This is a genomic window from Streptomyces sp. LARHCF249 (genome assembly GCF_052871255.1).
On sequence record NZ_JBIXJQ010000007.1, the window covers coordinates 55,998 to 113,668 of the forward strand.

At 71.2% G+C, this 57,671-nt stretch carries 46 protein-coding genes and 2 pseudogenes (2 of these 48 cut by a window edge); 32 read left to right on the forward strand and 16 right to left on the reverse strand.

The annotated features are described in order from the left end of the window. Positions 1-457, forward strand: partial view of a redox-regulated ATPase YchF gene (gene ychF / locus ACIPUC_RS21210; RefSeq protein WP_446591270.1) — the 3' portion only. The gene continues 632 nt to the left of window position 1, outside the view; the window shows 457 of its 1,089 coding nt (coding positions 633-1,089); its start codon lies beyond the left edge, outside the window; the stop codon is at positions 455-457. A gap of 113 nt (positions 458-570) precedes the next feature. Here the strand turns inward: ychF and ACIPUC_RS21215 are convergent, their stop codons facing one another. After that, positions 571-1,152: a Uma2 family endonuclease gene (locus tag ACIPUC_RS21215; protein ID WP_446591272.1), complete on the reverse strand. Its 582-nt coding sequence runs from the start codon at positions 1,150-1,152 to the stop codon at positions 571-573. Positions 1,153-1,260: 108 nt separating this feature from the next. Here ACIPUC_RS21215 and ACIPUC_RS21220 point away from each other — a divergent pair, with 108 nt between their 5' ends. Beyond that, positions 1,261-2,013, forward strand: a complete 753-nt coding sequence (locus tag ACIPUC_RS21220; protein WP_446591273.1) for a hypothetical protein — start codon at positions 1,261-1,263, stop codon at positions 2,011-2,013. Between the two features lie 204 nt (positions 2,014-2,217). Here the strand turns inward: ACIPUC_RS21220 and ACIPUC_RS21225 are convergent, their stop codons facing one another. After that, on the reverse strand, positions 2,218-2,799 hold the full coding sequence (locus tag ACIPUC_RS21225; RefSeq protein ID WP_362392370.1) for a Uma2 family endonuclease: 582 nt from the start codon (positions 2,797-2,799) through the stop codon (positions 2,218-2,220). A gap of 122 nt (positions 2,800-2,921) precedes the next feature. Between ACIPUC_RS21225 and ACIPUC_RS21230 the strand changes: the two genes are divergently transcribed. Beyond that, complete coding sequence (locus tag ACIPUC_RS21230; RefSeq protein WP_446591275.1) at positions 2,922-3,173, forward strand: BBE domain-containing protein; 252 nt, start codon at positions 2,922-2,924, stop codon at positions 3,171-3,173. Here ACIPUC_RS21230 and ACIPUC_RS21235 read toward each other — a convergent pair. Next, positions 3,170-4,144, reverse strand: coding sequence for an SMP-30/gluconolactonase/LRE family protein (locus tag ACIPUC_RS21235; RefSeq protein WP_446591276.1), 975 nt, complete (start codon positions 4,142-4,144; stop codon positions 3,170-3,172). The genes ACIPUC_RS21230 and ACIPUC_RS21235 overlap by 4 nt on opposite strands. An 83-nt stretch (positions 4,145-4,227) precedes the next feature. Here ACIPUC_RS21235 and ACIPUC_RS21240 point away from each other — a divergent pair, with 83 nt between their 5' ends. The 4 genes from ACIPUC_RS21240 to ACIPUC_RS21255 all read left to right on the forward strand — a co-directional run bounded on the left by ACIPUC_RS21240 (position 4,228) and on the right by ACIPUC_RS21255 (position 8,039). Next, positions 4,228-4,665: a MarR family winged helix-turn-helix transcriptional regulator gene (locus ACIPUC_RS21240; protein ID WP_446591278.1), complete on the forward strand. Its 438-nt coding sequence runs from the start codon at positions 4,228-4,230 to the stop codon at positions 4,663-4,665. 186 nt (positions 4,666-4,851) lie between these two features. After that, the gene (locus tag ACIPUC_RS21245; RefSeq protein ID WP_446591279.1) at positions 4,852-5,952 is read left to right on the forward strand and encodes an alpha/beta hydrolase; all 1,101 of its coding nucleotides are present in this window, start codon (positions 4,852-4,854) and stop codon (positions 5,950-5,952) included. Positions 5,953-6,111: 159 nt separating this feature from the next. After that, positions 6,112-7,251, forward strand: a complete 1,140-nt coding sequence (locus ACIPUC_RS21250) for an alpha/beta hydrolase (RefSeq protein WP_446591281.1) — start codon at positions 6,112-6,114, stop codon at positions 7,249-7,251. 5 nt (positions 7,252-7,256) lie between these two features. Continuing rightward, on the forward strand, positions 7,257-8,039 hold the full coding sequence (locus ACIPUC_RS21255) for a trypsin-like serine peptidase (RefSeq protein ID WP_446591282.1): 783 nt from the start codon (positions 7,257-7,259) through the stop codon (positions 8,037-8,039). 22 nt (positions 8,040-8,061) lie between these two features. On the opposite strand, the gene ACIPUC_RS21260 is transcribed toward ACIPUC_RS21255, so the two are convergent. The 3 genes from ACIPUC_RS21260 to ACIPUC_RS21270 all read right to left on the reverse strand — a co-directional run bounded on the left by ACIPUC_RS21260 (position 8,062) and on the right by ACIPUC_RS21270 (position 11,013). Further along, positions 8,062-8,997 (reverse strand): EamA family transporter, encoded by a 936-nt coding sequence (locus tag ACIPUC_RS21260; RefSeq protein ID WP_446591283.1) that lies wholly within the window; start codon positions 8,995-8,997, stop codon positions 8,062-8,064. Between the two features lie 11 nt (positions 8,998-9,008). Beyond that, positions 9,009-9,827: an isocitrate lyase/PEP mutase family protein gene (locus ACIPUC_RS21265; RefSeq protein WP_446591284.1), complete on the reverse strand. Its 819-nt coding sequence runs from the start codon at positions 9,825-9,827 to the stop codon at positions 9,009-9,011. An 88-nt stretch (positions 9,828-9,915) separates the two neighbouring features. Beyond that, positions 9,916-11,013 (reverse strand): pyridoxal-phosphate dependent enzyme, encoded by a 1,098-nt coding sequence (locus tag ACIPUC_RS21270; RefSeq protein WP_446591285.1) that lies wholly within the window; start codon positions 11,011-11,013, stop codon positions 9,916-9,918. A 223-nt stretch (positions 11,014-11,236) separates the two neighbouring features. Between ACIPUC_RS21270 and ACIPUC_RS21275 the strand changes: the two genes are divergently transcribed. The 7 genes from ACIPUC_RS21275 (at position 11,237) to ACIPUC_RS21305 (ending at position 19,479) form a co-directional block, all read left to right on the forward strand. Then, complete coding sequence (locus tag ACIPUC_RS21275) at positions 11,237-12,808, forward strand: S8 family peptidase (RefSeq protein ID WP_446591286.1); 1,572 nt, start codon at positions 11,237-11,239, stop codon at positions 12,806-12,808. A gap of 158 nt (positions 12,809-12,966) precedes the next feature. Next, positions 12,967-14,133 (forward strand): DUF4190 domain-containing protein, encoded by a 1,167-nt coding sequence (locus tag ACIPUC_RS21280; RefSeq protein ID WP_446591287.1) that lies wholly within the window; start codon positions 12,967-12,969, stop codon positions 14,131-14,133. 161 nt (positions 14,134-14,294) lie between these two features. Continuing rightward, positions 14,295-15,047, forward strand: coding sequence for a GntR family transcriptional regulator (locus tag ACIPUC_RS21285; RefSeq protein ID WP_446591288.1), 753 nt, complete (start codon positions 14,295-14,297; stop codon positions 15,045-15,047). A 435-nt stretch (positions 15,048-15,482) separates the two neighbouring features. Then, the gene (locus tag ACIPUC_RS21290; protein WP_446591290.1) at positions 15,483-15,668 is read left to right on the forward strand and encodes an SPOR domain-containing protein; all 186 of its coding nucleotides are present in this window, start codon (positions 15,483-15,485) and stop codon (positions 15,666-15,668) included. Between the two features lie 28 nt (positions 15,669-15,696). Continuing rightward, complete coding sequence (locus ACIPUC_RS21295) at positions 15,697-16,131, forward strand: (deoxy)nucleoside triphosphate pyrophosphohydrolase (protein ID WP_446591292.1); 435 nt, start codon at positions 15,697-15,699, stop codon at positions 16,129-16,131. 154 nt (positions 16,132-16,285) lie between these two features. Further along, positions 16,286-16,714, forward strand: coding sequence for an ATP-binding protein (locus ACIPUC_RS21300; RefSeq protein WP_446591293.1), 429 nt, complete (start codon positions 16,286-16,288; stop codon positions 16,712-16,714). A gap of 158 nt (positions 16,715-16,872) precedes the next feature. Beyond that, entirely contained in the window at positions 16,873-19,479 is a 2,607-nt protein-coding gene (locus tag ACIPUC_RS21305) for a SpoIIE family protein phosphatase (protein WP_446591866.1), read from the forward strand. A 93-nt stretch (positions 19,480-19,572) separates the two neighbouring features. Here ACIPUC_RS21305 and ACIPUC_RS21310 read toward each other — a convergent pair whose 3' ends face one another. The 9 genes and pseudogenes from ACIPUC_RS21310 to ACIPUC_RS21350 all read right to left on the reverse strand — a co-directional run bounded on the left by ACIPUC_RS21310 (position 19,573) and on the right by ACIPUC_RS21350 (position 29,434). Further along, the gene (locus ACIPUC_RS21310) at positions 19,573-20,292 is read right to left on the reverse strand and encodes a PspA/IM30 family protein (protein ID WP_446591294.1); all 720 of its coding nucleotides are present in this window, start codon (positions 20,290-20,292) and stop codon (positions 19,573-19,575) included. Positions 20,293-20,335: 43 nt separating this feature from the next. Then, the gene (locus tag ACIPUC_RS21315; RefSeq protein ID WP_446591295.1) at positions 20,336-22,429 is read right to left on the reverse strand and encodes a TPM domain-containing protein; all 2,094 of its coding nucleotides are present in this window, start codon (positions 22,427-22,429) and stop codon (positions 20,336-20,338) included. A 42-nt stretch (positions 22,430-22,471) separates the two neighbouring features. Continuing rightward, positions 22,472-22,948, reverse strand: coding sequence for an outer membrane protein assembly factor BamB family protein (locus ACIPUC_RS21320; RefSeq protein WP_446591868.1), 477 nt, complete (start codon positions 22,946-22,948; stop codon positions 22,472-22,474). A 21-nt stretch (positions 22,949-22,969) separates the two neighbouring features. Beyond that, positions 22,970-24,715 (reverse strand): annotated as a pseudogene (locus ACIPUC_RS21325) (outer membrane protein assembly factor BamB family protein); the annotation flags it as partial. A 30-nt stretch (positions 24,716-24,745) separates the two neighbouring features. Beyond that, positions 24,746-25,564 (reverse strand): annotated as a pseudogene (locus ACIPUC_RS21330) (serine/threonine-protein kinase); the annotation flags it as partial. 17 nt (positions 25,565-25,581) lie between these two features. Then, positions 25,582-26,358, reverse strand: coding sequence for a succinate dehydrogenase/fumarate reductase iron-sulfur subunit (locus tag ACIPUC_RS21335; RefSeq protein ID WP_446591296.1), 777 nt, complete (start codon positions 26,356-26,358; stop codon positions 25,582-25,584). Then, on the reverse strand, positions 26,355-28,271 hold the full coding sequence (locus ACIPUC_RS21340) for a fumarate reductase/succinate dehydrogenase flavoprotein subunit (RefSeq protein ID WP_446591298.1): 1,917 nt from the start codon (positions 28,269-28,271) through the stop codon (positions 26,355-26,357). The genes ACIPUC_RS21335 and ACIPUC_RS21340 overlap by 4 nt, the downstream gene beginning before the upstream one ends. Further along, on the reverse strand, positions 28,272-29,096 hold the full coding sequence (locus ACIPUC_RS21345; protein ID WP_446591299.1) for a hypothetical protein: 825 nt from the start codon (positions 29,094-29,096) through the stop codon (positions 28,272-28,274). 104 nt (positions 29,097-29,200) lie between these two features. Continuing rightward, positions 29,201-29,434 (reverse strand): hypothetical protein, encoded by a 234-nt coding sequence (locus tag ACIPUC_RS21350; RefSeq protein ID WP_446591300.1) that lies wholly within the window; start codon positions 29,432-29,434, stop codon positions 29,201-29,203. 349 nt (positions 29,435-29,783) lie between these two features. On the opposite strand from ACIPUC_RS21350, the gene ACIPUC_RS21355 reads away from it, so the two are divergent. The 9 genes from ACIPUC_RS21355 to ACIPUC_RS21395 all read left to right on the forward strand — a co-directional run bounded on the left by ACIPUC_RS21355 (position 29,784) and on the right by ACIPUC_RS21395 (position 43,966). Beyond that, complete coding sequence (locus ACIPUC_RS21355; RefSeq protein WP_446591302.1) at positions 29,784-32,141, forward strand: ABC transporter family substrate-binding protein; 2,358 nt, start codon at positions 29,784-29,786, stop codon at positions 32,139-32,141. 346 nt (positions 32,142-32,487) lie between these two features. Further along, complete coding sequence (gene typA / locus ACIPUC_RS21360) at positions 32,488-34,392, forward strand: translational GTPase TypA (protein WP_446591303.1); 1,905 nt, start codon at positions 32,488-32,490, stop codon at positions 34,390-34,392. Positions 34,393-34,580: 188 nt separating this feature from the next. Continuing rightward, positions 34,581-34,718, forward strand: coding sequence for a hypothetical protein (locus ACIPUC_RS21365; protein ID WP_446591304.1), 138 nt, complete (start codon positions 34,581-34,583; stop codon positions 34,716-34,718). Positions 34,719-34,846: 128 nt separating this feature from the next. Beyond that, positions 34,847-36,322, forward strand: coding sequence for a PqqD family protein (locus tag ACIPUC_RS21370; protein WP_446591306.1), 1,476 nt, complete (start codon positions 34,847-34,849; stop codon positions 36,320-36,322). Between the two features lie 103 nt (positions 36,323-36,425). After that, the gene (locus tag ACIPUC_RS21375; protein WP_446591308.1) at positions 36,426-36,602 is read left to right on the forward strand and encodes an FDLD family class I lanthipeptide; all 177 of its coding nucleotides are present in this window, start codon (positions 36,426-36,428) and stop codon (positions 36,600-36,602) included. 126 nt (positions 36,603-36,728) lie between these two features. Beyond that, positions 36,729-37,640, forward strand: a complete 912-nt coding sequence (locus ACIPUC_RS21380; protein ID WP_446591310.1) for a hypothetical protein — start codon at positions 36,729-36,731, stop codon at positions 37,638-37,640. Beyond that, positions 37,637-38,947, forward strand: coding sequence for a lanthionine synthetase C family protein (locus ACIPUC_RS21385; RefSeq protein ID WP_446591312.1), 1,311 nt, complete (start codon positions 37,637-37,639; stop codon positions 38,945-38,947). The genes ACIPUC_RS21380 and ACIPUC_RS21385 overlap by 4 nt, the downstream gene beginning before the upstream one ends. 25 nt (positions 38,948-38,972) lie before the next feature. Then, complete coding sequence (locus tag ACIPUC_RS21390; RefSeq protein WP_446591314.1) at positions 38,973-42,200, forward strand: lantibiotic dehydratase; 3,228 nt, start codon at positions 38,973-38,975, stop codon at positions 42,198-42,200. Further along, entirely contained in the window at positions 42,197-43,966 is a 1,770-nt protein-coding gene (locus ACIPUC_RS21395) for an ABC transporter ATP-binding protein (RefSeq protein ID WP_446591316.1), read from the forward strand. The genes ACIPUC_RS21390 and ACIPUC_RS21395 overlap by 4 nt, the downstream gene beginning before the upstream one ends. A gap of 32 nt (positions 43,967-43,998) precedes the next feature. Here ACIPUC_RS21395 and ACIPUC_RS21400 read toward each other — a convergent pair whose 3' ends face one another. After that, positions 43,999-44,676 carry a LuxR C-terminal-related transcriptional regulator gene (locus ACIPUC_RS21400; protein WP_446591318.1) on the reverse strand — a complete coding sequence of 226 codons (678 nt, stop codon included), beginning with the start codon at positions 44,674-44,676 and terminating at the stop codon, positions 43,999-44,001. Between the two features lie 176 nt (positions 44,677-44,852). On the opposite strand from ACIPUC_RS21400, the gene ACIPUC_RS21405 reads away from it, so the two are divergent. The 9 genes from ACIPUC_RS21405 to ACIPUC_RS21445 all read left to right on the forward strand — a co-directional run. Then, on the forward strand, positions 44,853-48,122 hold the full coding sequence (locus ACIPUC_RS21405; RefSeq protein ID WP_446591320.1) for an AfsR/SARP family transcriptional regulator: 3,270 nt from the start codon (positions 44,853-44,855) through the stop codon (positions 48,120-48,122). A gap of 363 nt (positions 48,123-48,485) precedes the next feature. Then, on the forward strand, positions 48,486-50,105 hold the full coding sequence (locus ACIPUC_RS21410; protein WP_446591322.1) for a peptide ABC transporter substrate-binding protein: 1,620 nt from the start codon (positions 48,486-48,488) through the stop codon (positions 50,103-50,105). A gap of 96 nt (positions 50,106-50,201) precedes the next feature. Further along, entirely contained in the window at positions 50,202-51,149 is a 948-nt protein-coding gene (locus ACIPUC_RS21415; protein ID WP_446591324.1) for an ABC transporter permease, read from the forward strand. Then, positions 51,142-52,098: an ABC transporter permease gene (locus ACIPUC_RS21420; RefSeq protein ID WP_446591326.1), complete on the forward strand. Its 957-nt coding sequence runs from the start codon at positions 51,142-51,144 to the stop codon at positions 52,096-52,098. Before ACIPUC_RS21415 ends, ACIPUC_RS21420 begins: the two co-directional genes overlap by 8 nt. 13 nt (positions 52,099-52,111) lie before the next feature. Beyond that, positions 52,112-53,167 (forward strand): ABC transporter ATP-binding protein, encoded by a 1,056-nt coding sequence (locus ACIPUC_RS21425; protein ID WP_446591328.1) that lies wholly within the window; start codon positions 52,112-52,114, stop codon positions 53,165-53,167. Then, positions 53,160-54,212 (forward strand): ABC transporter ATP-binding protein, encoded by a 1,053-nt coding sequence (locus ACIPUC_RS21430; protein WP_446591329.1) that lies wholly within the window; start codon positions 53,160-53,162, stop codon positions 54,210-54,212. Before ACIPUC_RS21425 ends, ACIPUC_RS21430 begins: the two co-directional genes overlap by 8 nt. A 169-nt stretch (positions 54,213-54,381) precedes the next feature. Then, the gene (locus tag ACIPUC_RS21435; RefSeq protein WP_446591331.1) at positions 54,382-55,338 is read left to right on the forward strand and encodes a GNAT family N-acetyltransferase; all 957 of its coding nucleotides are present in this window, start codon (positions 54,382-54,384) and stop codon (positions 55,336-55,338) included. A 107-nt stretch (positions 55,339-55,445) separates the two neighbouring features. Beyond that, a complete protein-coding gene (locus ACIPUC_RS21440; RefSeq protein WP_446591332.1) occupies positions 55,446-57,080 on the forward strand; it encodes a peptide ABC transporter substrate-binding protein in 1,635 nt (544 codons plus the stop codon). Positions 57,081-57,110: 30 nt separating this feature from the next. Continuing rightward, positions 57,111-57,671, forward strand: partial view of an ABC transporter permease gene (locus ACIPUC_RS21445; RefSeq protein WP_446591334.1) — the 5' portion only. Its footprint extends 363 nt past the window's final position; the window shows 561 of its 924 coding nt (coding positions 1-561); the start codon lies at positions 57,111-57,113; its stop codon lies beyond the right edge, outside the window.

Below are 57,671 nucleotides of genomic sequence, written 5' to 3' on the forward strand. Positions count from 1 at the left end.
GGACGAGCTGACGGACGAGGCCTTCAAGGACGAGCAGCGCGCCCTGGTCGCCCCGGCCGAGGCCATCTTCCTGAACGCCAAGCTGGAGCAGGAGCTCATCGAGCTGGAGGACGACGAGGCCCTCGAACTCCTCCAGTCGGTCGGCCAGGACGAGCCGGGCATGGCCACCCTCGGCCGCGTCGGCTTCACCACCCTGGGCCTGCAGACCTACCTGACGGCCGGCCCGAAGGAAACCCGCGCCTGGACCATCAAGAAGGGCGCCACCGCCCCCGAGGCCGCCGGCGTGATCCACACCGACTTCCAGCGCGGCTTCATCAAGGCCGAGGTCATCTCCTTCGCGGACCTGGTCGACTGCGGCTCGGTCGCAGAAGCCCGCGCCAAGGGCAAGGCCCGCATGGAGGGCAAGGACTACGTCATGCAGGACGGCGACGTAGTGGAATTCCGCTTCAACGTGTAGTCGCTTCGTTACTTCACGTTAGATAGTTTCGTCAAACGTGCGGGGTCAGAAGGGGTCGGACTCTGGCGAGTCCGACCCCTTCTGCATTCCCCTGCTGACTCGGTGCTGACTTTTCAGCTGCTTCGGGGCGGCGTGAGCTTGTCGAGGTCCAGGCTGACCTCGAAGGGCACCGGGCGCTTGAGGGTGCCCCGGAAGATCCCGGCGGGCGCGTAGGCGCCGGTGGGTTCGTCGAGCTCGTAGACGTGGACGACGGGTGCCCCGTCCTCGTCCTCGATGCACCAGTAGTGCGGGATGCCGGCCTCCGCGTACTTGCGGAGCTTTACTGTGCGATCGCGATGGGCGGACTCGGGGGAGACGACCTCGATGACGAGCTGGACGTCCTCCGGTGCGAACCAGGTGCGGTCACCATCGAAGTCGGCCGTCGTCACCAGCAGGTCCGGTTCGGGACGGTTGCGCGGGTCGAGCTTGATGGTCATCTCGCGGCCGACTCTGGTATCGGCGGGCACCTGCTCCATGAGTGCGACCGTGAGCATGGTGACGAGGTGGCCGTGCCACCACCTCTGGGGCGACACCATGAAGACGAGGGCTCCGTCGATCAGCTCGGTGTGGCGGGGTGCCTCGGGGAGGCGGTCGAGGTCCTCCGCGAACCAGCCTTCCGCGCGCGGCGGGCGCATCCAGTCGGGCAGTGCGGTCATGGCTTCACGGTAGCGGCCCGCAGCGCAAGCTGGAGAGCCAACGATCCCGGCCGGAGGGCTTTCGGTAATTGGCCGCGCCATAACCGGCCACCCATCTAGCATCCGGCCATGAGCGACTCATCGGTCCAGATCGCCACGGTGGTCATCTCCGTGGCGGCTCTCCTCTTTTCGACGACGGCCGCGTTTTGGGCTCTCGTCTACAACCGACGTCAGGCGAGAGCGGTCGCGCAAGCCAACGCCCTCACGGAGAAGGCACAACGCGAGCAGGCGGAGCCGTACGTCATCGTCGACATCAGGCCTCGTATCCCTGGGTCATCGCTGCTCGTGCTGGCTATCGAGAACATCGGTCAGACCCTGGCCCGCAATGTACGCATCTCCGTGAGCCCGCCGCTGCAGACCACTCTGGGGGCCGAGCGGGCCGTGACTCTCAATCGTGCTGTTGGTCGTCCCATCGCCACCCTGCCTCCGACGCGCCGCATTCCCTTCGTCATGGACGTAGGCCATCAACTGTTCTCCTCGGAGCTGCCCAAGGTCTACGAGTTCCGGGTGGAGTCGGACGGACCCTTCGGTCGCATGGAGCCGCTCATCTACACGGTGGATCTCGAAGCTCTCAGGGACAGTGCCCTTGAGACCGATTCGACGGAGTGGAGCGCGCACCAGATCGCCAACCATCTCAAGAGAAGTGCGGATGCGCAGGAGGGGCAGTCGCGCTCCGTCGAAGCGCTGAGCCGTCAGATTCAGAGGGCACTGGAACGTCAGAACCCGGAACACGGGCCGGACATTGAGGGCGCTAGCTCAGTGGAGTCCGCCGTCCAGCAGATCCCCATGGAGCCGCTGGGAGAAGGCAGTGCTCCCGCATGATGGATGACGTAATCCCGTGCTGATTCTGTGCTGACTTGGCCCGCCCAGAATCACGTTTGCGCAGGTCAGAGCTCTACGCGACACGTTCCGCTTCAACGTCTGGGCGGATGACATAACACCACGTCGCTGACGGGGCAAACATGCAGGTCAGAAGGGGTCGGGCTCTGTCGAGCCCGACCCTTTCTGCGTTCCCGTGCTGACTTTTCAGCTGCTTCGGGGCGGCGTGAGCTTGTCGAGGTCCAGGCTGACCTCGAAGGGCACGGGGCGCTGGAGGGTGCCCCGGAAGATCCCGGCGGGCGCGTAGGCGCCGGTGGGTTCGTCGAGCTCGTAGACGTGGACGACGGGTGCCCCGTCCTCGTCCTCGATGCACCAGTAGTGCGGGATGCCGGCCTCCGCGTACTTGCGGAGCTTTACTGTGCGATCGCGATGGGCGGACTCGGGCGATACCGCCTCCACGACGAGCTTCACGTCCTCCGGGGCGTACCAGGTGCGGTCGGGGTCGTAGGGCAGGTCTGTCAGCAGGAGGTCCGGCTCGGGGCGGTTGCGGGCATCCAGGCGAATCGTCATTTCGCGCTCGACCTCGAAGCCGGCCGGCGCCTGCGCCATGAGCGTGGTGGTCAGGGCGGTGACGAGGCGGCCATGCCAGGACCGCTGTGGCGACATCATGAAGACGAGGGCTCCGTCGATCAGCTCGGTGTGGCGGGGTGCCTCGGGGAGGCGGTCGAGGTCCTCCGCGAACCAGCCTTCCGCGCGCGGCGGGCGCATCCAGTCGGGTAGTGCGGTCATGGCTTCACGGTAGCGGCCCCAAGCTCAGGCTGGAGAGCCAACGATCACGGCCGGATGATTTTTCGGCAACGCTCCGCCCCGTATCCAGCCCACGTACCGAGTGCGAGGCGAAGCAGGACTGGGTGCGCCGGTTCGCCGCGGCTCTGGAGCCCCACTCCCTGGCGGGCGGCTACGTCAACTTCATGGACCACGACGCCCGGGGCCAGGCCCGTGTCCGGGTCAACTACCGGCAGAACCACGACCGTCTGGCGGCGGTCGAGCGGCGCTACGGCCCGGACAACCTGTTCCGCCTCAACCACGACGTCCTCCCGGGCCCGGCCCCGGCCCCCACCGGCAGCTGGGCGGTGCCGGTTCCGGAAGGCGCCGGGGGCTAGAGGCCGCGGATCGAGGCGATGGTGAAGGTGGTCGGGGTGCCGGTGCCCGGGGACATGGGGCCGCCCTTGTCGAACTGGGAGCGGACCACCAGAGTGCGGCCGCGGGTGTGGGTGAGGGTCGTGGGGATCTGCAGGGACGGGTCCGTGATCGTGTGCAGCAGGCGGGCGCGGGTGCCGTCCGCGGTGAGCTGCCAGCGGGTCAGCGTGTTCGTCGTGTTGTGCGCCACGCGCAGGGTGCCGTCGGGGCCGAGGTCGAGGCCGTCCGCGGCCTTGAGGCCGGCGCCGGCGAGGTCGACGCGGCGGACGGCGCCGGTGCGCAGGTCCACGCGGTAGAGGTCGCCCTCGACCATGTCGACGGTGAGCAGGTAGCGGCCCGCCCGGTCCGAGACGATTCCGTTGAGGCTGAAGCCGCCCGCGGGCCGGGGGCGCAGGGCCGGCGTGAGGTCGTAGGCCTCGGCGAGGGCGCCGCTGCCGGCGGCCAGCTGGGCGGGGGTCACCCGGTACACGGCTCCGCGGATGCTGTCCGTCAGGTAGGCGGTGCCGTCCGGGGTGATCGTCAGGTCGTTGACGAAGCGGGGCGCGTCGCCGGCCACCTCGAAGTGGGCCAGGCGGTTCCCGGTCGCGGTGTCGTAGACGGCGACCCCGGCGGTGGAGTCCGTCACCCACAGGCGGCCCTGCGCGTCGACGCGCAGTCCGTTCGCCGTGTGGCGGCCGTCGGTGCCGGCGGGCAGGAAGACCTCCGCCTCGGAGCGGCCGGGGCGGGCCCGGTAGACGGTGCCGTCCGCGTACGAGCCGACGTAGACGGTGCGCGTACGGGCATCCGCGGCGATGCCCTCCGGGTACACCTTCGCGCCGGGTATGGAGAACGCCGTGGATATGCGGGCGTCCGTCGCGGGGGACGCGGGCGCGGCCGCTCCCAGGGTGAGGGCCCCGGCCAGGGCGGTGGTCAGGGCGGTGGCCAGAAGCTTCATCAGGTGTCCTCTAGTAGTCGGATGGGGGCGAATGTATGTGAGAGCTCTAATGGACGCAAGGGTCGGGGCCGTAGGATGCGGTCATGACCTCCATGGCCCCCGCGGAGCGCATCGGCTCGCACATCAAGCGCGCCGAGCAGGCGCTTCTGGCGGCGAAGAACGCCGCGTGCAAGCCGGCCGCAGTAACGGTTCCGCAGTACGCCGCGCTGCTCTGGCTGGACGAGAAGCCCGGCATCTCCGCCGCCGCGCTCGCACGGCTGTGCGGGGTCACCCCGCCGACCATGAACACCGTGCTGAAGAACCTCCAGGAGCGCGGGTTCATCGAGCGGACCCCGCACGAGTGGCACCGCAACGTGCTGGAGACCCGGCTGACGGACGGGGGGCGCACGGCGCTGGAGCTGGCCGACTCCGGTGCGGTCCGGGTGGAGCGGGCGCTGGCCGCCGCGTTCACCGGGGAGGAGCGGGAGCAGCTCATCCGGCTGCTCGGCCGGTGCGCGGAGGTCCTCGACGGCCAGCGCTGAGGGCCGCCCGTTTCGCGGCGGGTTCTGGCGAGTTTTCCGGACGGGTTTTTGCTCGGATTTGGAACTGTGCTGGGATTTCGTACATCAGGACTAGTGGGTGCCCGGTCATGCCCGGTCATGCCCCGTCGTGCCCAGCCGTTCTGCCCTCGGCCCCGGGGGCAGTCAAGACCGTTCGGAGCGAAGTTCGTGCACCACGACCCGTACCAGCCGGAGCCCAAGCGTTCCCGCCGCCTCATATGGATCAGCGCGGTGGCCGCCCTCGCGCTCGTACTCGGCGGCGGCGGATTCGCCGCCTGGAAGCTCGACTGGTTCTCCGGCAACGGTGAGGCCGTGAGCTTCGGCAAGACCGGCACCCAGACCCCGGCCGCCGCGGACCCGCAGGCTCCGAGCCAGTCCCCGTCCGGCAAGCCCTCGCCCTCCGGCGACCCGGACGTGCTCATGCCGACGGGCCCGAAGGCCGACTTCAAGCAGACCACCAAGCTCGACGACGGCACGATCATCGCCAAGACCCGCCTGGCGGGCGCGAAGTCCGGCTTCGAGGGCGACGTATGGGTGTGGGCGCCCAAGGAGTACGACGACCCGAAGTACGCCAAGAGCGGGTTCCCGGTGCTCATCGCGCTCCCCGGCGGCAACGGCTTCCCGGCGAACTACTGGTCCGACCGCAGCCTCGGCCTGCAGAAGGCCATCACCGAGGGCGTCCGGGCCGGCACCAGCCTCCCCTTCATCGTGGTCATGCCGGTGCTCAACCCGGACAACAAGTACTACTACGACGGCGCCGACATCCCCGGCCAGCCCAAGATGGGCACCTGGATCGCCGAGGACGTCCCGGCCTTCACCAAGGCCAACTTCCGTACGTACAAGTCCCGCGACGGCTGGGCCTTCATGGGCTCCTCCTCCGGCGCCTTCGTCGGCATGAAGACCGTGCTGCAGCACCCGGACAAGTTCAAGGCCGTGATCGCCAGCGGCGGCGAGATCGTCCCCGACTCCCCGCTCTGGAAGGGCCACCAGGCGGAGATGGACGCGAACAACCCGGAGAAGCTCGCCCAGAAGCTGATCGACACCAAGGGGCCCGAGGTCTTCATCAACTTCCAGATCGGGACCAAGGAGAGCGGGAAGGAGCGGATGACGAGGTTCGTGCAGACGTACGGCAAGGGCCCCGTCAAGACGACCATCCGCGACATCCAGAACGGCGAGCACAACGGCTGGCACTACGTCCGGGGCATGAAGGAAGGCTCCCTGGAGTGGATCAGCAAGGTGCTCAAGGCCCCGAAGCAAGACGCCGCCTGACCCCGGCCCGCTTGATCCCGACGCCGCCGGTCGCGTCACGTCTCATCCGTCCCAGGCAACCCATCCCGTCGTTCATACCTCTGTAAAGGGTGTAAGGGGGACCGATTCGGTCCGGCCCGCGCTCCCACGTGAGCGCCGGAGAAGGAACGGGACAAATCCGTGCAGCATGACCAGCAAGGCGACGGCAGCCCCATGACCGGGGGCGGCCGTCGCCCCAAGCGCCTGCGCCTGCTTCTGATCAGCGGTGGCCTCGCGCTCACCCTCGCCGCCGGGGGCGGCGCCGCGGCGTACAAGTACGGGCTCTTCTCGGACATAGGGGAGCCGGTCTCCTTCGGGAAGGTCGAGGCCAAGGAGACGGGGAAGGGGATCGGGAAGGGGACCGGGACGGGGAAGGACAAGGACAAGGCCGCCACGGCCGCCGACACCCGTCCGGGCGTACGCATGCCCACCGGCCCGAAGGCCGAGTTCGTCCGCACCAACCGGCTGCCCGACGGCACCCAGATCGGCCGCACCACGCTCACCGGACCCAAGTCCGGGTTCACGGGCGACGTGTGGGTGTGGGTGCCCAAGGAGTACGACGACCCGAAGTACGCCAAGAGCGCCTTCCCCGTCCTGATCTCCCTGCCCGGCGGCCGCGGCTACCCCACGAACTACTGGGGGACGGGACCGGGCCTCGGCCTCCAGAAGGCCGTGAGCGACGGGGCGAAGGCCGGTACGAGCCTGCCCTTCATCCTGATCATGCCGGTGCACAACGCCGACACCAAGCACCACTTCGACGCCTCGGACATCCCCGGCCAGCCCAAGATGGGCACCTGGATGGTCGAAGACATCCCGGATTTCACGAAGGCCAATTTCCGCACCTTCACCTCCCGCGACGGGTGGGCCTTCATGGGCTCCTCCGCGGGCGGATTCGGCGCCTTCAAGCACGTCCTGAAGTACCCCGACCGCTTCAAGGCGGCCATCGCGAGCGGGGTCGACATCGTCCCCGATTCCCCGCTGTGGAACGGGAACACGCAGGCCATGGACGAGAACAACCCCGAGAAGCTCGCCGAGAAGCTGATCAAGGCGGGCGGCCCGGACGTCTACATCAACTTCCAGATCGGCACCGCGGAGACCGGCCGCGAGAAGGCCGAGCAGTTCATGAAGGACTACGGCAGGGGTCCCGTGCACACCACGCTGCAGGTGATCCAGGATGGTGAGCACAACGGGAAGTCGTACGTACGCGGGATGCGGGAGGGCGCACTGGAGTGGATCAGCAAGGTGATGGCGGCACCGACACCCGAGCCCGGCGTGCGGTGAGCCCGGTGGTGAAGGGGGCGTCGGCGGCCGCCGCGGCGGGGCTCGCGGCGGTGTGCGCCGTCGCGTTCCTGAAGGCGCCCGGCGAGCGGCCGGTGCACCCCTTCCCCACCGTCGGCGTGCTCATGGCCAACGGCGAGCACTGGTGCACGGCGAGCGTGGTCGACAGCCCGAAGGGCAACGTCGTCGCCACCGCCGCGCACTGCGTGGCCCCGGCCGGCGAGGACGGGCAGCCGGGCGAGGTCGCCCACGACGGCCTGGCCATCGGCGAACTCGCCTTCGCCCCCGCCTTCTCCGGCGAGGGCGACGGCAGCCGGCCGCTGGGGACGTGGAAGGTCCGCTCGATCCACGTCGACGACCGCTGGACGAAGTGGGGCGAGGACACCGCCGACTTCGCCTTCCTCACCATCGCGCCGGACGACGACGGGCGCAGCGTCCAGGAGGCCGTGGGCGGCCGTGCCGAGACCCCGAAACCCGACTGGACCTCGGCGTACGAGCGGGACGTGACCGTCGTCGGATACCCGGAGTCCGAGCACAACCCGCAGAACAAGCCCGTCTCCTGCACGACGCAGACCCGCCACGACGAGGACGACCCGGACATGCTGTACATCAGCTGCGCCGGGTTCTGGACGGGGACCAGCGGCAGCCCCTGGGTCGCCGACCGGGGCGGACCGGACCGTCCCGGCCGGCTGATCGGGGTGCTGAGCGGCGGGGACACGGACGTGGACTCCACCGCCGCGCTGTTCGACGAGCACGCGAAGGCGCTGTACGAGCGGGCCGCGCGGGGCTGAGGGCCGGGTCGGCCGCTGCCCGCTACTTCTTGCGCTCCGTGCTGACGATCACCCCCACCGCCGCCACGACGATCGTGCCGCCGAGCACGATCGGCCAGGTCAGGGCTTCGCCCAGGATCAGCGCGCCGAGCGCCACGGCCACCACGGGATTGACGTACGCGTACGTGGACACCAGCGACAGCGGCGCGTTGCGCAGCAGCCAGGCGTACGCCGTGAATCCGACGAGCGAGCCGAAGACGATCAGGTAGCCGAGGGCCAGCCAGGAGGCGGTGGAGTACGCGGCCGGGTCGAGGCCGCGGTGCTCGCCGCGCAGCAGGCCGACGACCACTCCGCCGAGCCCGCCCGCGAGCATCTGGTAGGCGCTCCCGGCGAAAGGATTCTCCGGAAGGCTCACCTTCGACCCGGAGAACGAGCCCAGCGACCACAGCACCGACGCGGCCACCACCAGCAGCACCCCCGACAGCTGCACCGCGCCGCTGAGCCCCGGACTGGTCAGTACCGCGAGCCCGGCGAGGCCCACGGTGACCCCGGCCAGGGTGCGCAGCGGCGGCCGGTCCCCGGTGCCCGCGCGCAGCAGCACCACCCACATCGGCACGGCCGCCACCAGCAGGGCGGCGAGTCCGGACGGCACCGAGGTCTCGGCGAGGACGACCAGGCCGTTGCCGCCGAGGATGAGCAGCAGGCCGACCAGGACCGCCGAGCCCAGCTGCGCGCGGGTGGCCTTGAGCGCGGCCGGGCCGGACCGCCAGGCGACGGCGCCGGCCAGCAGCAGGCCGGCGGTGATGAAGCGGGCCCCGGCGGAGAGGAACGGCGGCATGGTCTCGACGACGATCCGGATCCCGAGGTAGGTCGAGCCCCAGACGACGTAGACCAGGACGAGGGCCGTCCAGACCGCGCCGGTGATCTTGCGGTGCGGGGTGGTCGTGGACCGGCTCTCCACCGGGGTCGATGCGCGCATGGCCGATCCTCTCAGCCGTGCAGCAGGCTGTTCAGCTCGCCGTACGGCAGGGAGTCCGCGAGCGATGCGTACGTGCCGCCGGAGAGCAGCTCCTCGGTGGCGCGGCGGACCACGGCGTACGCGGCCTCGGCGACCCAGGATCCGAGGCTGACCCGGGCCACGCCGAGGGAGCCGAGCTCGGCGACGGAGGGGGCGCCGGGGCCGACGAGGATGTTGAGCGGGGCGTCGATGCCCCGGGCGAGCTCGGCGACGGTCGCCGGGTCGGTGACGCCGGGCACGAAGATGCCGGTGGCTCCGGCGCGGAGGTAGGCGGCGGCGCGGGCCAGGGTCTCGTCGAGGCGGGCGGCGGGGTCGCCGAGGCCCCTCAGGTAGGTGTCGACGCGCGCGTTGATGTAGAGCGGGACGCCGGCGGTGTCGGCCGCGGAGCGGGCGGCGGCCAGGCGCTCGGAGTGCTCGGCGGGGGTGCGGGAGCCGTCCTCGATGTTGATGCCGACCGCGCCGGCGGCCAGTACCCCGGTGACGGTCTCCGCGACGGCGGCGGGGTCGGCGCCGAAGCCCCCCTCGATGTCGGCGGTGACCGGCACGGAGACGGCGGCGGCCACCCGGGCGACGAGGTCGAGGGCGCGGTCGCGGGCCAGGGCGTCGCCGTCGGGCGACCCGAGGGACCACGCGACGCCGGCGCTGGTCGTCGCGACGGCCGGTGCGCCGGCCGCCTCGACGAGGCGGGCGCCGGCGACGTCCCAGGCGTTGGCGAGGGCCAGGGGCGCCGCCGGGTTGTGCAGAGCCGCGAAGCCCGCGGCCAGTCGCGCGAGGTCAAGGTTGTTGGTCATGGGGCCAGTTCAACAGACCCTGCCCGCCGGGGCTCGCGGTTTTCCGACGTCTGCCTCCGCCGCCGAGTGCCGGGAGCGGGGCCGCGCGCTACTTCGGGCCCGCGCCGCACAAGGGCAGGACTGCCGTGCGGCCCTGCAGGGGGTCCGTGGGGGCCAGGGGGCCCACGGCCGCCCAGCAGGCCGCCGCCGTCGGTTCCACGGACAGGCCTCGGCGGGCCAGGTCGGCCTGGGCCTCGCGCAGGCGGTCGTCCGGGACCGTCAGGAACGTGCCGCCCGACGTACGGACCGCCGCCAGGATCTGCCGGGCTCGCGGCGGCGCCGGGATCGCGATCCCCTCGGCCAGGGTCGGCAGCTGCGCGACGGGCTCCGCGTCCTGGGCCCCGGCCGCGAACGCCGACGCCAGCGGAGCCACCGCCTCCGCCTGGACGGCGATCAGCGCCGGCGGGCGCACACCCCGCCGGGCCAGCTCCTCCACGGCCAGCGCGGCCCCGAGCAGCAGGGTGCCGTTGCCCACCGGGACCACCAGCGCGTCCGGCAGCCGGCCCGACATGGCCTCCCAGATCTCGTACACGTACGTCTTCGTGCCGTGCAGGAAGTACGGGTTGAAGACGTGGCTCGCGTAGAACACCTGCGGCTCGTCCGCCGCGGCCCGGGCCGCCTCCGCCGCCGCCTCCCGGCCGCCCGGCACCGCCCGTACGTCCGCCCCGTGGGCGCGGATCCGGTCGGCCTTGCGCTCCGAGGTGCCCTCGGGCACGAAAACTTCACAACTCAGCCCGGCCCGTGCGCAGTACGCCGCCACCGCCGCCCCCGCGTTGCCGCTGCTGTCCGCCACCACTCGCCGCGGGGCGAGCCGCCGGGCCACCTCCGCGAGCATCACCGCACCCCGGTCCTTGAAGGACAGCGTCGGCATCAGGTAGTCGAGTTTGGCGTGAACCCGCTCTGCCAGCGGCACCATCGGAGTGTTCCCCTCCGCCAGCGACACGGAGAACGCCCCCGGCAGCGGCAGCGCGGCCGCGTACCGCCACAGCGAGTTCGGCCCGGCGGACGGTTCCAGCGCGCTGGCCGGATCCGGTGTGAAGTCGAGGTCCCAGGGGCCGGCGCAGAGCGGGCAGCACCAGGGGGCGGTCCGGACGTCCGCGCGTGTGCCGTCCTCGGGGCAGAGGTATCCGGGGAGTGCGTGCGTCACGTGCGGAGCGCCTTTGCTCGATCATGGCGGGCGTGTGGCACGGATGTTACGCGTCGTCCCGGCCTCTTGTGGGAGCTGGTGAGGGTGCGTCAATCTTTCGGAGGCGGCAGCCCGTTCCGCCGAATGATTGTCATGGGCATGGCTATCCCATCGTGCCCGTGCGTCGGAACGTACGGCTCCGCCTCACCCCCCGCAGCGCACCACCTATGAGGAGGACCCCTCAATGTCCGTGATGCGTCACACCCGCCGGAAGCTCGCCGGCATCAGTGCGACCGCCGTCGTGGCCCTCGCCCTCGGCACGGCCGCGGCGCTGCCCGCCTCGGCGGCCGACAACGGCCCGCAGGGCGTCATCGAGAACGCCGGCGTCGCCGGAGCCGTCCCCGGCAGCTACATCGTGACTCTGCACGACTCCGCCGCCCGCTCCACCGCGGACAGCGGCAAGGCCGTCGCCAAGCGGTACGGCGCGAAGATCGACCGTACCTACAGCGCGGCCCTCAACGGCTACTCCGTCGAGGTCTCCGAGGCGCAGGCCAGAAAACTGGCCGCCGACCCGGCGGTCAAGTCGGTCGTGCAGAACAGGGTCTTCACCGTCGACGCCACCCAGCCCAACCCGCCGTCCTGGGGCCTGGACCGCCTCGACCAGCGGGCGCTCCCGCTGAACCAGAGCTACACCTACCCGGACAAGGCCGGTGAGGGCGTCACCGCCTACATCATCGACACCGGCGTCCGCAAGACGCACCAGGACTTCGGCGGCCGGGCCGCCGACGGCTACGACGCGATCGACAACGACAACACCGCCCAGGACGGCCACGGCCACGGCACGCACGTCGCCGGCACCGTCGGCGGCGGCGCGTACGGCGTGGCCAAGAAGGTCAAGATCGTCGGCGTCCGCGTGCTCAACAACCAGGGCTCGGGCACGACCGCCCAGGTCGTCGCCGGCATCGACTGGGTGACCCGCAACGCCGTCAAGCCGGCCGTGGCCAACATGTCGCTCGGCGGCGGCGCGGACTCCGCGCTCGACACCGCCGTACGCAACTCCATAGCCTCCGGCATCACCTACGCGGTCGCGGCGGGCAACGAGTCCACCGACGCCTCCACCAAGTCGCCGGCGCGCGTCGCCGAGGCCATCACGGTCGGCGCCACGACCAACACGGACGCCAAGGCCAGCTACTCCAACTACGGCTCGATCCTGGACATCTTCGCGCCGGGCTCCTCCATCACCTCCACGTGGGCCACGGGCGACACCGCCACCAACACCATCTCCGGCACCTCCATGGCCTCGCCGCACGTCGCGGGCGCGGCCGCGCTCTACCTCTCCCAGAACCCGGGCAGCACCCCCGCCCAGATCCGGGACGGCCTGGTGGCCGCGTCGACCCCGAACGTGGTGACCAGCCCCGGCACCGGCTCCCCGAACCGCCTGCTGAACGTGGGCGCCGGCGGCACCGTCCCGCCCGGCCCGAAGTTCGAGAACACCGCCGACTACGCGATCAACGACAACGCGACCGTCGAGTCGCCGGTCACCGTCAGCGGAGTCTCCGGCAACGCCCCGGCCACGCTGAGCGTGCCGGTCAACATCGTCCACACCTACATCGGTGACCTGAAGGTCGACCTCGTCGCCCCCGACGGCACCGTCTACGTCCTGCACAACCGCGCCGGCGGCAGCGCCGACAACATCGTCAAGACCTTCACGGTCAACGCCTCCTCCGAGGTGGCCAACGGCGTCTGGAAGCTCCGGGTGAACGACAACGCGAACATCGACACCGGCAAGATCGACTCCTGGGCGCTCCAGTTCTGACACACCGGGATTGAGGCAAGAGACAGGGGCTGAGGCGCAGGGGCTGAACGCACGCGCTGAGCCGCGATGAACAGGCGGGGGCGACCGTAGGGCGGTCGCCCCCGCTGCGTACTATTCGCGCATCCGTTCGCGCCCCCTGTGATGGAGTCCCCCAGCCCGTGAGCACCCCGCCGAGCCCTCCCCCCGGACCGGGCCACTCCTGGCCGCCGCCCTCCCCGCAGCCGGCGTGGGGGCCGCCACCCGGTTACGGGCAGCCGCATCCGGAGCAGGGGCTCAACGGCTTCGCGCTCGCCTCGCTGCTGGTCGGGCTGCTGTGCCTGCCGCCGCTGGGCATCGTCTTCGGCATCGTGGCCCTCGTACAGATCGCCAAGCAGCGGCAGCGGGGCAAGGTGCTCGCGATCGTGGGCCTGGCGGTGTCGGTGGTGATGACGGGCGTCATGGTGTTCGCGGTCGACCGGGTGGCCGCGGCGGTCCGCGACCGGATGGATTCCGTGAGCGAGTTCGCCGACGCCGAGGGCGACCTCAGGGACCTCGACGACCTGAGGGCGGGCGACTGCTTCAACGTCCCGGGCGGCGACCTGCTGGCCGACCGGCCCCTGACGTACAAGATCGACTGCGCAGAGCCGCACCACGGAGAGGTGACCGCGTCCAAGCAGCTGGACCTGGCGGGCGCCCCGGAGTCGGCCGAGGCGGACCGGCTGTCCGAGGACGAGTGCTGGAAGGCGCAGGACGCGTACGCGATGGACACGTGGGCGCTGCCCGCCTACGCGGAGATGTTCTACTTCGCGCCCTCGCGCCAGTCCTGGCGCCAGGGGGACCGGCGGCTGGTGTGCGTGATCGGTACGACCGAGGAGGAGCGGCGCGGCAGCCTGCGCCAGGACGCCGGATCGCTCAAGCCCGAGCAGGCCGCCTTCCTGAAGGTCGCCAACCAGGTCGAGTTCGTGCTCGGCCGGCCGCCCGCGGGGGATCTGGAGGACACCCTCCCGGAGCACCAGGCATGGGCGCGCACGGTGTACTCGGCCCTCGGCGAAGAGGCGAAGACGCTCGAGGCCGACAAGACCCGTCCCGGGGTGGAGAAGCAGGTCCAGGCGCAGCTCAAGGAGATCCAGGCGGCCCGCGGGGCCTGGCAGCGGACCTCCCAGGCGAAGACTGCGGCCGACTTCGACCGGCAGTGGGAGCGGGCGCTGGGCGCGATGTCCGTGGAGACGGAGAAGGCGCTGCGCGGCGCGTACGGCCTGTCGACGGAGGTTCCGGAGTGGCTGACGGAGTCCCCGGGGAGCCCCGAGGGCGGGCCCGGCCGGGGGCCTTCGGCGCAGGCCGCGTGACGTCGTCCGGAACGTCGTCCGGAACGTCGACCGCGTAACGCGCGGTAACGGGTTTGGGTGACCTGGCTTCATCACTTCGGGTGAAACTCTGGCCCTTGCTTGCGGTCTACAACCGTCGGTTGCCAGGGTGTAGCTGTCTGTCAACCTGATGGGAGTGGCCAGTGACTTTCGGTGAGCAGCCGGCCTATCTGCGCGTGGCCGGGGATCTGCGACGGAAGATCGTCGACGGTTCCCTGCCCCCGCACGCCCGGCTCCCCTCGCAGGCCCGCATCCGCGAGGAGTACGGGGTCTCCGACACCGTGGCGCTGGAGGCGCGCAAGGTCCTCATGGCGGAGGGGCTGGTCGAGGGCCGGTCCGGGTCGGGCACGTACGTACGGGAGCAGCCCGTGCCGCGGCGGGTCGCCCGCTCCGGCTACCGCACGGGCGGCACCTCGACCCCGTTCCGGCAGGAGCAGGCGGAGTCGGGCGCGCGCGGCACGTGGGAGTCGAACAGCGAGCAGACGGCCGCCCCGGCGGAGATCGCCGAACGACTCGGCATCGAGCCGGGCGAGCGGGTGATGCGCACGCGGTACGTGTTCCGCGACGCGGGCGAGGCGATGATGCTGTCGACCTCGTGGGAGCCGCTCGCCGTGACCGGCCGGACGCCGGTGATGCTGCCGGAGGAGGGCCCGCTGGGAGGCTCCGGGGTGGTCGACCGGATGGCCGCGATCGACGTCGTCGTGGACAACGTGGTCGAGGAGGTCGGCGCCAGACCCGGCCTGGCGGAGGAGATCTTCCTCCTCGGCGGAGTGCCGGGGCACGTGGTGCTCGTGATCGGCCGCACGTACTACGCCTCCGGGCGCGCGGTGGAAACGGCCGACGTGGTCGTCCCGGCGGACCGCTACCGCCTGTCGTACCACTTGCCGGTGCGCTGACCGCTGCGCCGGCCGGCCCCGCCGGCACTGCCGGGCTGTCGCCGGCCTGCGGCCCGGCTTCCCGGGGCTCCGCCCCATGCCCCACGCCCCGCGCCCCCATCGTCGGCGGGGCTGGATTTCGGCCGATGCCGCCTGCCCTGTGCGGCCGGACCGCCCGAAGGGCACGTGTCGGCCTCGGTCGGGCACACCCGCCCGGCAGCGGCGCCGGGCCGGAAGCGCCTGGCCGCGGCCGCGGGTGACAGGGCGTCAGGCGGCGCCCCCGTACGCCGGATCTGGACCGGCGCGCACGGCGCACTCGTACGCATGGCCGAATGCGTACGCCGCGGGGTACCTCTTCGTGAAAAACCGTATCCGCTCCGTAAAGTCCGGGCGTAAGCTCGGGCATATGCGCAATGCGGTTTCCCGGGCAGGTACGTCGGCGGAGGGTGAAACGCGATGAACGACAGCGGTGCCCTGCTCCCGTGGCTGGTCATACGTCAGGACGACAACGGCAACCGCTACCGGGTGGGCCGGTACTCCACCCGGGCCGAGGCCCAGAAGGTCGTCGACAGCCTCGACGACCGCGGACACAAGCAGCTCTACTGGGTCGAGCGGATCGGTCAGACCGCCACGACGAACTGAGCGTCAAGCGTTGACATAGGCTCCGCCCATGACGGTACGAGTGGTCGTGGGCGGAGCCCTTTGTCATGAGGGGCGCCTGCTGGCCGCCCGCCGCAGCGCACCCCCGGAGCTGGCCGGCCGCTGGGAGCTGCCGGGCGGCAAGGCCGAGCCGGGCGAGTCCGTCCCCGAGGCGCTGGTGCGCGAACTGCGCGAGGAGCTCGGCGTCGAGACCGAACCCCTGGAGCGGATCCCGGGGGAGTGGCTGCTGAAGCCCGGCCTCGTCCTGCACGTGTGGACCGCCCGCCTGGTCTCCGGGGAACCGGCGCCGCTGGAGGACCATGACGAGCTGCGCTGGCTGGGTCCGGAGGAACTGGAGTCGGTGGACTGGCTCGACCAGGACCGGCCCGCGGTCGCCGAGGCGGGGCGCCGACTGCGCGCCGGGCGGCGCCCGCAGCAGCACGACGGGGCGCCCGGGGGCGCGTGACGCGCCCTCTCTAGGCCGTCTGCGCCACAGTGCGCCGGTGCGTGAGGGATCGAGTGGTACGACGCCTCGAATATCGGGTATGTCGCTATTAGTCCCTATCTCGTCCCCCTTTCGTCCCCGACGAACCGGACTGGGGTCGCTGCCGGCCCGGGAAGTGATCGGCGTGATCGACACAGACGGTGAATGCGCCGAGTGGGCCTTCCCCGCCGAGCCCGGTGCCGTCCGAACCGCCCGCCACGCCGTGCGCGGCGCCCTCCGGGCCTGGGGCCTCGATTCCGTCGGCGATGTAACCGTCCTGCTGGTCAGCGAGCTCGTCACCAATTCCCTGCGGTACGCGTCCGGCCCCATCGGGGTCCGTCTGGTACGGCGGTATCCGGCCGCCGACAGCCCCCTCGGCGGCGCCGCGCTTCTCGTGGAAGTTTCCGATCCGCTTCCGGATCCGCCCCGCGAGAGGATCGCCGGCCACGACGACGAGGGGGGCCGGGGGCTGCACCTCGTGGCCGTCTCCTCGCAGCGCTGGGGGACCCGCCACGGGAAGTCGGGCAAGACTGTGTGGTTCGAGTTGGCTCTTCCTGGTGAGTAACAAGGTGACGGGTGGCCGACCATCACACGAGGTGGCTCGAAACTAACGGGACCTTTTTGTGATCGTGAACGCCGTGCCGTCCGGGGCCGTGGTGCTGAATACTGCGGTCATGGCCGGTCCGGTTGCGGTGAGCTGGAGGGGACGGTCGCGTGAGCGAGATACCTGCGCAGGCACATCAGACCAGGGTGCCTGGGGAGACATGGCACGACTCCTTGTGGCACAGCAGTCCGCCTGGCTCGATATATGACTACATAAAGGTCGCGTCTTTCTCGATCGGGCCCGACGGGCTCATCGATCAGTGGAGCCTGCGCGCCGAGGATCTCTTCGGGCTGACCGCCGCCCAAGCCGTGGGCCGCGATCCGGTCGACGCCTTCATGCCGCCCGGGCTGCGCGCCGGCGGACACCGCCGGGTCGCCGAGATTCTCGACGGCAAGGAATGGACGGGCCTCGTCCCCTTCCGGATCCCGGGCGGCGGCGGCGAGCACGGCGTGGCGGAGATCTACGTCATGCCCACGCAGACGGAAACCGGTGAGCGGGCCGCGCTGTGCGTCGTCGTCGACGTGCGCGCGCTGCGGCGCATCGAATCCGATCTGGCGGCGTCACAGGCCATATTCGGCCAATCTCCCTTCGGCTTCCTGCTCTTCGGCACGGACCTCACCGTGCAGCGGGCCAACCGCCGGTTCGCCGCCGTCTTCGGCGGCGCCGCCGAGGAGCACCGGGGCCGGACCGTGCACGACTACCTGCCCGCGCACGAGGCCGACCGGATGGCCGAGGCCCTGCGCCGGGTGCTGGAGACCGGGGACTCGGTCACCGACCTCCGCATCACCGGAGCCGCCCCCGGCAGCCGGGACAACCGCCACTGGTCCATCAACCTCTACCGCGTGCACGGCGGCACCGGCCGGCCCATCGGCGTCGCCGGGATCGGTACCGACGTCACCCGCCGCCACCTCGCCGCCCGCGAAGCCGCCGGGGTCCGGCGCAACCTCGCACTGCTCAACGAGGCCGGACACCGCATCGGGAACTCCCTCGACCTGGAGACCACCGCCCGCGAACTCCTCGACGTCACCGTCCCGGGCTTCTGCGACCTGGCCGCCGTCGACCTCTACCAGGGGCTGCTGCTCGGCGACGACGACCGGCCCGCGCGCCCCCAGGGCCCCGGGGTGCCCTCACTTCCGCCCGGGCTGCGCGCCGGACGGGCTCCGTCCGCGCCGCTGCGGCGGGTCGCCTTCGCCTCGGCCGTCTCGGACGCCCCGCTGTCGGGACCGGGCGCGCTGGTCTCCGTGGGCGAGGTGCACCGCTATCCGGCGGCCTCGCCGGGGGCCCTCGCCCTGCGCACGGCCCGGCCGCGGCTCATCGAGGGGGGCGGCGCGGACGACCTCGTGCAGTCCACGCTCGTCGTCCCGATGGTCGCCCACGACACGGTGGTCGGCCTCGCGCAGTTCTCCCGTACGAAGGGCAGCGAGCCCTTCGGCGAACGGGACCGGGCGGTCGCCGTGGAGCTGGCCGCACGGGCCGCCGTCTGCATCGACAACGCGCGGCTCTACCGGCGCGAGCACGAGCGGGCGCTGATACTGCAGCGCAGCCTGCTGCCGCCCGGCGACCCGGAGGCGGCCGGCCTGGACATCGCCTGCCGGTACCTGCCGGGGAACGCCGCCACCGAGGTCGGCGGCGACTGGTTCGACGTCATCGAACTGCCCGGGCACCGCACGGCGCTGGTCGTCGGCGACGTGATGGGGCGGGGGCTGCGGGCCGCCGTCGCCATGGGCGAACTGCGCACCGCCGTACGGACCCTGGCGCTGCTGGACCTCGAACCGGCGGAGGTGCTGACCGCGCTCGACGAGATCGCCCGGGGCCTGGGGGCGCCCGGCGGCTCCCAGCAGGCCTCGCGGGCCGCCCTTCACTCGCGGGACGCGGACCGCTCGGAGGTGTACCTCGCCACCTGCGTGTACGCCGTGTACGACCCGGTGACCCGGCGCTGCACGATCGCCAACGCGGGCCACATGCCGCCCGTCCTGGTGGAACCGCCGGACGAGGCCGGGCGGCCGCGTCCCGCGCTGCTGCTGGAGGTGCCGCCCGGGATGCCGCTGGGGGTGGGCGGGGAGCCGTTCGAGGAGGTCGAGGTGGACCTGCCGGAGGGGGCGCTGCTGGCCCTGTACACCGACGGTCTGGTCGAGTCCCGCGACCATCCGCTGGAGGAGGGGCTGCGCGGCCTGCGGGAGGCCCTCGCGGACCCGGTCCGCCCCCTGGAGGACGTCTGCGACCACGTCCTGAACACGCTGGACACCCGGCACGGGGAGGACGACATCGCGCTGCTGATGGCCCGGGTCCAGGGGCTGCCGCAGGACGCGGTGGGGGACTGGCAGCTGCCGCGCGAGGCCCGCTCGGTGGGCCGGGCCCGGGAGCTGGCGCGGGCGAAGCTGCCCGCGTGGGGCCTGGAGGGGCTGCTGGACACCACCGAGCTGCTGGTCAGCGAGCTGGTCACCAATGCCCTGCGCTACGGGGAGGGCGAGATCCGGCTCCGCCTGCTGCTGGACCGGACCCTGGTGTGCGAGGTCTGGGACGCGAACCTGGTCCAGCCGCGGCGGCGTCGCGCCCGGGACACGGACGAGGGCGGGCGCGGCCTGCAGCTCGTCGGCCTCCTCTCCGCGGGCTGGGGCACCCGCCGAACCCACCGGGGCAAGACGGTCTGGTTCGAGCTCCCGCTGCCGGGGGCAGAGGCGGTGGGGGAGCTGTCGGCGGAGCAACTGCTGGGGATGTACGGCTGAGCGCCACCGGCGGGGCTGGATTGCCCGCAGGGCAATGGCAGCCCCGCCGGCGCTTGAGGCGCGGGCGCGCAGCGGCCCACCGCCCCGGAGGGATCAGGCGGCCCTGCCGGACTTGAGGGCGGCGAGCCTGGCCTCGATCTCCGAGGCCTTACCGAGGTCCTCGAGGGACTCGAACTGCGCGTCCAGCGAGGACGCCGCCAGCTCCTGCCGGCCGAGGGCCCTGGCCTCCTCCCGGCGGACCTTGTCCTCGAAGCGCGACAGCTCACTGGTCGGATCCATGACGTCGATGCTCTTCACCGCGTCGAGCATCGTGTTCTGCGCCTGCGCGGTCTTGGCACGCGCCACCAGCTCGTCACGCTTCGCCTGAAGTTCCGTCAGCTTGTTCTTCATCGAGTCCAGGCCCGACACGAGCTTGTCGACGACCTCCGTCTGGGCGGCGATCGTCGGCTCCGCCGTCTGCGCCTCCTTCTCGGACTGCATCTGGCGGCCCAGCGCCACCTTCGCCAGGTTGTCGAACGTGTCCGCGTCCGCCGCCGCGCCCGCCGCCCGCAGCCCGTCCGCCTTCTTGCTCGCGGCCAGGGCCTTGCCGCCCCACTCGGCGGCCGCCTCCACGTCCTCCTTGTGGTCGGCCTCCAGCATCCGGAGGTTGCCGATCGTCGTCGCGACGGCCTGCTCCGCCTCCGAGATGTTGTTCGTGTAGTCCCGGATCAGCTGGTCCAGCATCTTCTGCGGGTCCTCCGCCTGGTCCAGCAGCGCGTTGATGTTGGCCTTGGCGAGCTGGGTGACGCGGCCGAGGATGGTCTGCTTGCTCATGACGGGTCTCTCCTGGTCAAGGGGGGTGAGTACGCGCTGGGGTTCAGAAGCGGCCGCCGCCGCCCATCCGGCCGCGGGTTCCGCCGCCGCCGAAGGATCCGGGGCCGCCGCCCCCGAAGCTCCCGCCGCCGAAGCCACCGCCGCCCCCGAAGCCGCCCCGGCCGCCGCCCCGCAGGATCTCGCCGAGGATGATCCCGCCGAGTACGGCGCCGCCCTGTCCGCCGCCGGCCCGCCGGCCCGCGTACGGGTCCTGGTACGCCCGTACGTCCTGCTCCGCCAGCTGCTGCGCCTCCCGGGCCAGCGCGTCCGCCTGCTGGGCCTCCGTCAGGGCGGCCGCGGGGTCCTGACCCGTCAGGGACACCGACCGCTCCATGTGCCGCTGGGCCTCCGCCAGCCGGGTGCGGGCCCGGCTGCCGACCGCGCCCCGGCTGGTGGTGATGTAGTCCGTGGCCGCGCCGATCGCGCTGCGCGCCGTGAGCACGGCCTGGTCGAGCAGGGCCGCCGCCCGCTGCCTGCCCGACTCCCGCTCCCGCGCCCCGGCCAGTGCCTCGTCCAGGGCCGCGTCGGCCTCCTCGACGCGGCGCAGCGCGTTGATCGGGTCGTACCGGCCGCCCGCCTGTTCCCGCCGTACGTCGGCCAGGACGGCCTCGGCGCGGCCGATGCGGCCGCGCAGGTCCGCCGTCGAGGTGCCTTCCGCGGTGCCGCTCAGCAGCCCGCCCGCGTCCGCGAGGTCGGTCTCCGTCTCGTTCAGCGCGCCCGGCAGCTTCCCCGCCGCCTCCGCCAGCTCCTGCGCCCGCCGCTCCACCGCGTCGACCAGCGTCGCGGCCTGGTCGACCGCGCCCTCGGCGGCCCGTACGTGCACGGCCGCCCGGCCGTTGTCGCCCGCGTCGACGGCCGCGCGGGCCTCGCCGAGGTGGGTGGTGGCGAACAGCAGCCGGTCCTCGGCCTGTTCGGGGTTGGAGGCGACGGGGGCGGACGCGGAGTCCGCGTACCGCTGCTTCAGCGCGGTCAGGGTGGCCACGGCCGTCGTGCTGCGCCCGGTGAGGGCCTGGAAGTGCGCCTCCACGGTGGCGAGGGCCTGCGGGGCGTTCTTCTCCAGGTCCCGCAGCCGGTCGAAGTCCGCGGTCTCGGCGTCCAGCCGCCGGTTCGCCTCGGTGCACCGGGCGACGATCTCGTCCAGCATCCGGCGCCGGGTCGCGTCGTCCTCGGGGTAGGCGTCGTCGAGCTGCTGGCGCAGCCGGAAGGCGTGCGTCGTCTCGTCCTTGGCGTACTGCACGGCCGTCTTGAAGCGGGCGACCGCCTCGTCGCCGAACTGCGCGGTGGCGAAACCGAGTTCCTCGATGCTGGTGCGGATGGAGTCGTCGGCCTCCACGAGCAGCGCCGTGGCCTTCGCGTCCAGCTCCGGCAGCGGGAGCCGGTCGGGCGCCCCCTCCGGCCAGCCCGGCCCGGTCTTCGCCGAACGCCCGCCGCCGGAGATCCAGCGCTTGCGGCGGCTGTACGCGTACGCCCCGAGCGCGCCGGCCGCGCCGACCGCGACCACCGGGAGCACGTAGTCCCCGGCGCCGCTCTCCCCGCTCGCCCCGCCGCCGGGATCGGCGGGGCCCGGGGTGATGGCCGGCACCGGTACGGGCTGCCCGCCGAGCACGGCGTTGCAGCCGTTCGCCGCACCGATGGCGGCGCCCGCCCAGTCGTTCTGCTGCAGGGCGGGCTCGATGGCCGTCCGGGCGACCTCCGCGAGCTGCTGCTCGGTGAATCCGGAGTCGGCGGCGGCGGAGTAGGCGTACTGGCGGGCCCCGGTGGCCACCGCCAGCAGGACGTCGTCCCGGCCCAGGCCGTTCCTCTCCGCGGTGGCGTCGGCCCAGCTCTGGGCGGAGCGCCCGGAGAAGTCCCGTACGTACGTCACGAAGAGCTGGATCCGCCGGTCGGCGTACAGCTTGCCGAGCGCGGCGGTGACCGCGGCCTTCCGGTCGCCGAGCGCGCCGACCCGGTCGGTGATCTGCCCCTGCCCGGACAGGGTGACGGGATCCTCGGCCCGCGCGGGCGGCGCCCCGGCCGCGCCCCAGCCGCCGAGCGCCAGCAGCGCGGCGGCCAGCGCGAGCCCGGCCCGTACGACTGTTTTGCTTCTCGGCGCAGTCACATTTGGGAGATTATGGGTGGTTCCACCCGTTCGCACCCGGAGTCACGGCAGGGCGATCGCCGTCAGCTCGGGGAGGGCGATGACGATGCTGTCCCCGTACAGCACCGCACCGCGGTGGCTGATGCGGGGATGCTCGAAGTGCCAGCGCCGTTGGCCGGTGGCGAGGCTCAGGGCGGTCAGGAACGGGGAGCGGCGGCGGAAGAGGCCGTGGTTGCCCCTCGCGGACTTCACGTACAGCAGGCCCGCGCGCATGCCGAGTAGTTCGAGCGCGCAGTACCGCGAGTCGCCCTGCCCCGTGACCCGTCGGCACCACCGCTCCCGGCCCGACTCGGCGTCGATGGCGACCACCGAGTTCGCCCGCGTCTGCGGATCCGCCCTGACCGCGTACACCGCCCCGTCCTCGGCCAGGACGCCCGAGGCGGGCACGCCCAGTTCGCAGGACCACAGTGGCAGGCCCTTGCCCTGGTGCAGCGCGCGCAGCACACTTCCGTCCAGCACATGGACGGGGCCGGCGGGCACGCTCGGCGCCCCCTCCGCCGCCCCCGGCCACAGCAGGGCCCCGCTCGGCAGGTGCAGGCCCGTCAGCCGGTCCTGGTCGGCGATGACCAGACAGTCCGGACCGACCGTCATTCTCAGGGCGGACGTGAACGGTCCCGCACGCCGCCAGACCTCCTCCCCGGTGGCCGCGCGGAGGGCCGTCACCGCCTCCCGGCCCGCGTAGAGCACCAGGTTCCCGGCCACCGTGAAACGCGTCGGGCTCGGCGAGTCCGTCGGCCTCACCCCGGGCAGGTCCCGCCACCAGAGCACCCGGCCGTCCAGGGGCTCCCGGGCCAGCAGCCGCACACCCGGCCCGTCCCACCGCTCCACCGCGACGAAGACGGCTGTCCCCTCGGCGTCCGCCGCGCAGGCCACAGACGTCAGCCCGGCCGGCGGTGGCGCCGGCACCCCCGCGTCGGCAGCGGCCCTCCAGCGGATCGCCCCGGTGTCGGCACGTACGGAGCCCACCTCGTCCCCCGCTGTCCACGCCACGCCGTCCCCGGCCCGGCGGAGCACCACCGGCTTCTCCGCCCTACGCCACCGGAGCCCGTGGCCGGTGCGGGCCGCGGCCCCAGGGGCCCTCACCCCGGGGTGAGCGGGCGGGATACCGGGATGCTCCCTCAGCTCCGGGCTCCAGGGCCTGTCCTCTCCGCACTGCCGGGCGACCAGGGCCAGCGCGTGCGCCCGCTCGGGGCCCTGCGGGTGTGCGGCCCGGGCCGCGGCGGCCCGCTCGCGAGCCGTCGCCAGGTCCACGGAGGGCGCCAGGCCCCATGGGATCCGTCGGCCGGCCTCGGCGAGTGCGGCTGTGAGCGCGTCGATCTCCGAGGCCCCGGAGCTTTCGAACCCCGCCCACAGCATGTCGTCCGCCTCCCCGCGCAGCCGCTCGGCCTGCACCCGCTCTCCCCGCTCGGCGAGCCAGGCCGCCGTCTCCCGCAGGGCTGTGGCCCGCGCCCGTGCCCGCGCGAGGGCCCGCTCCGTCTGTACGACGGCATTCGAGTCCTCCACATCGGCGACGCCCTCGTGGGCCTGCGTCACCCGAAGCATGGCCAAGGCGCGCGCGCCCGGGTGGTGGATCAGCTCGGCGCGGCGCAGCCCGGCGGCCAGGTCCTTGGCCGCGATCATCCCGACGATCTCCGACTCGGTGGCGGCGCGCAGCCCGGCGCCGCCGATCCGGGGCAGGTGCCGCTCGGCGAGCTCGAGGTCGTTGCGGGCGGCGGTGGCGACCACGATGCGGGCCCAGACCCGGTCGCCCGCCTGGCCGGTGAAGAGGCGCAGCGCCAGCTGAGCAGCGCGCTCCGGGGCGACCCCCGCCAGCTCCTGCACGACCTTGCGCAGAGGGCCCTCGCGGTTCGGGCCGAACACCGTGAACAGCGCTTGCTGGGCATCCGTGAGCAGCCGTTCCGTGCGCGCCGGGGCGTGCGGGTAGGTGTGCCGGGCGAGCACGGTCAGCAGCTCGGCGGTCCGGGCCCCGTCGCCCTTGCCCTCGGTCCAGGCGCAGAGCTCGGCATCGGCCAGCAGCCGGCCCGCGAGGCCCGCGTCGAAGCGTGCCGCGGCGTCGGCGCCGACCGCCAGGGCCTTCACGCGCAACTCCCCGGTGCCGGGGTCGGCACGCACCCCCTCCGCAGCCTCCAGCACCAGTTCCCGCAGGAACGCCTCGTAAGACTGGGGGACTTCGGCAGCCGCAGGCACCCCGGCGCCCGGGCCCGCCGCGGCCGGCCCGGGCGCCCGGGCCGCGGCGCCCGCCCCCATCAGCTCCCGCAGCGCCTTGGCCACCGCCTCCGCCGACTCCGGCCGGTCCGCCGGGGCCTTCGCCAGCAGGGCCAGCACCAGCCGGTTCAGTGCGGGGGACACGCCCAGCGGGCGCGGGGCATCCTCGACCTGTCGGCGCAACAGCAGGTACAACGGCTCGGCCAGTCCGAACGGCGGCTCTCCGCTGAGCAGGGCGTAGAGCACGCACCCCAGCGCGTACAGATCGGACCGGGCGTCCACGTGTTCGCCCCGTACCTGCTCGGGGGCCATGAACGGGGCCGTGCCGAACATCCGGCCCGGGACCGTCAGGCCCGCCGTCAACTCCGAGGAGTGCGCGATGCCGAAGTCGCAGATCTTCAGCCGCCCTCCGGGCAGCAGGAAGAGGTTGCCGGGCTTCAGGTCGCGGTGGACGACCTGCTGCGCATGCGCCACGGACAGCGCCTCCGCCGTCTGGGCGGCCAGCCCGAGCGCGTCATCGACCGGCAGCCCTCCCCGCGTACGGGCCAGCACCGAGGCCAGGTCCTCGCCGGCGAGGAGCTCCATCACGATGAAAGGCCGTCCGTCGTGCTGTCCCACGTCGTGCACGACCGTGATCCCCGGGTGCTGGAGCCGGGCCCCGATGGTGGCCTCGCGCCGGAAGCGGACGACGGCCTCGTGGCTGGTCACCACCTCCAGCAGCAGCTTCACCGCCACGGACCGGCCCAGCGCCAGGTCGAGGCCGCGCCACACCTCGCCCATGCCGCCGTGCCCGAGCCGCTGCTCGAGTCGGTACCGGCCTGCCAGCACATCCCCCGCTTGCGCCACGAGGCCCCCTGACATCACGTCAACCGGCGTTCTTTCAGGGGGCATTGTGTACCGCGCTCGGACTACTCGGTGTCGGAACGGCGGCGGATCCTACTTCCGAGCCACACCAGCGGGTCGTACTTGCGGTCCACCGCCCGCTCCTTCAGCGGGATCAGGGCGTTGTCGGTGATCTTGATGCCCTCGGGGCAGACCTCCGTACAGCACTTGGTGATGTTGCAGTAGCCCAGCCCGTGCTCCTCCTGCGCGGTGCGCTTGCGGTCGAGGCCCTCGGCCGCCGCCGCGTCCAGCGGGTGCATGTCCAGCTCCGCCACCCGCATCAGGAACCGCGGACCGGCGAAGGCGGTCTTGTTCTCCTCGTGGTCCCGCACCACGTGGCAGGTGTCCTGGCACAGGAAGCACTCGATGCACTTGCGGAACTCCTGCGAGCGCTCCACGTCGATCTGCTGCATCCGGTACGCGCCCGGGGCCACCCCCTCCGGCGGGACGAAGGCCGGGACCTCCCGGGCCTTCTGGTAGTTGAAGGAGACGTCCGTGACCAGGTCGCGGATGACCGGGAACGCGCGCAGCGGGGTGACCGTGATCGTCTCGGACCGCTCGAATGTCGACATCCGCGTCATGCACAGCAGCCGCGGCCGGCCGTTGATCTCCGCGCTGCACGAGCCGCACTTGCCCGCCTTGCAGTTCCAGCGCACCGCGAGGTCCGAGGCCTGCGTCGCCTGCAGCCGGTGGACGATGTCCAGGACCACCTCGCCGTCGTGCACCTCGACGGTGAAGTCCCGCAGTTCCCCGCCCTCCGCGTCCCCCCGCCAGATCCGGAAGCTCGCGTCGTACGTACTCATGCGTACAGCTCCTCTTCGGCGAGGTACTTGACCAGCTCTTCCTTCTCGAAGAGCGCGAGCAGGTCGGAACGGATGGGGTCGGTACGGGTGCGCTCGAGGGCGATGCGGTCGGCGGCCGGATCCGCCGGGGCCGGCACCACGGGCCTGCACAGCAGGTTCACCGGGCGCCAGCTGCGCTCCATCGCCGGGCAGTCCTCGCGGGTGTGCCCGCCCCGGCTCTCGGTGCGCTCCAGGGCGGCGCGGGCCACGCATTCGCTGACCAGCAGCATGTTCCGCAGGTCCAGGGCCAGGTGCCAGCCCGGGTTGAACTGCCGGTGCCCCTCGACTCCGGCCCGGGCGGCCCGCTCGCGCAGGCCCGCCAGCTTCTCCAGGGCCTCGGTCATCTCGCCCGCCCGGCGGATGATGCCGACCAGGTCGTTCATGGTCGTCTGGAGCTCCTGGTGGAGCGTGTACGGGTTCTCCGCGCCGTCCTCCGCGTGGAACGGGGCCAGCGCCTCCGAGGCGGCCGCGTCGATCTCGGCCTGGGTGACCTCCGGGCGCACGCCGGAGCCGGAGGCGTACTCCGCCGCGTGCAGCCCCGCCCGCCGCCCGAAGACCAGCAGGTCGGACAGGGAGTTGCCGCCGAGCCGGTTCGAGCCGTGCATCCCGCCCGCGACCTCGCCCGCCGCGAACAGCCCCGGCACCCCGACCGTGGCGGCGGTGTCCGAGTCGACCGCGATGCCGCCCATCACGTAGTGGCAGGTGGGGCCGACCTCCATCGGCTCCGCGGTGATGTCCACGTCCGCCAGCTCCTTGAACTGGTGGTACATCGACGGGAGCCGCCGCTTGATCCTCTCGGCCGGCATCCGGGTGGACACGTCCAGGAACACCCCGCCGTGCGGGGAGCCGCGGCCCGCCTTCACCTCGGAGTTGATGGCCCGGGCCACCTCGTCGCGCGGCAGCAGCTCGGGAGGTCGCCGGTTGTGGTCCGGGTCCTCGTACCAGCGGTCGCCCTCCTCCTCCGACTCGGCGTACTTCTCCTTGAAGACGTCGGGGATGTAGTCGAACATGAACCGCTTGCCCTCGCTGTTGCGCAGCACCCCGCCGTCGCCGCGCACCGATTCGGTGACGAGGATCCCCTTCACCGACGGCGGCCAGACCATGCCGGTCGGGTGGAACTGCACGAACTCCATGTTCAGCAGGGGCGCGCCCGCGAGCAGGGCCAGCGCGTGGCCGTCGCCGGTGTACTCCCAGGAGTTGGAGGTTGTCTTGAAGGACTTGCCGATCCCGCCGGTGGCCAGGACGACCGCCGGGGCCTCCAGGACGAAGAAGCGGCCGGACTCGCGTTCGTAGCAGAAGGTCCCCGAGACCCTCTCCCCGTCCGTGAGGCCGCGATCCTTCAAGACGCGGGTCACCGTGCACTCCTGGAAGACCTTGAGCCGGGCCTCGTAGTCCCCGTACTCCTTGAAGTCCTCCTGCTGGAGCTGGACGATCTTCTGCTGGAGGGTGCGGATCAGCTCCAGGCCGGTGCGGTCCCCGACGTGCGCGAGGCGCGGGTACTCGTGGCCGCCGAAGTTGCGCTGGGAGATCTTCCCGTCGGGCGTGCGGTCGAAGAGCGCGCCCCAGGTCTCCAGCTCCCAGACCCGGTCCGGGGCCTCCTTCGCGTGCAGCTCTGCCATCCGCCACTGGTTGAGGAACTTGCCCCCGCGCATGGTGTCGCGGAAGTGCACCTGCCAGTTGTCGCCCTCGTTGACGTTGCCCATGGAGGCGGCGATGCCGCCCTCCGCCATCACCGTGTGGGCCTTGCCGAACAGGGACTTGCAGATCACGGCCGTACGGGCGCCGCGCTCGCGGGCCTCGATCGCGGCCCGCAGCCCGGCGCCGCCCGCGCCGACCACGACCACGTCCCACTGCTGCCGTTCCACTTGAGTCATCTAGAAGATCCTCGGGTCGGTGAAGGCGCCGCTGGCCACCAGGTACACGTAGAAGTCGCACAGGGCGACACTGATCAGGGAGGCCCACGCCAGCTCCATGTGGCGGGTGTTGAGACGGCTGACCCAGCCCCACAGCCGGTAGCGCACCGGGTGCTTCGAGAAGTGCTTGAGGCGGCCGCCCATGATGTGCCGGCAGGAGTGGCAGGACAGGGTGTAGGCCCAGATCAGCACGATGTTGACGAGGAAGATCAGCGTGCCCAGGCCCATGTGGCCCCAGGCGTAGTGCTCGTCGCGGAAGGTCAGCACGGTGTCGTACGTGAGGATCCCCGCGACCGGCAGCGCCGCGTAGAAGAAGTACCGGTGCATGTTCTGGAAGACCAGCGGGAAGCGGGTCTCGCCGGTGTACTTCGCGTGCGGTTCGGCGACCGCGCAGGCGGGCGGCGAGGCCCAGAACCCGCGGTAGTAGGCCTTGCGGTAGTAGTAGCAGGTCAGCCGGAAGCCCAGCGGGAAGACCAGGATCAGCAGGGCGGGGGACAGGCCCCACCAGCTGCCGAAGATCTCCCAGTTGGGGCCGTCCTTCATCGGGACGCAGTTCTCCGCCAGACAGGGCGAGTAGAACGGCGAGACGTACGGGGCCGCGTAGTAGTCGGCGTTCGCGAAGGCCCGCCACGTCGAGTAGACGATGAAGGCGAGCAGCCCGGCCGCGGTGCCGGCGGGGGCCAGCCACCACCGGTCGGTCCGCAGGTGCCGGGCGGTGATCGCGGCCCGGGAGGCGTCGTGGACGCCGCCGGGCCGCTGCTGGGGTGGTTGTGTGCCTGTGGCCAAAGGAGACTCCGGGAGGAGTGACGGGCCCAGGAGGCCCGGCCGCCGGGGGCGGCCGGGCCAGATGGGTGAAGGGCGTACGGGGGTGCTCGCGGGTCGCGGGGACGTCAGGGGGCGCGGCGGTCGCGGGCGCCCAGGCCCTCGTCGTCGGTGTCCGTCCACAGCGAGCTGTCGTACGGGGTGTCGGGGACCGTCACCATCCGTGACGGGTCCGGCGGGGCGGTGCCGGTCCGCGGGGTCGCCGGAGCTTTCCCCTTGGCCTTCTGTTCCAGCTGCTCGACCTTGCGTGTCAGCTCGTCCAGGTTGCGCCGTACGGCATTCAGATCGTCTTGCAGGGACATGATTCTTGCCCTCACTTCCGCAGGGTGCGGTGGCAACGCTCATGTGCGCCTGGCAGTGTCGCCCTTCACGTCCCCGGTTGTGAAGGGACGTGCAGCGATTGCGGGCGCGCAGGCGTGAACTGTGCGCCCCTCCCTGGACCCCATTCTCATCCCTCTTCCGAGGGAACGCTCTTCGGCGCGCAAGCGGGATTGGTCCGCACGGGTGGGGTTAGCGGCGTGGCGCGAGGCGGCTGCGGGGGGTGTGGCGGGCCGTCGATTTCAGTGGATTCCGGCAACCGGTGTGATCAGCTCCATATACCGCCGAACGTGATCATGCTTCCCGCACGCCCCGCCCCCGGAGGTACCACCCATGTCCCAGAGAAGGCGCAGGTCCTTGGCGCTCCTGACCTCGGGAGTCCTCGCACTGCCGCTCCTCACGGGCTGCGGCGCGGGTGACGACGAGGGCGGGCCGGTCGCAGCCGGACCGGACATCGCGCTGACCGCGCGCGACAAGGTCGCGGACGGGGGTGTGCTGCGCTGGGCGGTGGACTCCCTGCCGCAGACCCTGAACACCTTCCAGGCCGACGCGGACGCCACCACCAACCGGATCGCCGCGGCCGTGCTGCCGCAGCTGTTCGTGCTGGACGCCAAGGGGCGGCCGGTGGCCAATCCCGACTACCTGGAGAAGGCCGAGGTCGTCGAGCGGGAGCCCAAGCAGGTCGTCCTGTACAAGCTGAACCAGCAGGCGGTGTGGAGCGACGGCCGCGAGATCGGCGCCCCCGACTTCGTCGCGCAGTGGCGGGCCCTGAACGGCAAGGACTCGGCGTTCTGGACGGCCCGCAACGCCGGCTACGAGCGGATCGAGAAGATCGAGCGGGGCAAGACCGACCTGGAGGTCAAGGTCACCTTCGGCAAGCCGTACGCCGACTGGCGCTCCCTGTTCAGCCCCCTGTACCCCAAGCAGGTCACCGCCACCCCGGAGGCCTTCAACGAAGGGGCCCGCGGCGCCCTCAAGGTCACCGCGGGACCCTTCGGCCTCGGGGCGATCGACAAGAAGACCGGTACCGCCGCGCTGACCCGCAACCCGCGCTGGTGGGGCCGGCCGGCCAAGCTGGACAGCCTGGTGCTGACGGCGGTGCCCCGGGCGGAACGCCCGGCCGCGCTGGCCGCCGGGAAGGTCGATCTGGCGGAGATCGACCGCTCCGGGGCCGACCGGATCGCGCTCGCCCACCGGGACGCGAAGCGGGGCGGCGCGGGCGGTGCGGTCGGTACGGGCGCGGGCGGGGCCCCGGCCCACGGCCCCGGCGCCTCGATGACCGCCGCGCAGGCCACCTTGTCCTGGGCGATCGCCTTCGGTGCGGACGAGGAGAAGGCCCTGGCGGAGACGGAGAGCCGCAAGAAGCACGTCGCCTCGGTCCAGCGGTACGCCGACGAGCAGGCGGCCCTGCGCAAGTTCACCGTCCGCAAGTCCCTGGAGCCGGCCTACACGCAGCTCGCCATGAACGGCGCCGCCGGTCCGCTGTCCGACGAGCGGGTGCGCCGGGCGGTGGCGCGGGCGCTGAACCGCAAGGAGCTGGCCGAGATCGTGCTGAAGCCGCTCGGCCTGCCCGCGAAGCCGGTCGGCAGCCACGTGGCACTGGCCGGGCAGCCGGCGTACGCCGACAACAGCGACGCCCTCGGCGGCCAGGACACCCAGGCGGCCCAGGCCCTCCTCGCGGACGCGGGCTGGCGCCGAGGCGGCAAGATCACCGAACCGGCGGGCACCAAGGCGGGGCCGGAGAGCGCGCCGCAGGACGACGCGAAGACCCCCCAGGGCCCCGGCACCGGCAATGACGGGCTCTACATCGTCGGCCAGGACGACGAGCGCAACGGCGACCACGGCGGCACGCACCGCGCCCTCTCCGAGGGAGCGGCGTACGCCTTCGTGCCGGACGGGCCGGGGGCGGCCCAGGACCAGCCGTCCCCGGTGCTCGCACCGGGGCCGTTCGGGGCCCGGCAGGAGGCCTTCCTGCGCGCCCAGGCCGCTGCCGCTGCCGCCGCGGCGGCCGCCGCAGACGACGGCAAGGACGCCGAGGCGGGTGAGGCCGCCGGGGCCGCCGCCGAGCCGGCCGACCCCGCCACGGGCACCCCGGCCCCGGCCAAGCAGGCCGCCCGCACCTCCGGCGCGATGCTCGCCAAGGACGGCAAGCCGCTCGACCTGCGCTTCGTGCTGCCGGCGGGCCCCGGATCGGAGGCCCTGCGCGCGGTCGGCGAGCGGATCGCCCAGATGCTCCGGAAGGTCGGGGTGAACACCGAGATCAAGAAGGTGGCCGACGAGAGCTTCTTCAAGGACCACATCGCCTCGGGCCAGTACGACCTGGCGCTCTACTCCTGGCCCGCGACCGCCTACCCGGCCACCGACGCCCGGCCGATCTTCGCCAAGCCGGAGCCGGCCGCCGACGGCTCGCTCCTCGTCGAACAGAACTACACACGGGTCGGCACCGACCACATCGACCAGCTCTTCGACCAGGCGGCCGGCGAGCTGGACGAGGAGCAGGCCCGTGAGCTGATGCGCAAGGCGGACGCCCGGATCTGGGCCGCCGCCGGCTCCGTCCCGCTCTACCAGCGCCCGGAGCTGGTGGCCGTCAAGCCGTCCCTGGCCAACGCCGGCGCCTTCGGGCTCGGCACCCCCCGCTTCCAGGACATCGGCTGGAAGAAGCCCGCGACGGCGAAGGACAAGCAGAAGTAGGCGCAGAAGGAGAGTGGGCGAAGAAGTGGTGACAAAGCGGTGCCTGTCAGGTTGACCTTCGGCTTCCAAGCTCAGATGTGACTCAAGTCCCTTGCCCGCCGGATCTCCGGCGGGCAAGGTCGTAGACACCCGTTGACCCGCACGATTTCCGGCAGGACCGACGGCCGGTGCCCCCCACACGGCACCCGGCCGTCCTCATTCGTCCGGCCTCTTGACAGACCCCCCGGCGGGCGGTTCCCGCCGCGCGACGTACCATGGGGTAAGGCCGTGGCAGGTTTTCGCCCGGCCGAGGCGCGCGTGCCAGGCCGTACGCGACGCCATCCACGATCCCGGGAGAAGCGCCGAAGTGCCCACGCGCCACGACATCCGTAACGTCGCCATCGTCGCCCACGTCGACCATGGCAAGACGACCATCGTCGATGCCATGCTCAAGCAGGCCGGTGCCTTCGCCGCCCACCAGCAGCTCGACGACCGCATGATGGACTCGAACGACCTGGAGCGTGAGAAGGGCATCACGATCCTCGCCAAGAACACGGCGGTGAAGTATCACCCCAAGGACGGCGGGGCCCCGATCACGATCAACATCATCGACACCCCCGGCCACGCCGACTTCGGTGGTGAGGTCGAGCGCGGTCTGTCGATGGTGGACGCCGTCGTTCTGCTGGTGGACGCCTCCGAGGGTCCGCTGCCCCAGACCCGCTTCGTCCTGCGCAAGGCCCTGCAGGCGAAGATGCCGGTCATCCTCTGCATCAACAAGACGGACCGTCCGGACTCCCGGATCGACGAGGTCGTCAACGAGACGTACGACCTCTTCCTGGACCTGGACGCGGACGAGGACCAGATCGAGTTCCCGATCGTCTACGCCTGCGGCCGTGACGGCGTGGCCTCGCTGACCAAGCCGGAGGACGGCACCGTCCCCGCGGACAGCGACAGCCTGGAGCCGTTCTTCTCCACCATCCTGGAGCACGTCCCCGCCCCGGTGTACGACGAGGAGGCCCCCCTCCAGGCCCACGTCACCAACCTGGACGCCGACAACTTCCTCGGCCGCATCGCGCTCGTCCGCGTCGAGCAGGGCGAGCTGCGCAAGGGCCAGACCGTCGCGTGGATCAAGCGTGACGGCACCATCTCCAACGTCCGCATCACCGAGCTGATGATGACCGAGGCGCTCACCCGCAAGCCGGCCGAGGTGGCGGGCCCGGGTGACATCTGCGCGGTCGCCGGTTTCCCCGAGATCATGATCGGCGAGACCCTGGCCGACCCGGAGAACCCGATCGCCCTGCCGCTGATCTCGGTGGACGAGCCGGCGATCTCCATGACCATCGGTACGAACACCTCCCCGATGGTCGGCCGCGGCGGCACGGGCAAGGGCGCGGACGCCAAGTCCGCCGTCAAGGACCGCAAGGTCACCGCGCGCCAGGTCAAGGACCGCCTCGACCGCGAGCTGATCGGTAACGTCTCGCTGCGCGTCCTCGACACCGAGCGTCCGGACGCCTGGGAGGTCCAGGGCCGTGGTGAGCTCGCGCTCGCCATCCTGGTCGAGCAGATGCGCCGCGAGGGCTTCGAGCTGACCATCGGCAAGCCGCAGGTCGTCACGCAGGAGATCGACGGCAAGGTGCACGAGCCGGTCGAGCGCATGACGATCGACGTCCCCGAGGAGCACATGGGCGCGGTCACGCAGCTCATGGGCGTCCGCAAGGGCCGCATGGACAACATGTCGAACCACGGCTCCGGCTGGGTCCGCATGGAGTTCGTCGTCCCGTCCCGCGGCCTCATCGGCTTCCGTACGGAGTTCCTGACGAACACCCGCGGTACCGGTATCGCCCACTCCATCCACGAGGGCCACGAGCCGTGGTTCGGCCCGCTGGTCACCCGCAACAACGGTTCGCTGGTCGCGGACCGCGCGGGTTCGGTCACGCCGTTCGCGATGATCAACCTGCAGGAGCGCGGTGTGCTCTTCACCGAGCCCGGCACCGAGGTGTACGAGGGCATGATCGTCGGTGAGAACTCGCGCTCCGACGACATGGACGTGAACATCACCAAGGAGAAGAAGCTCACCAACATGCGTGCGGCTTCCGCGGACAACACGGAGAACGTGATTCCGCCGCGCAGGCTCTCCCTGGAGCAGTCCCTGGAGTTCTGCCGCGACGACGAGTGCGTCGAGGTGACCCCGGAGGCCGTCCGCATCCGCAAGGTCGTCCTGGACCAGAAGGAGCGCTCGCGCACCGCGTCGCGCGCCAAGTCCGCCAAGTAGGCGCTTGAGCTGTAAGCGGCTCACAGCCCGGCCCCGCACGGAATTCCGTGCGGGGCCGGGCTTTTTTGTGCCCTGCCGGATTTCCGGTACCGGGACAAGTACGGGACAGCCGCCTCATGCAGGTCAGGACCGGATTCGAGCATCCTGGCGAAGTCGGCTCCAGGGGGAGCCGGCGAGAGGAGAAGCTGATGCCGCAGTTGGAGATCGAATTCCCGGCCATCGCGCAGAACTGGCTGGCGGTCGAGAGCGTCCCGCAGATCGGACGGGATGCCGCGGAGGAGCGCGCCTGGATTCCCGCCTACTGGGCGACACCGGCCGCTGCCTGAGCGTGACGCCGGACCGGGGGGTGCCAGTTCCGGGCACCCCCCGGTTTTCCTTTTCGGCCCCCTCCCCGCTTCCCGCTTCCCGTTTCCCGATTTCCGCTTCCCGCATTCCGTACCGGACGGTGCTTTCGATGTCGCTTGTAGCCTCACGTCATTCCTCCCGAGAGAAGATCGGCCGCGCGGACGCAACTCTGGTCGCCGACGGCCGGTTCGGTGATTCCGGGGCCATCGCAGAACGCAACGTGGCCCGCTTCGTCCTCGGCCTGCAGCTGCTGGCGCGGAAGGACACCCGCCACCCTGACGTACTGCGGCGCCTGTCCCTCATGGACCGCGAGCAGCTGCTCCCGCTGCTCGGCGACCCCGTCCTGCGCAACGCCTTCGAGGACGACGTGGTCAAGCTGGAGAACGGCTACTCGGGCGCCCTCGGCCTGGGCGAAGTGGCCGCCCGCCTGCCGCTCGACCCGGACGGCCTGGGGCCGTGCGAGCGGATGGCCACCCCCCACGTCAGGCCGTGGCCGGAGCACGGGCCCGCCTGGCTGTGGACCGAGATGAGCCCGGCCGACCGGGTGCCGGGCGGGCTGTCGGCCCGGCTGCGCCGGCTCTACGACGGCAGCATCGAGGGCGGGCCGGCGGCGGACCCGGTCATCCCGACCCCGGAGATGTGCCGGCGGCTGACCCGCGGGGCCGACCTGCTCACGCGGCTGCTCCCGCAGGTCGGGCCCAGCGTGCTGCGGCACGTCTCCGTCGTGGGCTTCACCCGGGGCGAGTCGGCCGACGGCCCCCTCCAGTCGCTCTCGGGCGGCGACCCCCTCCCGTCGGCCATCCTGATGGCGCCGGAGCGGCTCGCCGACCCGTGGACGGCCGCCGAGACCCTCCTGCACGAGGGCGTCCACCTCAAGCTCTTCGACGCGCTGCGCTCGGGCGCGCTCCTGCGGGACGCGGACCTGTCCGTGCCGATCCCGTGGCGGCAGACGTCCTGGCGGCTCGTACGGGTGCTCGTGGCGCTCCACTTCTACGTCCACATGCTGGTGTTCCAGGAAGCCGCCCGGCACGCGGACGACACGCTCCGGGCGGAATTCGGGGATCCGCCGTCGGGGGAGGTCGTCGACGAGGTGAGCCCGGGCACGGAGGCGGCCCGCAACGGCACCTACGGGTCGAGCCTGGAGCGGGCCCGCTACCTGGCCGGGTACGTCCTCGGCCTGCCGGAGGACCGCCTGACGCCCGACGGCCGGCGGTTCCTGAGCTGGCTCCTCGACGCACTGCACCTGGTGCACGAGGACGCCGGGGTCACGCCGCCCACGGGGGTGGCGGGCGTGGCCCCGGCGCAGCCGCCGGCCGTGCCGGAGGGCGCGGTGGTACGCCGTACCGCGTGCGCGATGGCCCGGCCGCTGCCCGAGCGGGGGGAACTGCTCCTGGTGAACACGGACACCGCCGCGATGCACTGGCTCAACGCGCGGTCATGGCTCATCTATTCGCTGTGCGACGGGCGCGACGTGGGATCCGTGCGCGGTGAATACGGGCGACGCGCAGGGGTGGATTCCGAGTCGGCGCGCACCCATGTCGACGCCTGCCTTTCCGAATTGACGGCGGCCGGGCTCTTGGAGTGAGAAAAGCCGGGACATGGTCGGGACATCTGCACCGGGAATTCGGGACAAGGATCGGGCCATTATGTTTCTCGAACCAGCCGAATAATTCTCTGAGGAGAGAACAATGTCAGTCTTGGTCATGGAGCCGGCCGTCCAGGGATTCGATGTCGATGAATTCGATCTGGATGTGCGCATCGCGGTGAGTTCCGACATCGCGTCCATCGAGGGCGGCTTCAGCAACTGGTACTCGTGCCGGGGTACGTGTGACTACTGCATCCCTCCCTCGATCAGCTGCAAGTAAAAGGGTCAGTGGATCCGAGACGGCCTGCCCGAAAGGGCGGGCCGTCGCCCTGCCTGTGCAAAGGGGTCAGAAATGTCCAGCGAGCGAGTCTTTGTCATATCGCCTCGGAAGTGCGGAACACACCTGGTGCAAGAGCTGCTCGTGCGGCTCGGCTACGGCGTCTACGGTGAGCCCGTGCCGCCGTCGGACGGCCGGCCGGCCTTCAGCGTCCGCGAGCGGCTCGACATGGCAGAACAGTTTCTCGATCCTGCCGAATTCGAGGCACTCGACCACGAGCGGGACCGGGACGGCTTCATCCGCACCACGGACCAGGTCTGGCTCCAGCTGGCCTGGGCCTGGCAGACGCGTCTGGCCGTGACGCCTCTTCCCCATGTCGAGGCGATCGCACCCGAGGCGCGGTTCGGCCCGACGATGCGCCCCGAGATCTGGACCGCTCCGTTCTCCACCACCCCGGCCGGCGTGAGCTGGATCTTCCACTCGGTGGATGTCTGGCGGATGGACAACACGTTCCTGGCCGAGTGGACGAACACCGGCTCGCCCAAGGTGATCCTGAACTACCGGGACCCGAGGGACGTCCTCGTCTCGCTGGTGGACTTCTTCTCGCGGAACAACGGGCTCACGTTCATGAGGTACCCGGAGTCGGCCATCTTCGGGCCGGTCCTGGAGTCGATCGAGGACTACGGGAAGAAGCTGGACTACGCGCTGTCCGACCCGCAGATGCCGCTGCTGTCGGACTTCGAGTCCGCCATCAGTTTTCTCCACCACCCGAACGTCTGCCGAGTCTCCTTCGAGGAACTCGTAGGCCCGCAGGGCGGTGGAAGCCGCGAGGTGCAGTTGAACGCGGTCCGGCGGGTGGCCGACTGGCTGGACAAGGACGTCGACATCGAAGCCGTCTCCGACTCGATCTTCAACCCCGGATCCTTCACCCTGAACAAGGGCCGCACCGGACGCTGGCGAGAGGCCTTCGCACCGCGCCACGTGAAACAGTTCGAAGCCCGGTTCGGCCACCTGCTCGACACCTTCGGCTACGAGCGGTGACGGAGCGCACGCTCGCGGAGCAGGCCCGGCGCACCGCGGCCCTGATCACGTCGCGCCTTGCCGACCCCGCATTCGTGGCCGACCGCGTCGCCGCATCGATCGAGGACCCCAACACGCCGGGCCGGCGCAGCGAAAGCTCGCTCCTCGCGGGTGACGCGGGCATCGCACTGCTGCTGCGCACGGCCTCGTCCGCTGATCCCGATTCCGGCGCACGCTGGCGCCGAGCCGCGCACGACACCCTGATCCGGTCGGTGCGCAGCACCCACGACGTCCCTCTGGTCCGCCACGGCATCGTCGCCGGGTCGGCCGGTCTCGCCCTCGCCCTCTCGGAGTTCGCGGCCGACGACCACCGGTACCGGAGCCCGCTCCACAGCCTGCACGTTTCCCTTGCCGATCAGGTGCGGGCGCGGAGCGGGACGGTCGTCGACGGCCGCGCGAGGTTCGACGAGTACGACGTCCTCGAAGGAGCAGCGGGCATCCTCGGCCACCTCGTCTCCGTACCCGTACCGGACGACAACCTGCGCGACTGCGTCCATGACCTCATCGACGCGCTGATCAGGCTCTGCACCCCTCCCAGGGACGGCGCGGAGTCCCGCTGGACCATCCCCCCGGAGAACTTCCCGCTGCCCGGATACCGGGACGAGTACCCACACGGGTACATCAACCTGGGCCTCGCACACGGCATCCCGGGGCCGCTGGCCGCACTGTCCCTGGCCTGGCGGGCCGGATACCGCCGCCCCGGCATGCGGGAGGCGATCGGCGCCGCGGTCGGCCTGCTGACGTCGGCCACCATGCCGGACGACTTCGGCGTCGACTGGCCCAATGGGGTCCCGCTGGAGCCGGACGGCCGGCGGGGCCGGGCATCGCACCCGTCCAGGACCGCTTGGTGCTACGGCGCGCCCGGTATCGCCGCGGCCCTGCTCATCGCGGCGGACTCGCTCGGGGACGACCGGCTTCGGGGGTTCTCCGTCACAGCGTTCGAGGCGTCGCTGCGCCGTGCCGAGGGGCACCTGGACGGCCTCGCGCCCACGCTCTGCCACGGGCTGGCAGGCCTGCTCGCGATCTGCGGGGTCTTCGCCCGCGGCACGGACAGCGCTCTGGCCCGGACTTTCCTCCCCCTGCTGACAGAGCGGCTGCTCGCCCACTGCGGGGACGACCTGGCCTTCGGCGTACAGAACCACGAGCCGCCCGACCTGCGGATCGACAACCCGGACTTCCTGTGCGGCGCGGCCGGAGTCGCCGCAGCGCTGTGGACCGTGCACGCCCCTGTTTCCCGCCGATGGCAGCGCGCCCTGCTCATCGCCTGACCCACCCCGCGGAAAGAGTGACTCAATGACCCGGTCCAGCGGCACCGCGCCGACAGGCCTCGACGCCCTGTACACCCCGGCGGGATTCTTCCTCGTCCGTACGCCGACCCTGCCGGTCGACGCGTACGTGGAGGCACTCGACGGCCTGGGCCGGAGTGCCCGCGATCGCCTCTGGGCGCTGGGGGAGTTGCCCCTGGTGCGGCAGGCCGTGCGCGTGGCCAGCCACAGCCTTGCGGCGGAGCTGGAGAAGAGCGCACCGGGAGTTGACGGCCGAGCCGCCGACCGGATGCATTCCTCGCTGCTGCGCTACCTGTCCAGAATGAGCTCCCGATCCACCCCGTACGGTCTGTTCGCGCAGGTGGAGGCGGGGGAGTTCGGCGAAGCCACCACGCTGGCGCGCACCGGTGAGCGCCCGGCGGCCACCAGGACCCGCGCGGACATGGGCTGGCTCATGGAACTGATCAAGGAGATGGAGGGCGACCCGGAGCTGCGGGGCGAGCTGACGGTCGGAGCCAACCCGCTGCTCCAGCGCACCGGCGACCGCATCACGCTGGCCGTGGCCCAGGCATCGGTCACGGCGGACCAGCAGTCGAGCAGTGTCCGGGCCACCCGGGCCGTCGATGCCGTCCTGGCCCGAGCCGCCGCCCGGCCGCGCTGGACCGAGCTGATCACCGCGCTGGCCCGGGAGTTCCCCGCGGTGCCGCAGGCGAAGATCACGGGACTGATGGACCAGTTGTGGGACCTGGGCATGCTGACGAGTGACCTCCGGCCCGCCCTGACCCACCCCTGCCCCGAGCAGGCGGTCCTCGACCGCATCGAAGGCCTCGCCGCCGCCGGCCGCTACCGCCGGGCTCTCTGCCGCACCCGCCGCCTCGCCGCGGCAGCGGACCAAGCCCCGCCCGAGGAAGGCAGCCGCCTGCTGGCGGAGCTGTACGAGCACCAGCGTGTGGTGGTGCCCGGCCACCGGGAGAGCCCGTTCCACGCGGACGCACGGCTCGACCTCAGCGGCACCACCCTCCACTCCCAGGTGGCCGCCGACGCCGCCGACGCGGCCGACGTGCTGCTGCGACTCGTGCAGCCGACCCGGCTGCACCATCTCGCCGTGTACCACGGCGAGTTCCTCGAACGCTATGGCGTGGGGGCGGAGGTCCCCGTCCTGGACCTGCTGGATCCCGAGACCGGCCTCGACGCCCCCGAGTCGTACAGGTTTCCGCCCCGAGCGCTGCCCCTGACCCCTGCCCCGAGGGTTGACCGGCGGGAGCAGGAGGAGGCGCTGGCAGCCCTCGCTGCCGCAGCGCTCCACCAGGGGCAGCCTGAAGTGGAGATCACGGATGCCTTCCTCACGGCGTGGCAGCCGCGGGACGAGGGAAGCCCGGGCCCGGACGCCCGCCCGTCGCTGGACGTCATGGGGCAGATCGTCGCGGGATCGCGCGAACAACTGGACGCCGGTGACTGGAAGTTCGTTCTGGGTACGGGACCCCTCCGGGACGGGGGCCGCTTCGGGGGGCGGTTCTTCGACCTGCTCGGCGAGAACTTCCAGAAGGTGCTCCAGGAGTACGCCACGGCCGAGGAAGAGCTCGGCGCCGGCACCGTGTTCGCCGAGCTGAACTACGCACAGTTGGACGGGCGACGAGGCAACGTGGCCATCCACCCGCCGGTCCGCCGCTACGAGATATGCGTCAACGCCTCGCCCACCGGCGGCGACGTACAGCAGATCGACCTCTCCGATGTACTCGTGGGGGCGACTCAGGACCGCTTCTACCTGCGGTCGGCCCGTCTCGACCGGCAACTGCACGTGACCCAGAGCCACCTCGTCAACTGGGGTACCGCACCCAACGTGTGCCGGTTCCTGCTGGAGGCTTCGGAGGACGGCTGGGCCCCGCTCGCCGAGTTCTCCTGGGGTGCCATGGAGCGGGCGCCGTTCCTGCCGCGCGTGACCAGGGGACGGATCGTGCTCAAGCCCGCACGCTGGCTGTTCGGCTCCGACGTCCCGGGTTTCCCCGAGGGCTGCGCCGACACCGCGGCCGTGGACCGTGACGGGTTCTTCGACGCGTTCCGGGAATGGCGGCAGACCTGGCAGGTGCCCCGCTGGGTCCACCTGAGCCTGTTCGACCACCGGATCCTCCTCGATCTGGCGAACCCGCTGTGCGTGGACGAGGTCCAGCGCGCGCTGTTCGCTTCCGAAGCGCCCGGCGGCCTCGGCGCCCTGGTGCTGGAGGAATCCGTGGCCGATCCCACCCGGCCGTCCTGGCTGCGTGACGCGCACGGCCGCTCGTACGCGAACGAGATCGTCGTACCGCTGCTGGCCAGGAGGTCGGCGGTGGAGAAGCCGGTCCCGGTCGTCTCCCCGGCCGCCATCGCTGCCGCCCGCGACCTGGCCGCCGACCCCGTCCACGCCAAGCGCCAGACCGCCGGCGGCGACTGGGCCCACGTGAAGCTCTACGCGGCGGCCGCCCGGCACGAGGACATCCTCAGCGGCAGCCTCCCCCGGCTCGTCCAGGAGCTGCGCGAGGAGGGCCTGATCGACCGGTGGTTCTTCATCCGCTACGGCGACCCCCACCCGCACCTGCGGATACGCGTGCGGCGGGCTCCCGGGGCCGACGCGTCGGCGCCGCTGGTCCGGCTCGTCGGCTGGGCGAAGGGGCTGGTCGACGCGGGTCTGGCCGCGGATCTGGCGGTCGTCTCCTACGACCGGGAGACCGAACGGTACGGCGGCCCGCTCGCGATGGACGCCGCCGAGGCGGCCTTCGAAGCGAGCAGCGACATGGCGACCATGCTGCTGGGCCTTCTCCGCAGCCGCCCCGGCATGGACGCCGACATCGTGTGCGCGTACGCGCTGGACGCGCTCCACCGGCAGTGGGGGAGCGCACCCGGAGCAGCCCACCAGCTCGCGGGCAAGGAGATCCCGGCGGACACCCGCGAGCGCTTCCGCACCGTGCGCCGCACGCTGTGCGACCTGATCGCGCCGTGGGACGAACACCCGGACCCGCTCGCCCGGCAGTGGGCGCACGATCTCGCCGCGGTTCTCGCCGGGCAGGCCCGGGCGGTGGCCGCTGCGGGAGCGCGTGTCCGCGACCTGGCTCGGTCCGGGCAGCTGATCGGTACGGAGCAGGAGATCCTCGACAGCCTCGCCCACATGCAGAGCATTCGGCTCGCGGGCCTCGACCGGGAGGGCGAGGTCCGCAGCCACCACCTGAGGGCGCTGGCGCTGCGTGCCGTCCAGGGCCGTCCGCAGTCGGAAGGCCGGCGGTGACCGGGCTCGGGGGCCGGGCCCTGCGGCTGCTGTGGGGGATCAGCCCGCGCCAGGTGCTGTCGGTCTCCGTCCTCGCGCTGATCACGGCGGTCCTGCCGGCGGTACAGGTGTACGCCACCGCCGTCATGTTCCAGTCCGTCGTGGACGCGGTGACCCGCGACACCGGTTCGGGAGCCGCCGTGACCGCGGGGGCGTGTCTGGCGGGCATGGCCGTCGTCAGCCACTTCCTCGTCGTCCTGCGGGACCACCAGGAGTCCCTGCTGCGCAGCCGGCTGCCGGACGCGGTCGGGCTGTTGCTCATGGAGAAGTCCGCGCGGCTGTCCCTGCGCCAGTTCGAGGACCCGGACACCTACGACAGCCTGCAACGGGCCACGCGCGGCGCCGTGTTCCGCCCGCTCGAGGTCTTCACGCACCTGATCGCGGTGGCTTCCGCGGCGGTGTCCTTCGTGTCCATAGGTGCGGTGCTGCTGCGGATGAGCGTGCCAGTGGCCCTGGCCGTCTGTCTCGCCCCGGTGCCCGCCGCGCTGGTGGGCCTGCACTTCACCCGGCGCGCCCACGCGGCGGAGCACGCCCGGACGGAAGGGCGCAGGCGGCTCGGCTACCTGGAGCACCTGCTGACCAACGACCAGACGTACAAGGAGACGCGGCTGTTCGGTCTGGTGCCGCTGTTGCTGGGCAGGGCGCGGGCCCTGGTCGACGGGTTCTACGAGACCGACCGGCGGATCGAGGACCGGCAGGCCCTGTACAGCGGGCTGTTCGGGCTCCTCAGTGCGGGCACCACGGCGGCGGCGATCGTGCTGTCGGTGCGCCTCGCCCTGGACAGCGGCCAGGTGGGCGCCCTCGCAGGGAACGTCGCCGGCATCGCGCTGGTCCAGGCATCGGTGCGGCAACTGTGCACGAGCGGGGTGCAGCTCTACGAGAACAGCCTCTTCCTGGGCCACCTGTTCTCGTTCCTGGACATGGAGGAGCAGCCGTCGGCCGACCGGCACGGACTGCCCCTGCCGTCCGTTCTGCGCCGGGGCATCGAGTTCCAGAACGTCTCGTTCCGTTACCCGGGGGATGAGCGGGCGGTACTCGACGGCGTCTCCTTCACCGTGCCGGCGGGATCCTGCGTGGCGCTCGTCGGCAGGAACGGGGCGGGCAAGTCGACCTTGCTCAAGCTCCTCACCCGGTTCTACGAGCCGACCGGCGGGAGCATCCTCCTCGATGGCCGGCCTCTCACCGACTACTCGCTGAGCGAACTCAGGGAGAACATCGGGATGATCTTCCAGGACTACCAGCAGTACGAGGCACCCGTCCGGGAGAACATCGGCTTCGGCGAGGTGTCCGCCCTGGACGAGGACCACCTGCTGTGGGAGGCCGCCGCGACCGCCGGAGCCCGCGGGTTCCTGGCCGGGCTCCCGCGCGGACTCGACGCCCAGCTCGGCCGCTGGTTCCCCGGCGGCCACCAGCTCTCCGGCGGCCAGTGGCAGAAGGTGGCCCTGGCCCGGGCGGTGGTCCGCAGGGCTCCGATCATGATCCTCGACGAGCCCACGGCCGCCATCGACGCCGCCGCGGAGGCGGAGGTGTTCGACGTGCTGCGCAGCGTCCGCAACCGGGCCACCTCGCTGCTGGTCGCGCACCGCTTCTCCGCCGTCCGTACCGCCGACCACATCGTGGTGCTCGACGGCGGCCGGGTCCTCGAGGAGGGCTCGCACGAGCAGCTCATGGACGCGGACGGCCTGTACGCCTCCCTGTTCGACCTCCAGGCGGCCGGATACCACTGACCCGGCCGCCCCGGCCCCACCCCCGCCACCTGTCAGCCCGTCAGGCCCATGCCCGCCTCCCGCCCGTACACCACCGCCTGCGCACGGCAGTTGACGCCGATCTTCGCGAAGACGGCCGAGACGTGGTTGCGCACCGTCTTCTCGGCCAGGGTCAGGGCCCGCGCGATCCGGCGGTTGTCGTACCCGCGGGCCACCAGGTCCAGGATCTCCCGCTCGCGCCGGGTCAGCATGGGCAGCGGATCGTGCTCCGTGCGCCGGCCGGGCCCCAGCAGCAGGCCCGTGACCAGCCGGGCCGCGCTGTCACCGGCGACCATGAACCCGTTCCCCACCATGTGCACCGCGCCGACCATCTCGTGCGCCCCCGCCGACTTGGACACGTACCCCCGGACCCCGGCCATGAGGGCCGACCGCAACAGCCCCTCGTCGTCGCCGCGGCCCGTCATGCCGAGGACCCCCGTCACCCCGGCATCACGGACCAGCGTTCTGCACAGCTCCAGCGAGGCGGACCCGGGCAGGTCCAGGTCCATCAGGACCACGTCGGGAGCAGCGCTCAGCACCATGGGCACCACGTGGCCGCCCTCCCCGGCCTCCGCGACGACCTCGATGCCCCCCGCGCCGTCGAGTGCCGAGCGGATGCCCGCCCGCAGCAGCGGATGGCGCTCCACCAGGGCGACTCGAAGCTTCTTCTGGTCGGACGCGGGCGTGGTCATGAAGGCAACTCCGGTGTCGCGCGGTCAAGGTGGCGTCAGCATGCGAAGGGGGCACTAGCGGATCACTAGCGAGGCACGAGCGAGAGGTGACCGGGGCGTTCCCGTAGGCTCCCCCTACGCCCGAGCGGGCGTAGGGGGAGGGGGACGGGTTGTTCCACTATCGGATCCTGGGGCCGTTGGACGTCCGATGCGGGGGAGGGTCCATAGCGATCACGGCTCCGAAGGAGCGGGATCTGCTCGCCCTGCTCCTGCTGAACGCCGACCGCCCGGTTCCGGCCGAGGAGTTGATCGACGGGATCTGGGGCGCCGCGCCGCCCTCGACGGCCCGCACCACCCTGCAGAACTACGTCAAACGGCTGCGCCACGCCCTGCACGGCGGCCCTGCCGACCGGGAGGTACTGGCGACCGAGCCCGGCGGGTACGTGCTCCGGCTGGACCACGGGGTCCTGGACCTGCGGGAGTTCGAGGGGCTGACCCGTGGCGCGGCCGAGGCCTCGGAGCGCGGGGACGACGCCACGGCGTCGGCCCGGCTGCGGGCGGCGCTGGCGCTCTGGCACGGGGAGGCCCTGGCGGGGAGCCGCGCGGACCGGCTGACCCAGGTCGAGGCGCCCCGGCTGAACGAGTCCCGGATGGTCGCCTTCGAGAACCGGGTCCAGGCGGATCTGCGACTGGGCCGCCACGCGGACGTGATCATCGACGTCCAGTCCGCGATCGCCGGCCACCCGCTGCGCGAGCGGCTGCACGGCCAGCTGATGCTCGCCCTGTACCGCTCGGGACGCCGGGGCGACGCGCTCACCGCCTACCAGCAGGCGCGCGCCCAGCTCGTGCACGACCTGGGGCTGGAGCCCGGCCCCGAACTGATCGCCCTGCACCGGCGGGTCCTGGCCGGCGACCCCGCCCTCCTGGAACCCCGCGCGCCGCGGACCGAGGCGGGCGCGCAGTCCGTACGGCGCCCCGCGAGCGCGCCGTCCGGGCAGGCCCCGCCCGCCCAACTGCCCGGATCCACCCCGGCGTTCGCCGGGAGGAGCGAAGTACTGCGGCGGCTCGACGCGATGCTGCCCGCCACCGGAACCGTGCCCGAGGGGGTGGTGCGGATCGGGCTGCTCACCGGGCAGGGCGGCGCCGGGAAGACGGCCCTCGCGGTCCACTGGGGACACCGCCGGCGCGAGGCCTTCCCGGACGGACAGCTGTACGTGAACCTGCGCGGCCACGACGCGGGCCGGCCGCTGCGGCCCATCGACGCGCTCGGCGGTTTCCTCCAGGCCTTCGGCGTGCCGGCGCAGCACATCCCGGTGGAGGCGGACCGGGCCGCGGCCCTCTACCGCTCCCTGTGCGCGGGAAAGCGGATGCTCATCGTCCTGGACAACGCGCGCTGCGCGGACCAGGTCCGCCCGCTGTTCCCGGGCAGCTCGGAGTGCCTGGTCCTGGTGACCAGCCGTGATTCGCTGGCCGGGCTCGTCGCGCGGGAAGGCGCGGCTCCGCTGCCGCTGCGGGTGCTGGAGCCGGGCGAGGCCGAGGAGGTCCTGCTCAACATCATCGGTGAGCAGCGGGTCGCCGCCGAGCCCGCGGCCGCCGCCGTCCTCACCGCCGCCTGCGCCTACCTGCCGCTCGCCGTCGCGATCACCGCGGCCGACCTGGCCGTCCACCCCGGCCGCTCCCTCGCCGACCAGGCGGCCCGGCTGACCCGGGACCGGCTGGGGGTGCTCCAGGTTCCGGGGGACGAGGGGACGGCGGTCCGCGCCGTGCTCGACACGTCCTTCGCCGCGCTCTCGCCGGCCGCCGCCCGGATGTTCCGCCTCTTCGGACTGGTCCCCGGCGGCGACGTCCCGCTGCCGGCCGCCGCGGCCCTGGCCGATGCGGAGCCCTCCGCCGCCGCGGGGCTGCTGGAGGAGCTCGTACGGAGCCACCTGCTGGAAGAGCACGCGCCCGGCCGGTTCACCTTCCACGACCTGCTGCGCGCCTACGCCGTCGAGCGGGTCCGGGAACAGGAGGGGCAGGCGGGGGAGGCCGCCGCCCTGGACCGGCTGCACTCCTGGTACCTGGGGAGCACCGACCGCGCCGTCCGGCTGTTGCAGCCCGAGACCCTGCGCCTGCCGGTGGAGTGCGCCGGGGAAGGCCTCGGCTTCGCCGACGCCGGTGAAGCCCTGCAGTGGATGGACGCGGAGCGGTCGAACGCCGTGGCCCTGGTACAGCGCGCCGCGGAACACGGCCCGCGCGAGCTCGCCTGGACCCTCGCCGACGCCCTGCGCCCGTACATGATGCGGCGGGCCTACGCGGTCGACTGGCTCGCCGTCGGAGCGGCGGGCCTCGCCGCGGCGGAGGCGGACGGGAACCTGGCCGGCCAGGCGGCCGCGCACCGCAGCCTGGCGAGCGCGTACCTGAACCAGAGCGAGTACGAGCTGTGCGCGTCCCACGACCACCGGGCTCTGGAGCTCTACCGCGCGATCGGATCGACGCAGGGACAGAGCGCCTCCCACAACAGCCTGTGCCTCAGCAGCTGGTACATGGGCGATCTGAACGATGCCCTGCTGCACGGCCGGCGGTGTCTGGAGATCGGCCGCAGTACGGGTTTCCGCGCCGCCGAAGCGATCGCGACGGGCAACGTCGGGGCGATCCTGCACGAGATGGGCCGGCTGGCCGAGGCCGAGGAGCGGCTCACCGAAGCACTGGCCCTCTACGAGGGGCTGGGGTTCGAGACGGCCGTGGCGATCTCCAGGCGCAATCTCGGAGTGGTCTTCTACGACAGCGGGCAGCCGCAGCGCGCCCGCGAGGCCCTCGATCGGGCGGCCGGGATGCAGCGGCGGCTCGGGAACGAGACCGATCTCGCCTACACCTTCTTCTGGCTCGCCCTCACCATGATCCAGTCGGGTGACCGGTCGGGCGCCCTCGACCACATCGACCAGGGCTTCGAGATCGCCACCGGTGAAGTGCGCGCCGAGTCGTATCTGTACGTCGGGCGGGCCCTGCTCTCGCAAAGCCTCGGCAACCACGGCGTCGCCCTGAACCACTTCGAGACGGCCCGCGGCCTGGCCCGGCGCTGCAACGCCCGGACCCCCGAGCTCAGGGCCCTGCTGGGGCTGGCCGACAGCAGCCTGCGGCTGGGGCGGCAGGCGGAGGCGGCCGAGTACGCGGAGGCGGCGCGGGAGCCCGCGAGCCGCAGCGGATACGGGCTGTTCGAGGCCCGGGCGCTGATCCTGCTGGCCGAGCTGGGCCTGAACGCGGGCGAGTTCGAGGCCGCCGCGCAACGGGCCGGGCAGGCGGCGGGACTGCTGGCCGAGCCCGGCCACCGGGCCGGCCGGGCCGAGGCCCTCGTCCTGCTGGGACGCGCCCGGCGCGGTGCGGGCGATGAGAAAGGTGCCCTGCGGACCTGGACGGATGCCCTCGGTCTGTACGAGGCTCTCGGTGCCGGGCAGGCCGGGGACGTACGCGCCCTGATGGCCCGTTGACGGAACGGTGGGCCGTTCCCGTTTGTCAAGCGGATTTATGGGTTCAGGTGTCCGCATACCGACCGTGACACTCCGGAAGGTGAGCTAACCGTCCGTTTCGCACGTGTCTGTCTCCTATCCGTTTGTCCGGATTTCGGGTTTTGGGCATGGGGTGATGTTGTGAAAACGAGACCACTTAAGTGTGGTTTACGGACTAGGCGTCCCTGAGGATGGCTCCATTGAGCTCGGGTCAATGGGTCACGCGCTGTGGGGAGCGCCGACTCACGAGCACCACGATGGGGCCGGAAAATTTCGCTGTCAGGGGTGTCAGCGGGTTCCGGGCCCTTCACGTATCGACAGTGACTCCTGAGGAGGCAATTACCCATGCGCGGAGCAACGAGCGCCAAGTGGGTCGCGGGTGCCGTCATCGTGGCGATGGCTGCCACGGCTTGCAGCACCAGCAAGGACGAGGCCGGCAGCAAGTCCGGTGGAAACATCACCGTGGTGCTCGGCGAGCCGCAGCACGGTCTGGTGGGCCAGAACACCGCCGAGTCCGAAGGCGCTGAGGTTCTCAACGCGCTCTTCAGCGGCCTGGTCGAGTACGACAACAAGACCAACGAGCCGAAGCTCGCGGTCGCCGAGTCCATCGAGACCACGGACTCGAAGGTCTGGACGATCAAGCTGAAGGACGGCTACACCTTCCACAACGGTGAGAAGGTCGACTCGCAGTCGTTCGTCCGCGCCTGGAACTGGGGCGCCAACCAGGCCAACGCTGCCGAGGGCCTGCCCTTCTTCGACAAGATCGAGGGCTCCGAGGAGCTGGCGCCGGGCAAGGACAAGACGCCCACCGCCACCGAGCTCAAGGGCCTGAAGGTCGTCGACGAGAAGACCTTCACCGTCACGCTGAAGGCCCCGTTCTCCCAGTTCAAGACCATGCTGGGCTACAACGCCTTCTACCCGCTGCCGAAGGCCTTCGAAGCCGACCCGAAGAAGTTCGGCGAGGCCCCGATCGGCAACGGCGCCTTCCAGATGGACGGCGCCTGGGAGCACAACAAGCAGATCAAGATCAAGCGCTACGACAAGTTCGGTGGCGAGAAGGCGAAGCTCGAGGGCGTCACCTTCAAGATCTACGACAACCTGGACACGGCGTACAACGACCTTCGGGCCGACACCATCCAGATCGTCGACAAGCTCCCGATCTCGGCGATGGCCACCGTCTCCCAGGAGTTCGGCGACCGCTACCTCTACAAGCCGGAGTCGGGCGTCGGTTACATCGGCCTCCCGCTGAAGACGAACGCCGAGGCGTTCGGCAAGGTCGAGATCCGCAAGGCGATCTCCATGGCCATCGACCGGGAAGCCATCTCGAAGACCATCTTCAACGGCACCCGCAAGCCGGCCGACGACTTCATCAGCCCCATCATCCCCGGCTACCGCAAGGGCGCCCTGGGTGAGGTCGGTACCTACAACCCGACCAAGGCCAAGGAGCTCTACACCCAGGCGGGTGGCGTTCCCGGCAACAAGCTGGAGCTCGGCTACAACGCCGACGGCGGCCACAAGGAGTGGATCGAGGCCGTCGCCAACCAGCTGAAGGCGAACCTCGGCATCGAGGTCACCGCCAAGCCGTTCACCAAGTTCGGCGACATGCTGACCGAGCTGGGCGACCAGAAGTACAAGGGCGCCTTCCGTATGGCGTGGTCCATGGACTACCCGGCGGCCGAGAACTACCTCCGTCCGATCTTCTCCAAGATCGCGATCGACCACGGCTCCAACTACGGCGCCTACGTCAACGAAGAGTTCGAGACGCTGATGGACCAGGCCGACAAGACCGCCAACGAGGCGGAGGCCATCAAGCTGTACCAGCAGGCCGATGACATCATCATCAAGGACCTGCCGTACATCCCGGTCTTCACGTACATGTCTTCCTCGGCCTACTCCAAGTCCGTGAAGAACGTTGAGATCGACGCCCAGGGCCGCATGGACCTGGCCAAGGTCGAGCTCAACTAACACCCTTCTTCACACCAAGGGGACATCGGGGGCGGGCAGGCGGAATCAGGTTTCCGTCTTCCTGCCCCTTCCCCCTGCTCTTCTGCTGGAGGTCTGATGGGCCGCTACCTCATCCGCCGACTCATACAGGCGATCCCTGTTCTGCTCGGTGCCACTTTCCTGATCTACACGTTGACCTTCCACATGCCCGGAGCCGACCCGATTCAGCTCCTCGCCGGTGACAAGAAGGCCGACCCGCTCGTCGCGGCGATGCTGCGCGAGAAGTACCACCTCGACGACCCGTTCCTGATGCAGTACTGGAACTACATCAGCAACGTCTTCCAGGGCGACCTCGGTGAAACCCTCACCGGACGCAAGGTGATCGACCTCATCAGCGAAGCGTTCCCGTACACGGTGAACCTCGGCCTCATCGCCTTCGCCATGGAGGCCGTCGTCGGTGTCCTCGCCGGCGTCATGGCCGCGCTGCGCCGCGGGAAGTTCCTCGACCAGCTGGTGCTGCTCTCCACGCTGATGGTCATCTCCATCCCCGTCTTCGTCACCGGCTTCGTGCTGCAGCTGACGCTCGGCGTGGAGCTCAAGGACGCCTGGGGCATCGACTTCTTCCCGGTCTCCTTCAACGAGGCCGACGGCATCCGTGCCTACCTCCTCCCGGCCTTCGTCCTCGCGTCGACCTCGCTGGCCTACGTGGCCCGACTGACGCGGACCAGCCTGATGGAGACCATGCGCGCGGACTACGTCCGCACCGCGACCGCGAAGGGCCTGCCCCGCCGCCGCGTCGTCGTGCGCCACGCGCTGCGCAACGCGCTCATCCCGATCGTCACCTTCCTCGGCGCCGACCTCGGTGGCCTCATGGGCGGCGCGGTCATCACCGAGCGCATCTTCAACATCCACGGCCTCGGCGGTCTGCTCGCCCAGTCCGTGTACCTCAAGCAGGGCGCCGTCGTCGTCGGCGGTGTGACGCTCCTGGTCCTCATCTACCTCGTCGCCAACCTGCTGGTGGACCTGCTGTACGCCGTGCTCGACCCGAGGATCCGCTATGCGTGACACAACTACGGTGGGGGATGAGTTGACCGACACCCAGACCACCGGAGCCCCCGCCACGAGCGCCCCGGTCACCAAGGGCAGCGGCAAGAAGAAGGACCGCGAGGCCAGCCTCTGGTCCGACGCGATGCGGGACCTGCGCCGCAACCCGATCTTCCTGATCGGCACCGTGCTGGTGCTGGCCATGCTGGTCCTGTCGGCCGTACCGCAGTGGTTCACCGAAGGCAGCCCCTTCGACGCCACCGCCTGCACCCTGCAGAACTCGCTGAAGACCCCGAGCGCGGACCACTGGTTCGGTTTCGACATCCAGGGCTGCGACGTCTACACGCGCACCGTCTGGGCGGCCCGGAACTCCGTGATCGTCGGCGTCGTCACCACCACGCTGGTGATCCTCGTCGGCGGCGGCCTCGGCCTGCTGGCCGGCTGGCTCGGCGGCATCGTCGACAGCGTCCTGTCCCGCTTCGCCGAGATCTTCTTCGCGCTGCCGCTGCTCCTCGGCGGCATGCTGATCATGTCCGCCCTGCCCGGCAACGCCTGGACGGTCTCCATCGTCCTGGCCACCCTCGGCTGGCCGCAGATCTTCCGCATCATGCGGTCCTCGGTGCTGCAGAACAAGAACAACGACTACGTCATGGCCGCCCGCGCCCTCGGTGCCGGCGCCTGGCGCATCACGATCCGGCACATCCTGCCGAACGCCATCGCCCCCGTCATCGTGGTCGGCGCGATCAGCCTGGGTGTGTACATCTCCGCCGAAGCGGCCCTGTCGTACCTCGGCATCGGCGTCCAGCCCCCGGAGATCTCCTGGGGCCTCATGGTCAGCGACGCCTCCGTCCGCTGGCTGCAGGCTCCGCACGTGCTCCTCTTCCCGGCCGGCGCGCTGAGCATCACGGTGCTCGCGTTCATCATGGTCGGCGACGCGGTGCGCGACGCCCTTGACCCGAAGCTGCGCTGAGGAAGGGCGTACGTTGACCATCATCGACAAGACCTCGAACGTCCCCGCGCCCCGCTCGGCGCCGGAGGGCACCCCGCTCCTCGAAGTGCGCGACCTGCACGTCGAGTTCCACACCCGCGACGGTGTCGCCAAGGCCGTCAACGGAGTCTCGTACTCCGTGAACGCCGGCGAGACCCTCGCCGTCCTCGGCGAGTCCGGCTCCGGCAAGTCCGTGACGGCGCAGGCCGTCATGGGCATCCTCGACATGCCCCCCGGCAAGATCCCGTCCGGCGAGATCCTGTTCCAGGGCACCGACCTGCTGAAGCTCCCCGCCGAGGAGTTCCGCAAGGTCCGCGGCCAGAAGATCGCGATGATCTTCCAGGACGCGCTGTCCTCGCTGAACCCGGTGCACACCGTCGGCGCCCAGCTCGGCGAGATGTTCCGCGTCCACCGCGGGATGTCCAAGAAGGACGCCACGGCCAAGGCCGTCGAGCTCATGGACCGGGTGAAGATCCCCGCCGCCAAGGCGCGCGTGGGCGACTACCCGCACCAGTTCTCCGGCGGTATGCGCCAGCGCATCATGATCGCCATGGCGATGGCCCTGGAGCCCGACCTGATCATCGCCGACGAGCCCACCACGGCTCTCGACGTGACGGTCCAGGCCCAGGTCATGGACCTCCTCGCGGAGCTCCAGCGCGAGATGAACATGGGCCTGATCCTGATCACCCACGACCTCGGCGTCGTCGCCGACGTCGCGGACAAGATCGCCGTCATGTACGGCGGCCGGATCGTCGAGAACGCCCCGGTGCACGAGATCTACAAGAACCCGGCGCACCCGTACACCCGCGGCCTGCTGGACTCGATCCCGCGCCTGGACCAGAAGGGCCAGGAGCTCTACGCGATCAAGGGCCTGCCGCCCAACCTGCTCAACATCCCCTCGGGCTGCGCCTTCAACCCGCGCTGCCCCATGGCGCAGGACATCTGCCGCACCGACGTGCCGGTCCTGCACCAGGTGACCGCGCAGGACGGCACCGAGCTGTCCGGCCGCACCAGCGCGTGCCACTTCTGGAAGGAGCAGATCCATGGCTGAGCTCACCAAGAACGTCACCGAGCGCGAGCCGATCCTCCAGGTCCGCAACCTGGTCAAGCACTTCCCGCTGACCCAGGGCATCCTGTTCAAGAAGCAGGTCGGCGCGGTCAAGGCGGTCGACGGGATCTCCTTCGACCTCTACCAGGGCGAGACCCTCGGCATCGTGGGCGAGTCCGGCTGTGGCAAGTCCACCGTCGCCAAGCTCCTGATGAGCCTGGAGACCGCCACCTCCGGCGAGGTCTTCTACAAGGGCCAGGACATCACCAAGCTGTCCGGCAAGGCCCTCAAGGCCGTCCGCCGCAACATCCAGATGGTGTTCCAGGACCCGTACACCTCGCTGAACCCGCGCATGACGGTCGGCGACATCATCGGGGAGCCGTACGAGATCCACCCCGAGGTGGCTCCCAAGGGCGACCGGCGCCGCAAGGTCCAGGAACTCCTGGACGTCGTGGGCCTCAACCCGGAGTACATCAACCGCTACCCGCACCAGTTCTCCGGCGGACAGCGCCAGCGCATCGGCATCGCCCGCGGCCTCGCGCTCAACCCGGAGATCATCATCTGCGACGAGCCGGTCTCCGCGCTCGACGTGTCGGTGCAGGCGCAGGTCATCAACCTGATGGAGAAGCTCCAGGACGAGTTCAACCTGTCCTACCTCTTCATCGCGCACGACCTGTCGATCGTCCGGCACATCTCGGACCGCGTGGGCGTCATGTACCTCGGCAAGATGGCCGAGATCGGCACGGACACGCAGATCTACGACCACCCGACGCACCCCTACACCCAGGCGCTGCTGTCGGCGGTCCCCGTGCCGGACCCCGAGGTCCGCGAGAACCGCGAGCGCATCATCCTCACCGGCGACGTCCCGTCCCCGGCCAACCCGCCGTCGGGCTGCCGCTTCCGCACCCGCTGCTGGAAGGTCCAGGACAAGTGCTCCACCGAGGAGCCGCTGCTGGCGATCCCGGAGCGCTTCAAGGGCCAGGACTCCTTCGCCGCGCACGAGTCGGCGTGCCACTTCGCGGAGGAGAAGGCCGTTCTGGCCGTCTGACCTCCCCGCCGTACGCCACCAGGGCGCCCGGGACCGGATCACCATCCGGCCCGGGCGCCCTGGCGTTTCTCTCAAGAGCCGGCGAGGCCGGAGCGTGCCCGGCGGGACTGGAGGGCCGCTTCCCGAAAGGCAGTTGCGCCCGCACGCCGCGCCGCCCGACAGTGGCCGGATGACCGACGAGACGCCTGTCCTGACCGTCCTGACCCACCGCCCCGCCGGACCAGGGGACGCGGCCGACATGTGCGCCCTGCTCAACGCCGTCGACGTGTTCGAGATCGGTCGCCCGGAGACCGATCTCGGCAGCGTCGAAGCCGATCTGAACCGCCCCGACATCGATCTGGCCACCGATTCCTGGCTCGCCTTCCACGGCTCGCGGCTCGTCTGCTACGCCCTGGTCTGGGTGGAGGGAGAGCCCGGCCGCGTCTACGGCGACCACTACGTACTGCCCGGCCACAGCGAAGCCGCCCGGCACCTGTTGGAGCTGATGGAGATCCGGGCCCGTGAGCTGGCCGCCGGGGCCGAGCAGGCCTGGCTGCGGATCCAGCTCAACGTGAAGCCCACCCTCGACCTCTCCCTCCTGACCGCGCGCGGCTACCGCAGCGTCCGCCGCTACCAGGTGATGACCCGGACCCTGGACCCGGTCGCAGCCCTCCCCCCGGCCCCGCCGCAGGGCCTCACCCTGCGCGACTGCTCCGCCGACGAGGCCGACCGCCGCCGCGCCCACGCCCTGGTCGAGGAGACCTTCGCGGCGCACTTCGGCCATGTGGAGCGCGCGTACGAGCCCTGGCTCGACCATCTGGACGCGCGCGGGCTCGACTGGTCCCTGGTGTGGATCGCCTCCCTGCCCGGCGAGGGCGACGTGGGCGTGCTGCTCACCCGGGACGACCGTACGAGCATGGGCTGGCTGAGCCACATCGGCGTACGGGAGCACCTGCGCGGCCGCGGCATCGGCGGCTTCCTGCTCCGCCACGGCTTCGCGGCGTACGCGGCGCGCGGCCGGGACACCGTGGGACTCGGCGTGGACATCCACAACGAAACCGGCGCACTCGCGCTGTACGAGGCGCACGGCATGGGCCTGCACTACGCGGTCGACACCTGGGAGCTGCCTTTGCACCCCCAGGGGTGACAGGCGGGGGACGCGCGGGTGCAATCGGTCGAACCGAGGGTGTGCGGGACCCCGCATAGGGTGACATTGGCCCCTAAGCGAGTCTTGGGATCCCTAGGAGGCACTCCATGCGCGGAGCCACCCACGCCAAGTGGGCCGCATGTGCGATGGCCGTCGCCCTCGCGGCGACGGCCTGCGGCGGCGGAAGCGACGGCGGCGGAGGCGACGGCGAAGGAGCGGGAATCATCAGCTCCTCGTGGGGTGACCCGCAGAACCCGCTGGAGCCCGCCAACACCAACGAGGTGCAGGGCGGCAAGGTACTGGACATGCTGTTCCGCGGGCTCAAGCGCTACGACCCCAAGACCGGCGAGGCGCTGAACTTCCTCGCCGAGAAGATCGAGACCACCGACAGCCAGAACTTCACGATCACCCTGAAGGACGGCTGGAAGTTCAGCAACGACGAGCCCGTCACCGCCCAGTCCTTCGTGGACGCCTGGAACTACGCGGCGGACGTGCGCAACAAGCAGAACAACGCGCCGTTCTTCTCGGACATCGTCGGCTACGAGGACCTGCACCCGGCCTCCGGCGACCCCAAGGCCAAGACGATGAAGGGACTGGTCGTCAAGGACCCCAAGACCTTCACCGTGGCCCTGAAGGAGAAGTTCTCCACCTGGCCCGAGACCCTCGGCTACCAGGCCTTCTCCCCGCTGCCCAAGGCCTTCTTCACCGACCACGCCGGCTGGCTCGCCAAGCCGGTCGGCAACGGCCCGTACACGGTGGACTCGTACACCAAGGGCACCGGCATGAAGCTGCGCACGTGGGACGGCTACCCCGGCGAGGACAAGGCGCAGAACGGCGGCGTGGACCTCAAGGTCTACACGGACAACAACACCGCCTACACCGACCTGATCTCCGGCAACCTCGACCTCGTCGACGACGTCCCGGCGCAGCAGCTGAAGAACGTCGCGAACGACCTCGGCGACCGCTACATCAACCAGCCGGCCCTGATCATCCAGACCCTCACCTTCCCGCTGTACGACCCCCAGTGGAGCAAGGAGGGCACGGAGAAGGTCCGCCGCGGCATCTCCATGGCGATCAACCGCGACGAGATCACCAAGCAGATCTTCCGCGACACCCGCACCCCCGCCAAGGACTGGACCTCCCCCGCCCTCGGCGAGAAGGGCGGCTTCAAGGACACCGCCTGCGGCGACGCCTGCACCTTCAACCCCACCGAGGCGAAGAAGCTCATCCAGGAGGGCGGCGGACTGCCCGGCGGCAAGGTCACGCTGACCTCCAACGTGGACACCGGCTCGCACCGCGACTGGATGGACGCCGTCTGCAACAGCATCAACAACGCGCTGGGCGAGGGCCCCGTCTGCACGGTCAACCCCGTCGGCACCTTCGCCGACTTCCGCAACCAGCAGAGCAGCTTCAAGCTGACCGGCCCCTTCCGCTCCGGCTGGCAGGCCGACTACCCGCTGATCCAGAACTTCCTGGAGCCGCTGTACTACACCGGCGCCTCCTCCAACTACGGCAAGTTCAGCAACGCGGAGTTCGACAAGCTCGTCGACCAGGCCAACCAGGAGGGCGACGCCGCCAAGGCGACCGCCACCTTCCAGGACGCCGAGAAGATCCTCGCCGACCAGATGCCGTCCATCCCGCTCTGGTACCAGAACGGCAGCGCCGGGCACTCCGAGCGGATCTCGGACGTGGCGCTCAACCAGTTCAGCGTGCCGGTCTACGACCAGATCAAGGTCAGCTGACCCACCGACGGATCGATCCTGGAGCAGTCCATGGGACGTTACGTGATCCGGCGGCTGCTCCAGATGATCCCCGTGTTCATCGGCAGCACCTTCCTGATCTTCTTCATGGTGTACGCGCTGGGTGACCCGGTCGCCGCCCTCTTCGGCGACAAGGCGCCCGACCCGGCGACCGCCGCGCGCATCCGCAAGGACCTCTACCTCGACCGCCCCCTGTGGGAGCAGTACCTCCACTACATGGGCCAGATCTTCCAGGGCGACTTCGGCACGGCCTTCAACGGCCAGAAGGTCACCGAGCTCATGGCGACGGCCTTCCCGGTCACCCTGCGGCTGACCGTCGTCGCGATCCTCATCGAGATCGTCGTCGGCATCACCCTCGGCGTGGTCAGCGGACTGCGCCGCGGCAAGTCCATCGACACCTCCGTCCTCGTGATGACCCTCGTCGTCATCTCGGTGCCCACCTTCGTGACGGGCTACCTGCTCCAGTTCCTCTTCGGCGTCAAATGGGGCTGGGTCCGGCCCACCGTCTCCCCGGACGCCCCCTTCGGCGAGCTGATCCTGCCCGGCGTCGTGCTCGCCCTCGTCTCGCTCGCC

What these genes read in the sequence shown, in the direction of transcription:
- ACIPUC_RS21215 (WP_446591272.1), bottom strand. Translation starts at nt 1,152, where the DNA reads ATGACCGCACTGCCCGACTGGATGCGCCCGCCGCGCGCGGAAGGCTGG.
- ACIPUC_RS21220 (WP_446591273.1), top strand. Translation starts at nt 1,261, where the DNA reads ATGAGCGACTCATCGGTCCAGATCGCCACGGTGGTCATCTCCGTGGCG.
- ACIPUC_RS21225 (WP_362392370.1), bottom strand. Translation starts at nt 2,799, where the DNA reads ATGACCGCACTACCCGACTGGATGCGCCCGCCGCGCGCGGAAGGCTGG.
- ACIPUC_RS21235 (WP_446591276.1), bottom strand. Translation starts at nt 4,144, where the DNA reads ATGAAGCTTCTGGCCACCGCCCTGACCACCGCCCTGGCCGGGGCCCTC.
- ACIPUC_RS21240 (WP_446591278.1), top strand. Translation starts at nt 4,228, where the DNA reads ATGACCTCCATGGCCCCCGCGGAGCGCATCGGCTCGCACATCAAGCGC.
- ACIPUC_RS21260 (WP_446591283.1), bottom strand. Translation starts at nt 8,997, where the DNA reads ATGCGCGCATCGACCCCGGTGGAGAGCCGGTCCACGACCACCCCGCAC.
- ACIPUC_RS21265 (WP_446591284.1), bottom strand. Translation starts at nt 9,827, where the DNA reads ATGACCAACAACCTTGACCTCGCGCGACTGGCCGCGGGCTTCGCGGCT.
- ACIPUC_RS21275 (WP_446591286.1), top strand. Translation starts at nt 11,237, where the DNA reads ATGTCCGTGATGCGTCACACCCGCCGGAAGCTCGCCGGCATCAGTGCG.
- ACIPUC_RS21290 (WP_446591290.1), top strand. Translation starts at nt 15,483, where the DNA reads ATGAACGACAGCGGTGCCCTGCTCCCGTGGCTGGTCATACGTCAGGAC.
- ACIPUC_RS21295 (WP_446591292.1), top strand. Translation starts at nt 15,697, where the DNA reads ATGACGGTACGAGTGGTCGTGGGCGGAGCCCTTTGTCATGAGGGGCGC.
- ACIPUC_RS21310 (WP_446591294.1), bottom strand. Translation starts at nt 20,292, where the DNA reads ATGAGCAAGCAGACCATCCTCGGCCGCGTCACCCAGCTCGCCAAGGCC.
- ACIPUC_RS21335 (WP_446591296.1), bottom strand. Translation starts at nt 26,358, where the DNA reads ATGAGTACGTACGACGCGAGCTTCCGGATCTGGCGGGGGGACGCGGAG.
- ACIPUC_RS21340 (WP_446591298.1), bottom strand. Translation starts at nt 28,271, where the DNA reads ATGACTCAAGTGGAACGGCAGCAGTGGGACGTGGTCGTGGTCGGCGCG.
- ACIPUC_RS21350 (WP_446591300.1), bottom strand. Translation starts at nt 29,434, where the DNA reads ATGTCCCTGCAAGACGATCTGAATGCCGTACGGCGCAACCTGGACGAG.
- ACIPUC_RS21355 (WP_446591302.1), top strand. Translation starts at nt 29,784, where the DNA reads ATGTCCCAGAGAAGGCGCAGGTCCTTGGCGCTCCTGACCTCGGGAGTC.
- ACIPUC_RS21365 (WP_446591304.1), top strand. Translation starts at nt 34,581, where the DNA reads ATGCCGCAGTTGGAGATCGAATTCCCGGCCATCGCGCAGAACTGGCTG.
- ACIPUC_RS21370 (WP_446591306.1), top strand. Translation starts at nt 34,847, where the DNA reads ATGTCGCTTGTAGCCTCACGTCATTCCTCCCGAGAGAAGATCGGCCGC.
- ACIPUC_RS21375 (WP_446591308.1), top strand. Translation starts at nt 36,426, where the DNA reads ATGTCAGTCTTGGTCATGGAGCCGGCCGTCCAGGGATTCGATGTCGAT.
- ACIPUC_RS21390 (WP_446591314.1), top strand. Translation starts at nt 38,973, where the DNA reads ATGACCCGGTCCAGCGGCACCGCGCCGACAGGCCTCGACGCCCTGTAC.
- ACIPUC_RS21400 (WP_446591318.1), bottom strand. Translation starts at nt 44,676, where the DNA reads ATGACCACGCCCGCGTCCGACCAGAAGAAGCTTCGAGTCGCCCTGGTG.
- ACIPUC_RS21410 (WP_446591322.1), top strand. Translation starts at nt 48,486, where the DNA reads ATGCGCGGAGCAACGAGCGCCAAGTGGGTCGCGGGTGCCGTCATCGTG.
- ACIPUC_RS21415 (WP_446591324.1), top strand. Translation starts at nt 50,202, where the DNA reads ATGGGCCGCTACCTCATCCGCCGACTCATACAGGCGATCCCTGTTCTG.
- ACIPUC_RS21420 (WP_446591326.1), top strand. Translation starts at nt 51,142, where the DNA reads ATGCGTGACACAACTACGGTGGGGGATGAGTTGACCGACACCCAGACC.
- ACIPUC_RS21430 (WP_446591329.1), top strand. Translation starts at nt 53,160, where the DNA reads ATGGCTGAGCTCACCAAGAACGTCACCGAGCGCGAGCCGATCCTCCAG.
- ACIPUC_RS21435 (WP_446591331.1), top strand. Translation starts at nt 54,382, where the DNA reads ATGACCGACGAGACGCCTGTCCTGACCGTCCTGACCCACCGCCCCGCC.
- ACIPUC_RS21440 (WP_446591332.1), top strand. Translation starts at nt 55,446, where the DNA reads ATGCGCGGAGCCACCCACGCCAAGTGGGCCGCATGTGCGATGGCCGTC.